General features: G+C 68.7%; 53 protein-coding genes and 2 tRNA genes (2 of these 55 running past the window's edge). 30 read left to right on the top strand and 25 right to left on the bottom strand.

Annotation, left to right across the window (positions count from 1 at the left end; all coding sequences use genetic code 11):
- On the top strand, window positions 1-509 hold the final stretch of the coding sequence (locus AC1RAD_RS08405) for a Bug family tripartite tricarboxylate transporter substrate binding protein (RefSeq protein WP_492734490.1). 517 nt of this gene lie to the left of the window's left edge; the window shows 509 of its 1,026 coding nt (coding positions 518-1,026); the start codon falls outside the window, past its left edge; its stop codon occupies window positions 507-509.
- A gap of 63 nt (window positions 510-572) precedes the next feature.
- On the opposite strand, the gene AC1RAD_RS08400 is transcribed toward AC1RAD_RS08405, so the two are convergent.
- Genes AC1RAD_RS08400 through AC1RAD_RS08390 form a run of 3 tightly spaced genes read right to left on the bottom strand, consistent with a single transcriptional unit; the run spans window position 573 to window position 1,943 of the window.
- Complete coding sequence (locus AC1RAD_RS08400) at window positions 573-923, bottom strand: DUF2200 domain-containing protein (RefSeq protein ID WP_492734489.1); 351 nt, start codon at window positions 921-923, stop codon at window positions 573-575.
- Between the two features lie 50 nt (window positions 924-973).
- Window positions 974-1,171: a hypothetical protein gene (locus AC1RAD_RS08395; RefSeq protein WP_492734488.1), complete on the bottom strand. Its 198-nt coding sequence runs from the start codon at window positions 1,169-1,171 to the stop codon at window positions 974-976.
- 58 nt (window positions 1,172-1,229) lie between these two features.
- Window positions 1,230-1,943: a helix-turn-helix domain-containing protein gene (locus AC1RAD_RS08390; RefSeq protein WP_307637379.1), complete on the bottom strand. Its 714-nt coding sequence runs from the start codon at window positions 1,941-1,943 to the stop codon at window positions 1,230-1,232.
- A 204-nt stretch (window positions 1,944-2,147) separates the two neighbouring features.
- Here AC1RAD_RS08390 and AC1RAD_RS08385 point away from each other — a divergent pair, with 204 nt between their 5' ends.
- The 14 genes from AC1RAD_RS08385 to AC1RAD_RS08320 all read left to right on the top strand — a co-directional run bounded on the left by AC1RAD_RS08385 (window position 2,148) and on the right by AC1RAD_RS08320 (window position 19,351).
- A complete protein-coding gene (locus AC1RAD_RS08385) occupies window positions 2,148-3,302 on the top strand; it encodes an NAD(P)/FAD-dependent oxidoreductase (RefSeq protein ID WP_492734486.1) in 1,155 nt (384 codons plus the stop codon).
- Window positions 3,303-3,345: 43 nt separating this feature from the next.
- Window positions 3,346-4,797: a M81 family metallopeptidase gene (locus tag AC1RAD_RS08380; RefSeq protein WP_492734485.1), complete on the top strand. Its 1,452-nt coding sequence runs from the start codon at window positions 3,346-3,348 to the stop codon at window positions 4,795-4,797.
- A gap of 49 nt (window positions 4,798-4,846) precedes the next feature.
- A complete protein-coding gene (locus tag AC1RAD_RS08375; protein WP_492734484.1) occupies window positions 4,847-6,424 on the top strand; it encodes an ABC transporter substrate-binding protein in 1,578 nt (525 codons plus the stop codon).
- 15 nt (window positions 6,425-6,439) lie between these two features.
- Window positions 6,440-7,375: an ABC transporter permease gene (locus AC1RAD_RS08370; protein WP_056574393.1), complete on the top strand. Its 936-nt coding sequence runs from the start codon at window positions 6,440-6,442 to the stop codon at window positions 7,373-7,375.
- 25 nt (window positions 7,376-7,400) lie between these two features.
- Complete coding sequence (locus tag AC1RAD_RS08365; protein ID WP_492734483.1) at window positions 7,401-8,315, top strand: ABC transporter permease; 915 nt, start codon at window positions 7,401-7,403, stop codon at window positions 8,313-8,315.
- Between the two features lie 16 nt (window positions 8,316-8,331).
- Window positions 8,332-9,366, top strand: a complete 1,035-nt coding sequence (locus AC1RAD_RS08360) for an ABC transporter ATP-binding protein (protein WP_070095027.1) — start codon at window positions 8,332-8,334, stop codon at window positions 9,364-9,366.
- The gene (locus AC1RAD_RS08355) at window positions 9,363-10,364 is read left to right on the top strand and encodes an ABC transporter ATP-binding protein (RefSeq protein ID WP_492734482.1); all 1,002 of its coding nucleotides are present in this window, start codon (window positions 9,363-9,365) and stop codon (window positions 10,362-10,364) included. Before AC1RAD_RS08360 ends, AC1RAD_RS08355 begins: the two co-directional genes overlap by 4 nt.
- Window positions 10,365-10,377: 13 nt before the next feature.
- Entirely contained in the window at window positions 10,378-11,835 is a 1,458-nt protein-coding gene (locus tag AC1RAD_RS08350; protein ID WP_492686083.1) for an N-acyl-D-amino-acid deacylase family protein, read from the top strand.
- A 234-nt stretch (window positions 11,836-12,069) separates the two neighbouring features.
- The gene (locus AC1RAD_RS08345; protein WP_095946830.1) at window positions 12,070-12,606 is read left to right on the top strand and encodes a MarR family winged helix-turn-helix transcriptional regulator; all 537 of its coding nucleotides are present in this window, start codon (window positions 12,070-12,072) and stop codon (window positions 12,604-12,606) included.
- 6 nt (window positions 12,607-12,612) lie between these two features.
- A complete protein-coding gene (locus AC1RAD_RS08340) occupies window positions 12,613-14,211 on the top strand; it encodes an ABC transporter substrate-binding protein (RefSeq protein ID WP_492734481.1) in 1,599 nt (532 codons plus the stop codon).
- Between the two features lie 142 nt (window positions 14,212-14,353).
- The gene (locus AC1RAD_RS08335) at window positions 14,354-15,295 is read left to right on the top strand and encodes an ABC transporter permease (protein ID WP_492734480.1); all 942 of its coding nucleotides are present in this window, start codon (window positions 14,354-14,356) and stop codon (window positions 15,293-15,295) included.
- A 21-nt stretch (window positions 15,296-15,316) separates the two neighbouring features.
- Complete coding sequence (locus tag AC1RAD_RS08330) at window positions 15,317-16,267, top strand: ABC transporter permease (RefSeq protein WP_070061793.1); 951 nt, start codon at window positions 15,317-15,319, stop codon at window positions 16,265-16,267.
- A 2-nt stretch (window positions 16,268-16,269) separates the two neighbouring features.
- A complete protein-coding gene (locus tag AC1RAD_RS08325) occupies window positions 16,270-17,901 on the top strand; it encodes a dipeptide ABC transporter ATP-binding protein (protein WP_492734479.1) in 1,632 nt (543 codons plus the stop codon).
- A gap of 64 nt (window positions 17,902-17,965) precedes the next feature.
- Window positions 17,966-19,351 (top strand): amidase, encoded by a 1,386-nt coding sequence (locus AC1RAD_RS08320; RefSeq protein WP_492734478.1) that lies wholly within the window; start codon window positions 17,966-17,968, stop codon window positions 19,349-19,351.
- Window positions 19,352-19,370: 19 nt separating this feature from the next.
- On the opposite strand, the gene AC1RAD_RS08315 is transcribed toward AC1RAD_RS08320, so the two are convergent.
- The 5 genes from AC1RAD_RS08315 to AC1RAD_RS08295 form a co-directional block, all read right to left on the bottom strand.
- Window positions 19,371-19,589, bottom strand: a complete 219-nt coding sequence (locus AC1RAD_RS08315; RefSeq protein ID WP_062468907.1) for a hypothetical protein — start codon at window positions 19,587-19,589, stop codon at window positions 19,371-19,373.
- Window positions 19,590-19,720: 131 nt separating this feature from the next.
- Window positions 19,721-20,626 (bottom strand): ZIP family metal transporter, encoded by a 906-nt coding sequence (locus tag AC1RAD_RS08310; protein WP_492734477.1) that lies wholly within the window; start codon window positions 20,624-20,626, stop codon window positions 19,721-19,723.
- 112 nt (window positions 20,627-20,738) lie between these two features.
- Complete coding sequence (locus tag AC1RAD_RS08305; RefSeq protein WP_492734476.1) at window positions 20,739-21,638, bottom strand: dienelactone hydrolase family protein; 900 nt, start codon at window positions 21,636-21,638, stop codon at window positions 20,739-20,741.
- 127 nt (window positions 21,639-21,765) lie between these two features.
- Window positions 21,766-22,506 carry an aspartate/glutamate racemase family protein gene (locus AC1RAD_RS08300; RefSeq protein ID WP_307584776.1) on the bottom strand — a complete coding sequence of 247 codons (741 nt, stop codon included), beginning with the start codon at window positions 22,504-22,506 and terminating at the stop codon, window positions 21,766-21,768.
- Window positions 22,507-22,526: 20 nt separating this feature from the next.
- Window positions 22,527-23,417 carry a transporter substrate-binding domain-containing protein gene (locus tag AC1RAD_RS08295; RefSeq protein WP_062468917.1) on the bottom strand — a complete coding sequence of 297 codons (891 nt, stop codon included), beginning with the start codon at window positions 23,415-23,417 and terminating at the stop codon, window positions 22,527-22,529.
- Between the two features lie 201 nt (window positions 23,418-23,618).
- Between AC1RAD_RS08295 and AC1RAD_RS08290 the strand changes: the two genes are divergently transcribed.
- Window positions 23,619-24,845, top strand: a complete 1,227-nt coding sequence (locus tag AC1RAD_RS08290; protein ID WP_492734475.1) for a D-amino acid dehydrogenase — start codon at window positions 23,619-23,621, stop codon at window positions 24,843-24,845.
- On the opposite strand, the gene AC1RAD_RS08285 is transcribed toward AC1RAD_RS08290, so the two are convergent.
- From AC1RAD_RS08285 to polA, 6 genes are all read right to left on the bottom strand, one after another.
- Window positions 24,778-26,352, bottom strand: a complete 1,575-nt coding sequence (locus tag AC1RAD_RS08285; RefSeq protein ID WP_492734474.1) for a PepSY domain-containing protein — start codon at window positions 26,350-26,352, stop codon at window positions 24,778-24,780. The two genes, AC1RAD_RS08290 and AC1RAD_RS08285, sit on opposite strands and share 68 nt — an antisense overlap.
- A gap of 17 nt (window positions 26,353-26,369) precedes the next feature.
- Window positions 26,370-28,535, bottom strand: coding sequence for a TonB-dependent receptor (locus tag AC1RAD_RS08280; protein ID WP_492734473.1), 2,166 nt, complete (start codon window positions 28,533-28,535; stop codon window positions 26,370-26,372).
- A 117-nt stretch (window positions 28,536-28,652) separates the two neighbouring features.
- On the bottom strand, window positions 28,653-29,012 hold the full coding sequence (locus AC1RAD_RS08275; RefSeq protein ID WP_492734472.1) for a hypothetical protein: 360 nt from the start codon (window positions 29,010-29,012) through the stop codon (window positions 28,653-28,655).
- Between the two features lie 41 nt (window positions 29,013-29,053).
- Complete coding sequence (locus tag AC1RAD_RS08270) at window positions 29,054-29,956, bottom strand: LysR family transcriptional regulator (protein WP_062468929.1); 903 nt, start codon at window positions 29,954-29,956, stop codon at window positions 29,054-29,056.
- 22 nt (window positions 29,957-29,978) lie between these two features.
- Window positions 29,979-31,265 carry a M20/M25/M40 family metallo-hydrolase gene (locus tag AC1RAD_RS08265; protein WP_095946818.1) on the bottom strand — a complete coding sequence of 429 codons (1,287 nt, stop codon included), beginning with the start codon at window positions 31,263-31,265 and terminating at the stop codon, window positions 29,979-29,981.
- A gap of 63 nt (window positions 31,266-31,328) precedes the next feature.
- Entirely contained in the window at window positions 31,329-34,145 is a 2,817-nt protein-coding gene (gene polA, locus AC1RAD_RS08260; protein WP_492734471.1) for a DNA polymerase I, read from the bottom strand.
- Between the two features lie 97 nt (window positions 34,146-34,242).
- Between polA and AC1RAD_RS08255 the strand changes: the two genes are divergently transcribed.
- The 3 genes from AC1RAD_RS08255 to AC1RAD_RS08245 all read left to right on the top strand — a co-directional run bounded on the left by AC1RAD_RS08255 (window position 34,243) and on the right by AC1RAD_RS08245 (window position 36,579).
- On the top strand, window positions 34,243-34,617 hold the full coding sequence (locus tag AC1RAD_RS08255) for a hypothetical protein (RefSeq protein WP_062468938.1): 375 nt from the start codon (window positions 34,243-34,245) through the stop codon (window positions 34,615-34,617).
- 73 nt (window positions 34,618-34,690) lie between these two features.
- Window positions 34,691-35,740 (top strand): homoserine kinase, encoded by a 1,050-nt coding sequence (locus AC1RAD_RS08250; RefSeq protein WP_492734470.1) that lies wholly within the window; start codon window positions 34,691-34,693, stop codon window positions 35,738-35,740.
- Window positions 35,741-35,748: 8 nt separating this feature from the next.
- On the top strand, window positions 35,749-36,579 hold the full coding sequence (locus tag AC1RAD_RS08245) for a BPSS1780 family membrane protein (protein WP_095744262.1): 831 nt from the start codon (window positions 35,749-35,751) through the stop codon (window positions 36,577-36,579).
- A 48-nt stretch (window positions 36,580-36,627) separates the two neighbouring features.
- Here AC1RAD_RS08245 and AC1RAD_RS08240 read toward each other — a convergent pair whose 3' ends face one another.
- A complete protein-coding gene (locus tag AC1RAD_RS08240) occupies window positions 36,628-39,081 on the bottom strand; it encodes a UvrD-helicase domain-containing protein (RefSeq protein WP_492734469.1) in 2,454 nt (817 codons plus the stop codon).
- Between the two features lie 199 nt (window positions 39,082-39,280).
- Between AC1RAD_RS08240 and AC1RAD_RS08235 the strand changes: the two genes are divergently transcribed.
- Window positions 39,281-39,934, top strand: coding sequence for an OmpW/AlkL family protein (locus AC1RAD_RS08235; protein WP_492734468.1), 654 nt, complete (start codon window positions 39,281-39,283; stop codon window positions 39,932-39,934).
- Window positions 39,935-40,154: 220 nt separating this feature from the next.
- Window positions 40,155-41,132, top strand: a complete 978-nt coding sequence (locus AC1RAD_RS08230; RefSeq protein ID WP_062468948.1) for a GMP reductase — start codon at window positions 40,155-40,157, stop codon at window positions 41,130-41,132.
- Window positions 41,133-41,166: 34 nt separating this feature from the next.
- Here the strand turns inward: AC1RAD_RS08230 and AC1RAD_RS08225 are convergent, their stop codons facing one another.
- The gene (locus AC1RAD_RS08225) at window positions 41,167-42,033 is read right to left on the bottom strand and encodes an alpha/beta hydrolase (protein ID WP_492734467.1); all 867 of its coding nucleotides are present in this window, start codon (window positions 42,031-42,033) and stop codon (window positions 41,167-41,169) included.
- An 88-nt stretch (window positions 42,034-42,121) separates the two neighbouring features.
- Between AC1RAD_RS08225 and AC1RAD_RS08220 the strand changes: the two genes are divergently transcribed.
- Window positions 42,122-42,197 (top strand) — tRNA-Ala (locus AC1RAD_RS08220).
- A gap of 75 nt (window positions 42,198-42,272) precedes the next feature.
- Here AC1RAD_RS08220 and AC1RAD_RS08215 read toward each other — a convergent pair.
- Complete coding sequence (locus AC1RAD_RS08215) at window positions 42,273-42,980, bottom strand: SDR family NAD(P)-dependent oxidoreductase (protein ID WP_489061801.1); 708 nt, start codon at window positions 42,978-42,980, stop codon at window positions 42,273-42,275.
- A gap of 150 nt (window positions 42,981-43,130) precedes the next feature.
- On the opposite strand from AC1RAD_RS08215, the gene AC1RAD_RS08210 reads away from it, so the two are divergent.
- Both AC1RAD_RS08210 and AC1RAD_RS08205 read left to right on the top strand, forming a co-directional pair.
- A tRNA-Lys gene (locus AC1RAD_RS08210) sits at window positions 43,131-43,206 on the top strand.
- 127 nt (window positions 43,207-43,333) lie between these two features.
- Entirely contained in the window at window positions 43,334-43,618 is a 285-nt protein-coding gene (locus tag AC1RAD_RS08205) for a hypothetical protein (protein ID WP_062468955.1), read from the top strand.
- Window positions 43,619-43,623: 5 nt separating this feature from the next.
- On the opposite strand, the gene AC1RAD_RS08200 is transcribed toward AC1RAD_RS08205, so the two are convergent.
- Window positions 43,624-44,625, bottom strand: coding sequence for an alpha/beta hydrolase (locus AC1RAD_RS08200; RefSeq protein ID WP_492734466.1), 1,002 nt, complete (start codon window positions 44,623-44,625; stop codon window positions 43,624-43,626).
- A 90-nt stretch (window positions 44,626-44,715) separates the two neighbouring features.
- Here AC1RAD_RS08200 and AC1RAD_RS08195 point away from each other — a divergent pair, with 90 nt between their 5' ends.
- Window positions 44,716-45,768, top strand: coding sequence for a DUF2272 domain-containing protein (locus AC1RAD_RS08195; protein ID WP_492734465.1), 1,053 nt, complete (start codon window positions 44,716-44,718; stop codon window positions 45,766-45,768).
- 39 nt (window positions 45,769-45,807) lie between these two features.
- On the opposite strand, the gene AC1RAD_RS08190 is transcribed toward AC1RAD_RS08195, so the two are convergent.
- The 4 genes from AC1RAD_RS08190 to AC1RAD_RS08175 form a co-directional block, all read right to left on the bottom strand.
- Window positions 45,808-46,062, bottom strand: a complete 255-nt coding sequence (locus AC1RAD_RS08190; RefSeq protein WP_062468964.1) for a DUF3297 family protein — start codon at window positions 46,060-46,062, stop codon at window positions 45,808-45,810.
- A gap of 65 nt (window positions 46,063-46,127) precedes the next feature.
- On the bottom strand, window positions 46,128-46,592 hold the full coding sequence (locus tag AC1RAD_RS08185; protein ID WP_492694531.1) for a ribonuclease HI family protein: 465 nt from the start codon (window positions 46,590-46,592) through the stop codon (window positions 46,128-46,130).
- Window positions 46,593-46,629: 37 nt separating this feature from the next.
- Window positions 46,630-47,100: a DUF4124 domain-containing protein gene (locus tag AC1RAD_RS08180; protein ID WP_492734464.1), complete on the bottom strand. Its 471-nt coding sequence runs from the start codon at window positions 47,098-47,100 to the stop codon at window positions 46,630-46,632.
- Window positions 47,101-47,206: 106 nt separating this feature from the next.
- Complete coding sequence (locus AC1RAD_RS08175) at window positions 47,207-48,175, bottom strand: LysR family transcriptional regulator (protein ID WP_447742174.1); 969 nt, start codon at window positions 48,173-48,175, stop codon at window positions 47,207-47,209.
- Between the two features lie 108 nt (window positions 48,176-48,283).
- On the opposite strand from AC1RAD_RS08175, the gene AC1RAD_RS08170 reads away from it, so the two are divergent.
- The 5 genes from AC1RAD_RS08170 (at window position 48,284) to AC1RAD_RS08150 (ending at window position 53,025) form a co-directional block, all read left to right on the top strand.
- Window positions 48,284-49,360, top strand: a complete 1,077-nt coding sequence (locus tag AC1RAD_RS08170; RefSeq protein WP_492734463.1) for an aromatic ring-hydroxylating dioxygenase subunit alpha — start codon at window positions 48,284-48,286, stop codon at window positions 49,358-49,360.
- A gap of 3 nt (window positions 49,361-49,363) precedes the next feature.
- Window positions 49,364-50,314, top strand: coding sequence for a PDR/VanB family oxidoreductase (locus AC1RAD_RS08165; protein ID WP_492734462.1), 951 nt, complete (start codon window positions 49,364-49,366; stop codon window positions 50,312-50,314).
- A 60-nt stretch (window positions 50,315-50,374) separates the two neighbouring features.
- On the top strand, window positions 50,375-51,331 hold the full coding sequence (locus tag AC1RAD_RS08160; RefSeq protein WP_492734461.1) for a Bug family tripartite tricarboxylate transporter substrate binding protein: 957 nt from the start codon (window positions 50,375-50,377) through the stop codon (window positions 51,329-51,331).
- Window positions 51,332-51,511: 180 nt separating this feature from the next.
- Window positions 51,512-52,462, top strand: a complete 951-nt coding sequence (locus AC1RAD_RS08155) for a hypothetical protein (RefSeq protein ID WP_492734460.1) — start codon at window positions 51,512-51,514, stop codon at window positions 52,460-52,462.
- 74 nt (window positions 52,463-52,536) lie between these two features.
- Window positions 52,537-53,025, top strand: coding sequence for a GFA family protein (locus tag AC1RAD_RS08150; protein ID WP_492734459.1), 489 nt, complete (start codon window positions 52,537-52,539; stop codon window positions 53,023-53,025).
- A 379-nt stretch (window positions 53,026-53,404) separates the two neighbouring features.
- On the opposite strand, the gene AC1RAD_RS08145 is transcribed toward AC1RAD_RS08150, so the two are convergent.
- The 3 genes from AC1RAD_RS08145 to AC1RAD_RS08135 all read right to left on the bottom strand — a co-directional run.
- A complete protein-coding gene (locus AC1RAD_RS08145; RefSeq protein WP_492734458.1) occupies window positions 53,405-53,824 on the bottom strand; it encodes a hypothetical protein in 420 nt (139 codons plus the stop codon).
- A gap of 44 nt (window positions 53,825-53,868) precedes the next feature.
- A complete protein-coding gene (locus tag AC1RAD_RS08140) occupies window positions 53,869-54,762 on the bottom strand; it encodes a DMT family transporter (protein ID WP_492694517.1) in 894 nt (297 codons plus the stop codon).
- A 111-nt stretch (window positions 54,763-54,873) separates the two neighbouring features.
- On the bottom strand, window positions 54,874-55,668 hold the 3' portion of the coding sequence (locus AC1RAD_RS08135; protein WP_492734457.1) for an ABC transporter substrate-binding protein. Its footprint extends 366 nt past the window's final position; the window shows 795 of its 1,161 coding nt (coding positions 367-1,161); its start codon lies beyond the right edge, outside the window — the gene reads right to left on this strand; it ends in the stop codon at window positions 54,874-54,876.

The following is a 55,668-nucleotide window of genomic DNA, read 5'->3' as shown; positions in this document are numbered from 1 at the left end:
TCGGCTCGGGCTGGCAACTGATGATGAGCCAGCTGGCCAAGCAGACCGGCGCCAAGTTCGACCTCGTCAACTACAAGGGAACGGGGCCGATGGTGTTCGACCTGATGGCAGGCAACATCGACATCGGTGCCGGCTCGATGGCCGGCATGGCCGCCGGCATCCAGCGCGGGGCGTTCCGGCCGATCCTGGTGATCTCGGGCGATCGTTCGGAGCGGCTGCTCCCGGGCATTCCGACCTGGGCCGACGAAGGCTTCACGGGACCGGCATTCGAAAACCTCAAGGAATGCAACATGGTGCTGGGCCCGGCCAACCTGCCCAAGGAGGTGGTGCGGCGGCTCGCCGAGGTGGCCCACGATTCGGCGACGAAATCGGAGCCTGTGAAGACCGTGCTCACCCAGCTGGGCGTGGAGAGCCCGCCATGGACCGGCGTCGAACTGCAGAAGTTCATCCAGCAGACGTGGCCCACGTACCAGAAGATGACGCGCGAGCTGGGGCTGATGGTCGAATAACAAGATGGCCTCGGCTCCGGGGCCATCTGGCGCGTTGGCTGCCCGGCGATCGAGCGGCGCGCACTACGCCCGCAGGATCTTCTCGATCGCCTTGCCCTTGGCCAGCTCGTCGACCAGCTTGTCCAGGTAGCGGATCTTCTGCATCAGCGGGTCTTCGACTTCCTCGACGCGCACGCCGCACACCACGCCCTTGATCAGCGCGCGGTTCGGGTGCAGCGCCGGGGCCTGCGCGAAGAAGGTCCTGAAATCGTTCTGCTGGTCGACCTGCTGCTGCAGCCCCGCGGCGTCGTAGCCGGTGAGCCAGCAGATGACCTCGTCGACCTCTTCCTTCGTGCGCTGCTTGCGCTCCGCTTTCTGGACGTACATGGGGTACACCTTGGCGAACGGCATCGCGAAAATCCGGTGCTCTGACATCGTCATGTCTCCTTCATGTCGATCGGAATGATTCTGACGGCGCTCTGCCGCTACCAGAACCGAGCCATGAAGCCGATGGTCTTCTCGAACAGGCGATCCGAAAACACCGTGCTCACGGCAATGCACGCCCCACCCACGAGGCCGATCAGGATCCCGATCGGCTCACCCCAGTGGTGCAGCAAATAGCCGACCGCAGCAACGAGTGCGCCGAAGGCGAGAAAGAAGAGTCGACCTTTCCAATCTGCCATTCGAATCCTTTCCGTGTTCGCTTGAGCGAAAAATGGCGCCCGAGAAGCGCCGCGTCCCTCACCCCTTCCCGCCCCGAGCTGTCTTCTTCGCCACCACAGTCTTGCGCGCCGGCTTCATCGCAGGCGCCTCGCGCGCCGACTTCATGTGCCCGCTCTCCCCCGAGGTCATGCCCACGATCTTCGCGAGCTGGCGGCTCACGCTCACGTAGGCGTGCCCGAGGCGGCTGTCGAAGTACAGCGAGTCGCCGCGCGCCAGGCGCACCACCTCGCCGTTGTCGAAATACACGTCGATCTCGCCCGACAGCACGTAGGCAAACTCTTCGCCCGTGTGGCGCACGAAGTCCTCGGGGCCGTTGATGCGGCGCGCGTGCACGGTGCCGACGATGGGGCTCATCTGCTTGCCGGCGGCGGTGGTGCCCAGGAACTCGTAGGCGATGGCCAGCCCCTTGTAGACCACGCCCTTGCCCGCGCGCGTGACGACCGGGCCGTCGAGCTGCTCGGGCTTGACGCCGGCGCCCGCGAACATGGCGTTCATGTCCATCTCGAGCGCGCGGCCCAGCGCGGTGAAGTTCTCGTAGCCGAGCGCGAGCTGGCCGCGCTCGGCGCGCGAGATGGTGGTGATCGACACGCCGGAGCGCTCGGCCAGTTGCGCCAGCGTCCAGCCGAAACGCTTGCGCGCGGTGCGCAGGCGATGGCCGAAAGTGGTGCGGTCCAGCGTGGGCGGCTCTTCCTTCGGCTTCGCCCCGCCCCGGTTCCCTGTGTGTGGAGTCACGCTTGGCTTTCTCTAGGTATGCCGGGCGATTCTGCCAGCCCCGCGCCCGGCCGGCCACGCACGGCGCGACAGCCCCGGCATGCGTTTTGCGTATGCGCAAATTGCGTGTACGCAAATTTCACCTAGGTGGTGCACCCATGGTTTCCCCTTGGTTGGCGCAAATCAATTTGCGTATCCGCAAATTTCTACCTACACTTTTCGGCGATGACAACAAGCACAACCACTCCCGTCGTGGCCGACTACCTCGTGATCGGCGGCGGCATCGCCGGGGCTTCGGTGGCCCACTGGCTCGCCCCGCATGCCCGCGTGATCCTGCTCGAACGCGAAGCCCAGCCGGGCTACCACTCCACCGGCCGTTCGGCCGCGCTCTTCATGGAGAGCTACGGCACGCCGCAGGTGCGCGCCCTCACCATGGCCAGCCGCGCCTTCCTCGAACACCCGCCCGAAGGCTTTGCCGAGCACCCGCTGCTCACGCCGCGCGGCGCGATGATGGTCGCGGGCACCGAGCACCTGCACGAGCTCGAAGCGCACTGGGAACTGCTGCGCGCCATGGACGTCGGCGCCCAGCGCCTCGATGGCGAGCAGGCGCGCGAGATGGTGCCGGCGCTGCGCCCCGAGCAGGTGGCCGGCGCGGTGTACGAACCCGACGCCTCCGACATGGACGTGCACGCCATCCACCAGGGCTACCTGCGCGGCATGCGCCAGGCCGGCGGCAAGCTGGTGTGCGATGCCGAGGTCACGGCCATGGACCGCGTGGGCGAATGCTGGCGCGTGACGGCGGGTGGCACGGTGTACGAGGCGCCCGTGGTGCTCAACGCGGCGGGCGCGTGGGTCGACACGATCGCGCAGCTGGCGGGCGTGCGCCCGCTGGGCATCGAGCCGCGCCGCCGCTCGGCCTTCATCTTCGCGCCGCCCGAGGGCCAGAGCGTGGCGCACTGGCCGATGGTCTTCGCCGCCGACGAGGGCTGGTACATCAAGCCCGACGCGGGCATGTTGCTCGGTTCGCCGGCCAACGCCGACCCGGTCGAGCCGCAGGACGTGCAGCCCGAAGAGATGGACATCGCCATCGCCATGCACCGCATCGAGGAAGCGACCACGCTCGCCATCCGCCGCCCCACGCGCACCTGGGCCGGCCTGCGCTCCTTCGTGGCCGACGGCGACCTGGTGGGCGGCTTCGCGCCCGACGCGCCCGGCTTCTTCTGGGTCGCGGCGCAAGGCGGCTACGGCATCCAGACCTCGGCCGCCATGGGCGAGGCCTGCGCCGCGCTGGCACGCGGCCTGCCGCTGCCCGAGCGCATCGCGGGCTTCGGGCTCACGGCCGAGATGCTCGGCCCGCAGCGCCTGCGCACGGCCGGCTGATCCGCGTTCCCTCCCCCACCAATCTTCCCCACGAGAAATCACCATGCGTGTCTTCAGTGCCTCCCTCGCCACCGAAACCAACACCTTCGGCCCGATGCCGACCGGCATCGCCTCCTTCAAGGACCGCGGCTACTTTCCCGCCGGCCAGCATCCCGATGCGCTGACGATCTACTCGGGCCCGCTGTGGGCCGCGCGCATCCGCGGCAAGGAAAAGGGCTGGACGCTGCTCGAAGGCATGGTGGCGGGCGCGCAGCCCAGCGGCATCACCACGCGCCACGCCTACGAAACCCTGCGCGACGAAATGCTGAACGACCTGCGCGCCGCGCTGCCGGTCGACATGGTGCTGCTCGGCCTGCACGGCGCGATGGTGGCCGACGGCTACGACGACTGCGAAGGCGACATGCTGGCGCGCGTGCGCCAGATCGTCGGCCCTGACGTGGTGATCGGCGCCGAGCTCGATCCGCACAACCACCTCACGCCCGCCATGGTGGACAACGCCAACGTGATGGTCTCCTTCAAGGAGTACCCGCACACCGACGTGCTCGAACGCGGGCTGGAGCTGGTCGACATCTGCGCCGCGGCCGTCGAGGGCAAGGTGAAGCCGGTGGTCGCGATGGTCGACTGCGACATCATCGTCACCGTCCACACCTCGCGCGAGCCGGCGCGCAGCTTCGTGCAGCGCATGCAGGCGCTCGAAGGCAAGGACGGCGTGCTCTCGGTCTCGCTCACGCACGGCTTCTCGTGGGGCGACGTGCCCGAGATGGGCACCAAGGTGCTGGTCTACACCGATGGCGACCAGGCCAAGGCGAATGCACTGGCACGCCAGCTGGCCGATGAAGTCATCGGCATGCGCGACGGCCTCACGGTCAACTACCCGAGCATCGACGACTCGCTCGACGAAGCGCTCGCCTTCGACGGCGGCCCCGTGGTGCTGGCCGACGGCGCCGACAACCCCGGCGGCGGCGCGGCGAGCGACTCCACCTTCATCCTGCGCCGCATGCTGGAGCGCGGCATCACCAACGCCGCGCTCGGCCCGATGTGGGACCCGATCGCCGTGCGCATCGCCTTCGACGCCGGCGTGGGCGCCAGGCTGCAGATGCGCATCGGCGGCAAGATCAGCCCGCTGTCCGGCGACCCGCTGGACCTCGAATGCACCGTGAAGGCGCTGCAGGAAGACCTGGTGATGACGGGCCTGTCGAACACGCCCACCGCCATGGGCGACTGCGCGCTGGTCGAGGTGAACGGCATCGAGATCGTGCTGATCACGCGGCGCAACCAGGCCATGGGCACCGACCTGTTCACGCAGCTGGGCTGCGACCTGGCGGCCAAGAAGATCGTCGTGGTCAAGTCGTCGCAGCACTTCTACGCGTCGTACTCGCAGGTGGCCAAGCACGTGATCTACGCCGGCGCACCGGGCGCCGTGACGCTCGACCTCACCACCCTGCCGTACCGCAAGGCTCGCCTGCCGAAGTGGCCCATCGGCGTCGCCGCCTGAACTCCCTCTTCTTCTTTTTTGTTTCGCCCCACCGACCGGAGAACCGACGATGACCCGACGAACGCTTGCTGCCCTCGCTGCCCTGGCCCTTTCGGCCGCCAGCCTTCCCGCGCTCGCCCAGACGCCGCCCAAGACACTCAAGGTGGTGGCGCACGCCGACCTGAAGATCCTCGACCCGACCTTCACCACGGCCTACATCTCGCGCAACTTCGGCCACATGGTGTACGACACGCTGTTCGCGCAGGACGCCACCGGCAAGCCGCAGCCGCAGATGGTCGAGAAGTACACGACCTCCAAGGACGGCAAGCAGTGGAGCTTCACGCTGCGCCCCGGCCTGAAGTTCTCCGACGGCGCCGCCGTGACCTCGGCCGACGCCGTGGCCTCGCTGCAGCGCTGGGCGGCGCGCGACAGCCTGGGCCGCGCCATGACGGCCGTCGGCGCCGAGTGGAAGGCGACCGACGCGCGCAACTTCACACTCACGCTCAACGAGCCCTTCGGCATGGTGCTCGACGCGCTGGCCAAGCCCTCGGGCTTTCCGCCTGTGATCCTGCCCGAGCGCATCGCCAAGCTGCCGGCCACCGCGCCCCTCACCGAGGTCGTCGGCTCGGGGCCCTTCATCTTCAAGCGTGACGAATGGGTGCCGGGCAACAAGACGGTGTTCGTGCGCAACCCGAACTACGTGGCGCGCAGCGAGCCGCCGAGCGGCCTGGCCGGCAGCAAGAAGACCAGTCTCGACCGCGTCGAATGGCTCTACCTGCCCGACGCCAACAGCGCGATCTCGGCGCTCAAGCGCGGCGAGGTCGACTACATCGAGCAGCTGGCGCCCGACTACATCGCACCGCTGCGCACCGACAGCAACATCAAGATCGGCTCCGGCGGCGCCTACCAGGGCTTCCTGGTGATGAACCAGCTGCACCCGCCCTTCGACAACCCGAAGGTGCGCCAGGCGCTGCTGCAGGCCGTGAACCAGGAACGCTTCGTCGCGGCCATGGGCTTCCCGCTGGACATGCGTATGGCCTACTGCGCCACCTGGTTCATCTGCGGCAGCCCCAACGACACCTCGGCCGGCGCGGAGCCCTTCCGCAAGGCCGACGTCGCCAAGGCGAAGAAGATGCTCGCCGACGCCGGCTACAAGGGCGAGAAGGTGGTGCTGATGGTGCCCAGCGACGTGCCCTACCTCAACGCCGAGGCGCTGATGGCCGCGCAGACCATGAAGAGCATCGGCCTGAACGTCGATGCGCAGACCATGGACTGGGCCTCGATCGGTGCGCGCCGCGCCAAGCGCGATGCAGCTGACGCCGGCGGCTGGAACATGTACGTCACCGTGGCCGGCGAGTTCGACGTGAACTCGCCCATCAGCAACGCCTACCTGGGCGCGGCCTGCGGCAACACGCTGCCCGGCTGGCCCTGCGACAAGAAACTCGACGAGCTGCGCACCGCCTGGCTGAAGGAAACCGTGCCGGCCAAGCGCAAGGAACTGCTCGACGCCTTCCAGTCGCGCGCCTACGAGGCCGTGCCGTACATCAACGCGGGCCAGTACTCGGCCGCGTTCGCGGCGCGCGCCAGCATCAAGGGGCTGGACAAGATGTGGGCCGGCATGCCCACCGTCTGGGTGCTCGACAAGTAAGCCACGCGCACCGCCATGGGCTACATCGTTCGACGCTTTCTTTCCACGCTGCCGGTGATGGCGGTGGTGGCCGTGGTGGTGTTCCTGCTGATCCACCTGTCGCCCGGCGACCCGGCCGCGCTCATCGCGGGCGACCTCGCCACCACCGAGGACATCGACAAGCTGCGCGCCGCGCTCGGCCTGAACCTGCCGCTGTGGCAGCAGTTCGGGCTGTGGATCGGCAAGATCTTCACGGGCGACCTGGGCACCTCGATCTTCACGCAGGTGCCGGTGACGCAGCTGCTCGGCCAGCGGCTGGAGCCCACGGTGTCGATCGCGGCGCTGACCATGCTCATCACGCTGGTGACGGCCGTGCCGCTGGGCACGCTCGCGGCCTACTGCGCGGGCACCTGGATCGACCGGCTCGTGATGCTGTTCGCGGTGCTGGCCTTCTCGGTGCCGGTGTTCCTCGTGGGCTACCTGCTGGTCTACACCTTCGCGGTGCAGCTGCCGTGGTTTCCGGTGCAGGGCTACGTGAACTTCTCCGAAGGCCCCGGCGCCTGGCTGCGCGCGCTGGTGCTGCCCTGCGTGAACCTGGCGCTGGTGTACATCGCGCTGGTGACGCGCATGACGCGCGCCACCGTGCTCGAGGTGCTGCACGAGGACTACATCCGCACCGCGCGCGCCAAGGGCCTGGGCGTGCTGCCGGTGCTGGGCCATGCGCTGCGCAACGCGGCCATTCCCATCGCCACCACCATCGGCGCGGGCATTGCGCTGCTCATCGGCGGCGTGGTGGTCACCGAGACGGTGTTCGCCATTCCGGGCGTGGGCCGGCTGGTCATCGATTCGGTGCAGCGCCACGACTACCCGGTGATCCAGAGCGTGCTGCTGCTGTCGGCGGGGGTGTACGTGCTGATCAACCTCCTGATCGATTTGAGCTACCGCCTGTTCGATCCGCGCATCCAGTACTAGAACAAAGAACGAGCCCCACGACGCCATGTCCACTGCCCTGCCCTTGCGTGAGGTCGATGCGCCGGTGCCTGCCGATGCCGCAGCCTCTGCCGAAGACGCCCCTTTCGTACCGCCGCGCTGGCGCTGGGTGCGCAAGCACCCGACGCTGATCGTCGGCGCGCTTCTGCTCCTCGCGGTGGCCGCGCTGTCCATCGCCGCCCCCTGGATCGCCACCCACGACCCGCAGGACATCGACCCGCTGGCGCGCATGCAGCCGGCCTCGGCCGAGCACTGGTTCGGCACCGACGCGCTGGGCCGCGACGTGTTCAGCCGCGCCGTGTGGGGCGGTCGCGTGTCGATGATCGTCGGCGCCTCGGTGGCCGTGCTCGCCACCTTCTTCGGCATCGCGCTGGGCCTGGTGTCGGGCTTCGTGCGCTGGGCCGACGGCCCGATCATGCGGGTGATGGACGGGCTCATGGCCATCCCCGGCATCCTGCTGGCCATTGCGCTCATGGCGGTGACGCGCGCCAGCCTCACCACCGTGATCATCGCCATCACCGTGCCCGAGATTCCGCGCGTGGTGCGGCTGGTGCGCTCGCTGGCACTCACCCTGCGCGAGCAGCTGTTCGTGGAGGCCGCGCACGCGGTCGGCACGCGGCTGCCGGTGATCCTCGTTCGGCACGTGCTGCCGAACATCGTGGCGCCGCTGGTGGTGCAGGCCACCTTCGTGGCCGCCGCCGCGGTGCTCACCGAGGCCGCGCTGTCCTTCCTCGGCGTGGGCGTGCCTTCGCAGACGCCGAGCTGGGGCAACATGATGGCCGAGGGCCGCAACTTCGTGACCGTGGCGTTCCACATCATCCTGTACCCGGGCCTGCTGCTGGCGGCCACGGTGCTGGCCATCAACCTGCTCGGCGACGGCCTGCGCGATGCGCTCGACCCGCGCCTGGCGCGGCAGCTGTGATGAAGAGGAACGCGCCATGACGATCCCCATGTCCCAGGCCACCCTCGCCCCCGGCGAGCCCTTGCTCGAGGTCGACAACCTGCGCACCTACTTCAGCACGCTCGCGGGCACCGTGCGCTCGGTCGACGGCGTGTCGTACACCGTGCGCGCGGGCCGCACGCTCGGCGTGGTCGGCGAATCGGGCTGCGGCAAGAGCGTGACGGCGCTCTCGATCCTGCGGCTGGTGCCCACGCCGCCCGGTCGCCACATGGGCGCGGTGCGCCTGCGCGGCACCGACCTGATGCAGCTCAGCGAACGCGAGATGCGCCAGATCCGCGGCAACCGCATCTCGATGATCTTCCAGGAGCCCATGACCTCGCTGAACCCGGTGCTCACCGTGGGCCGGCAGATCGCCGAGACGGTGCAGCTGCACCAGAAGGCCAGCCGCGCCGAGGCGCTGCAGCGCGCGGTCGAGATGCTGCGTCTGGTGCAGATCCCCGAGCCCGAGCGGCGCGTGAACGAGTACCCGCACCAGCTCTCGGGCGGCATGCGCCAGCGCGTGATGATCGCGCTGGCCCTGGCCTGCAACCCCGAGGTGCTGATCGCCGACGAGCCCACCACCGCGCTCGACGTGACCATCCAGGCGCAGATCCTCGACCTCATCAAGCGGCTGCAGAAGGAGCTGGGCATGGGCGTGGTGATGATCACGCACGACCTGGGCGTGGTGGCCGAGAGCTGCGACCGCGTCGTCGTCATGTACGCCGGCAAGAAGGTGGAAGAGGCCGACGTGGTCGACCTCTTCGACCGCCCGCTGCACCCCTACACGCGTGCGCTGATGGCCTCGATGCCTGCCATGAGCACGTCGAGCGCGCGGCTGCACGAGATTCCGGGCATGGTGCCCGCCGCGCACGAGCTCGGGCGCGGCTGCGCCTTTGCCGCGCGCTGCGCGCAGGCGCGCGAACGCTGCCGCCGCGAGACACCGCCACTGTCCACGCAGGGCGACGGTCACGTGGTCGCCTGCTTCGCGGTGCAGGAACAATGGACCGACGAGGCTGCCGAGGTGAGCGCATGACGACAACGACGACCCCATCCACCAAGGCGCCGCTGCTGCAAGTGCGCGAGCTGCGCAAGCACTACACCTCGCCGCGGCGCTGGCTGCGCCCGGCCAAGCCGGCCATCCAGGCGGTCGACGGCGTGTCGTTCAACGTCGGGCACGGCGAGACGCTGTCGCTGGTCGGCGAGTCGGGCTGCGGCAAGACCACCACGGCCAAGTCGGTGATGCGGCTGGTCGAGCCCACCTCGGGTTCGGTGCGACTGAACGGCGAAGAGCTGCTGACCCTGCCCGCGAACGCGATGCGCCAGCGCCGGCGCGACCTGCAGATCATCTTCCAGGACCCGTACGCCTCGCTGAACCCGCGCCTCACGGCCGGCGACATCGTGGCCGAGCCGCTGCGCAACTTCGGCGACGTGTCGGTGGCCGAGCGGCGCGAGCGCGTGCAGTGGCTGTTCTCGCGCGTGGGCCTGCGGCCCGAGGCGGCGAAGAAGTTTCCGCACGAGTTCTCGGGCGGCCAGCGCCAGCGCCTGGGCATTGCGCGCGCGCTGGCGCTGAACCCCAAGCTCATCGTCTGCGACGAGCCCGTGTCGGCACTCGACGTGTCGGTGCAGGCGCAGGTGGTCAACCTGCTGATGGACCTGCAGGCCGAGTTCGGCATCGCCTACCTGTTCGTGGCACACGACCTCGCCGTGGTGCGCCACATCAGCCACCGCGTGGCCGTGATGTACCTCGGCCACATCGTGGAGATCGCCGACCGCGACACCTTGTTCTCGGCGCCGCGCCATCCGTACACCGAGATCCTACTGTCGGCCGTGCCCGTGCCCAACCCGCGCACGCCCGCGCGCCGCCTGCTGCTGCAGGGCGATCCGCCGAGCCCGGCCAACCCGCCCTCGGGCTGCCGCTTTCACACGCGCTGCCCGATGGCGCAGGCCGTGTGCAAGGAGAAGACGCCCGCGCTGAGCGAGCGCCCCTCGACTTCCCAGGGCGGCCACTGGGTCGCCTGCCACTTCCGTTGAAAGCATTGCCCCCATGACCGACAAGACACCCCACTACGACCTCTTGATCCACGGCGGCACCGTGATCGACGGTACCAAGGCCCCGCGCTTCGACGCCGACGTGGGCATCGTCGACGGCCGCATCGCCGCCATCGGCAAGCTCGCGGGCCACACGGCCGACCAAACGCTCGACGCCACCGGCCGCATCGTCGCGCCCGGCTTCATCGACTCGCACACGCACGACGACCAGGCCGTGCTGTCGCACGCGCAGATGCCGTTCAAGGTGTCGCAGGGCGTGACCACGGTGGTGGCGGGCAACTGCGGCATCAGCGCCGCGCCGCTGCGCGCCGACATGGACCTGCCGATGCCGCTGAGCCTGCTCGAGACGCCGCCGGAAGACCGCTTCACGACGTTTGCGGCCTACCTGGACGCGCTGCGTGCCACGCCCTCGTCGGTCAACGTGGCGGCGATGGTCGGCCACTCCACCCTGCGCGCCGTGACCATGTCCGACCTCGACCGCCCCGCCACCGCGCAGGAGATCGCCGCCATGCAGGCGCTGGTCGAAGAAGCGATGCAGGCCGGCGCCATCGGCCTGTCGACCGGCACCTTCTACCCGCCGGCCGTGAAGGCGACCACCGAGGAGATCATCGAGGTCGGCCGTCCGCTCACGGCGCGCAAGGCGCTGTACGTGACGCACATGCGCGACGAGAGCGACCGCGTGATGGAGTCGCTCGAAGAAACCTTCCACATCGGCCGCGCGCTCGACATTCCCGTGGTGGTGTCGCACCACAAGGTGCAGAACACGCAGAACTTCGGCAAGACCAAGGTCACGCTGCCCTTCATCCAGGAAGCGATGAAGCACCAGTGCATCGGCCTCGACTGCTACCCGTACACCGCCGGCTCCACCATGATCCGCACCGACCGCGGGATGATGGACGGGCGCGTGCTCATCGCCTCCAGCGTGCCGCACCCCGAATGCGCGGGCCGCGACCTGAAGGACATCGCGGCCGAATGGGGCGTGTCGGGCGAAGAGGCCGCGCTGCGCCTGTCGCCCGGCAGCGCCATCTATTTCATGATGGACGAGGACGACGTGCAGCGCGTGCTCGCCTTCGACGAAACCATGATCGGCTCCGACGGCATTCCGCTGGGCGACAAGCCGCATCCGCGCCTGTGGGGCACCTTCCCGCGCGTGCTGGGGCACTACAGCCGCGACGTGGGCCTGTTCCCGCTGGAGACGGCGGTGTGGAAGATGACCGGGCTCACGGCGCGCAACTTCGGCCTGCACGAGCGCGGCGCGCTCAAGGTCGGGCACCACGCCGACGTGGTGGTCTTCAATGCCGCCACCGTGCGCGACACCGCGAACTACGAAACGCCGACCGAACCCGCCGAAGGCATCGACGCGGTGATCGTGAACGGCGCCGTCACCTGGCGCCACGGCGTGCACAGCGGCGCGCGCAACGGCCAGGTGATCGTGCGCCAGGACGCGGCCTGACAGCGCGCACCTCGGCGGCGCCTGCACGGCGCCCGCCTTCGCATCCTGGTGCATGCGCAGCACCGGATCGGTGAACACGCCGGGCCTCAGGGGCCCGGTTTTTCTTTCTCCTTTGCGCTTTCCCCCTCTGGCGGCACGACCCTAGGGGATTTCCCTCGACAGCTGGCCCGGAGCTTGCGTAGTTTGTCCACATAGTTGAACATTTCAACTATTGAAGACTTCTACCAACCCGCCATGCACGCCCCGCTTCGCCTGAAAGACGACTACCTCAACGTCCTGCTCGACCTGGCCTCGCAGCGCACGCGCGACCGCGGCTCGCGCATCTACGAGATCGAGCTCGGCCTGTCGATCCGCGACGTGCGCCTCTTGCGCATGATCGGCGCCGCGCCCGGCATCACCATGGGCCAGCTGGTGCAGACCTGCGCCATCGAGAAGACGCTGGTCTCCAAGCTGGTGAGTTCGCTGGTGCAGCGCGAGCTGGTCGAGCGCCAGATCGGCGCCGAGGATGCGCGGCAGATCCGTCTGTGCCTCAGCCCCGCCGGCATCGACATGGTGCTGCGCGCCGAGCCCATCGGGCATGAGATGGAAGCGCGCTTTCTCGACTGCCTGAGCGTCGCCGACATCGAGAACCTGCGCCGCATCATGCACAAGCTCATCGACGCCGAAGAAGGTTCGCGCGACATCTTCGAATTCCTGCTGGTGCAGTTGCGCGAAAGCAAGGAATCGCCCCCTTCCTCCCCCGGTTCTTCCGCTCCCTCCCGAAAGAAGTAAGGCTCCATGGCAATCCACCTTTCACCGCGCCGCGTCGCGGCGGCTTCCCTGTCGGCGCTCGCTTTGTGCTTCGCCGCCACCGTGTCCGCGCAGACCGTGCTTCGCACCGTGCCCTCGTCGGACCTGAAGATCGTCGACCCGATCTGGACCACCGCCAACATCACGCGCAACCACGGCCTGATGATCTACGACACCCTCTTCGCGATGGACGAGAAGGGCGTCATCAAGCCGCAGATGGTCGACAAGTACAGCGCGAGCGCCGACAACAAGGTGTGGAGCTTCACGCTGCGCCCGGGCCTGAAGTTCCACGACGGCGCACCGGTCACCTCCCAGGACGTGATCGCCTCGCTGGCACGCTGGGCCAAGCGCGACACGCTGGGCCAGAAGATGTACGAGGCGATGGACAGCATCGCCGCCGACGGCCCCAACGGCTTTCGCATGACGTTCAAGCAGCCCTTCGGCGTGGTGCTCGACGCGCTCGGCAAGCCCAACCCGCTGGTGCCGTTCATCATGCCCAAGCGCGTGGCCGACACGCCCGCCGACAAGCAGATCGACGAGCTGGTGGGCTCCGGCCCCTTCACGCTCGCCAAGGAAGACTTCCGCCCGGGCGACCGCGTCATCTACCGCAAGAACACCGCCTACGTGCCGCGCAAGGAGCCCGCCTCGGGCCTGGCCGGCGGCAAGGTGGTGCACGTCGACCGCGTCGAATGGGTGATGCTGCGCGACCCGCAGACGCAGGCCAATGCGCTGCTCAACGGCGAGGTCGACATGCTCGAGACCGTGCCCTCGTCCGGCTACACCGGCATGCGCACCAACGACAAGATCGAGCTCGTCGACGTGATGCCGGCGGGCCCCTTCACGGTGCTCTACAACCACAAGGTGCCGCCCTTCAACAACCCCAAGGCGCTGAAGGCCGCGATGCTGGCCATCAACCAGGAAGCGATGCTGCGCGCGCAGGTCACCTTCCGCGACTTCTACAAGCCCTGCGCCTCGATCTACCTGTGCGGCTCGCTCTATGCGAGCGACAAGACGGGCTTTTACACCGGCAAGCCGCAGTTCGAAGAGGCGCGCAAGCTGCTCAAGGAATCGGGCTACGACGGCAAGCCCGTGGTGATCCTGCTGCCGGGCGACGCGCCCGCGCTGAACAAGCTGCCCGCGGTGTACGGCCAGCTGCTCAAGCAGGTGGGCTTCAACGTCGACGTGCAGACCACCGACTGGGCCACGCTCGTGACCCGGCGTGCGAAGAAAGACCTGCCCGAGAACGGCGGCTGGAACGCCTTCATCACCTTCTGGGGCGGCGTGGACGCGAGCAGCCCCATTGGCTACAGCCCGCTGACCGGCAACGGCGACCAGGGTTATTTCGGCTGGCCCGTGGTGCCCGAGCTCGAAGCGCTGAAGACCAAGTTCATCGCCACCGCCGACCTCGCGCAGCGCAAGGAGATCGCCACGCAGATCCAGCAGGTCGTGCTCGAGCACGGCGTGCTCGCCCCGCTCGGCGAAGGCAAGGCGCCCACGGCCGTGCGCCGCGGCACCATCACCGGCCTGCTGCCGTCGCCGGCGGTGCTGTACTGGAACGTGCGCAAGACGTCCGCACCATCGCCATGACCGCGACATAGGCCGGCCCGCGCGCCCGCTCCTCTCCCCTTTCTGATCGCCACCCCTGACCGGCTGCGCCTCGCGCGGCAGCCGGGCGGGACTTCCTTTGCCCGCGCCACACGCCCGGCCCCCCGTCAAGGACCTGATTCACATGCTCCACTTCCTGTTGCGCCGCGGACTGGCCACCGCGCCCGTGCTCCTGATCGTGGCCGTCATCGTCTTCCTGCTGCTGCGCATGACGCCCGGCGACCCCGCGGCCGCCATTGCCGGCGACGCGGCCAGCGCGCAGGACATCGCACGCATCCGCGCCCAACTGGGCCTGGACGCATCGATCGTCACGCAGTTCGTGCACTGGCTCGGTCAGGTGCTGCGCGGCGACCTCGGCTATTCGTTCTTCTACCGGATGCGCGTGACCGACCTGATCGGCCAGCGCCTGGAGCCCACGCTCTCGGTGGCGGCGGTGACGGTGGCGCTCACGGTGCTGATCGCCGTGCCGCTGGGCGTGCTCGCGGCCTCGCGGCGCGGCGGCCGGCTCGACCGCTTCATCATGGGCGCCTCGGTGCTCGGCTTCTCGGTGCCGGTGTTCGTGGCCGGCTACGTGATGATCTGGCTGTTCTCGATGCAGCTCGGCTGGCTGCCCTCGCAGGGCTACCAGCGCATCGGCGACGGCGTGGGCCCGTGGCTGCGTCACCTGGCGCTGCCCTGCGTCACGCTGGCCGTGATGTACGCGGCGCTCATCGCGCGGGTCACGCGCGCGGCGGTGTCGGAGGCGCTCACCGAAGACTACGTGCGCACCGCGCGCGCCAAGGGCATCGCCGAGTGGCGCATGCTGCTGCGCCACGCGCTGGCCAACGCGGCCGTGCCGATCGCCACCGTCATCGGCCTGAGCGTGGCGGGCCTGATCGGCGGCGTGGTGGTCACCGAGACGATCTACGCGATCCCCGGCCTGGGCCAGCTCACGGTGGACGCCGTGCTCTCGCGCGACTACCCGCTGATCCAGGCGATCACCCTCTTCTTCTCGCTCGTGTACGTGGTGGTCAACCTGCTGGTGGACCTGAGCTACCTGCTGCTCGATCCGCGCATCCGGTACTGACCTTCCTTCGAAAGCCCCGCCATGACTTCGATCTCCCTGCGCGACGACGCGCCTGCCTCTGCCGCGGTTCCGCCCGCCGCACCCCGGGCCCCGGCCCGCTCGCTGCTGCGCCGCCTGCTCGCCAACGGCGGCGTGCGCATCGGCGGCGTCCTGCTGGCCGCGATGCTGCTGCTGGCGGTGGCCGCGCCCTGGCTCGGCACCATCGACCCGAACGCGATGGACCCCGCGAACTCGCACCTGCCGCCCGGCGCGCGCGCAGAGTTCACCACGCTGGCGGGCGACAGCTTCGATCGCTTCTTCCCGCTGGGCACCGACAGCATGGGCCGTGACCTGTGGAGCCGCACGGCCTACGGCGCGCGCATCTCGCTGTCGGTGGGCGTGGCGGTGGCGCTGGGCTCGGTCGCGTTCGGCCTCGTGGTGGGCATGGTGGCGGGCTACTTCCGGCGCCTGGACGGCGTGATCATGCGGGTGATGGACGGGATGATGGCCATCCCCGGCATCCTGTTCGCGATCGTGCTGGTGGCCGTGTGGCGGCCCAGCCTGCTCACGGTGATCCTGGCCATCGTGGTGCCCGAGACGCCGCGCGTGGCGCGGCTGGTGCGCTCGGTGGTGCTGTCGGTGCGCGAAGAGCCGTATGTGGAAGCGGCCGTCGCGCTCGACACGCCGACCTGGAAGCTGATGTTGCGCCACATCCTGCCCAACACGGTGGCACCGCTGATCGTGCAGGGCACCTTCATCTGCGCGGCGGCGATGCTGGTGGAGGCCGTGATGTCCTTCCTGGGCATCGGCCTGCCGTCCGAAGTGCCGACCTGGGGGAACATCATGTCCGAAGGCCGCACGCACTTCACCTCGCACCCCTCGACCGTGCTGCTGCCCGGCCTCTTCCTGGCGCTCACGGTGCTGGCCGTGAACATGCTCGGCGACGGCCTGCGCGACGCGCTCGATCCCAAGTTCAAGGCACGCGGAGGCTGAGCATGACATCCACCCCTTCCACAACGTCCGCCGCGCCCTGTCTCGTGGTGCGCGACCTCGCCATCGACCTGCCCGCCGGCGCCGACCGCGCGCATGCGGTGCACGGCATCTCGTTCGACGTCATGCCCGGGCAGGTCGTGTGCCTGCTGGGCGAATCGGGCTCCGGCAAATCGGTCATCGCGCAGGCCGCGATGGGCCTGCTGCCCGCGTCGCTGCGGCCCTCGGCCGGGCGCATCGAGGTGCAGGGCGAGGACGTGCTCGCGGCCAGCCCGGCGCGGCTGCGGGCCCTGCGCGGCGCGCGCATGGCGATGGTGTTCCAGGAACCGATGACCGCGCTCAACCCGGTGATGCGCTGCGGCGCGCAGGTCGACGAGATCCTGGCCGAGCACACGACGCTGGGCGCCGCCGCGCGCCGCGCGCGCGTGCTGGCCATCTTCGAGCGCGTGCGGCTGCCCGAGCCCCAGCGCATCTACGACGCCTACCCGCACCAGCTCTCGGGCGGGCAGCGCCAGCGCATCGTGATCGCCATCGCGCTGATCCTGCGCCCGGCCCTGCTGATCTGCGACGAGCCCACCACCGCGCTCGACGTGACCACGCAGGCCGAGATCCTCGCGCTCATCCGCGAGATGCAGCAGGAGAACGGCACCGCCGTGCTGTTCATCACGCACGACTTCGGCGTGGTGGCGGACATCGCCGACCAGGTGGTGGTGCTGCAGCTGGGCCGGCAGGTCGAGAGCGGCCCGAAAGACGACGTGCTGCGTCGCCCGAAGGAGGCCTACACGCGCATGCTGCTCGACGCCGTGCCGCGGCTGGCGCCCGTGCTGCGCGCGCCCATCGACGCCCAGGCGCCGCTGCTCGATGCGCGCGGCGTGGGCAAGGTCTACCGCACGGGCAGCTGGCCCGGCAAGCGCCGCACGGTGCATGCGGCGGCCGACGTTTCGCTGAAGCTGCATGCGGGCGAGACGGTCGGCATCGTGGGCGAGTCGGGCTCGGGCAAGTCGACCGTGGCGCGCTGCATCGCGCGGCTCATCGAGCCGACCGACGGCGACATCCGCGTGCCGGGCATCGAGGGCTCGCGCGGCGCGCAGCGCTCGGCGTTCCGGCGCATGGTGCAGGTCGTGTTCCAGGACCCGAACCGCTCGCTCAACCCGCGCCGCACGGTGGGCCAGTCGATCGTCGAGGGGCCGGTGAATTTCGGCGTGCCGCATGCCAAGGCCTGGCAGCGCGCCGAGGAGCTGATGGCGCTGGTGCGGCTGCAGCCCGAGGTGCTGCACCGCTATCCGAGCGAGTTCTCGGGCGGTCAGCGCCAGCGGCTGTGCATTGCGCGCGCACTGGCCTGCGAGCCGCGCGTGCTGATCGCCGACGAGGCCGTGTCGGCGCTCGACGTGTCGGTGCAGGACCAGATATTGAAGCTGCTCGCGGAGATCCAGCAGCGGCTGTCGATCGGCATCCTGTTCATCACCCACGACCTGCGCGTGGCCAGCCAGATCTGCGACCGCCTGATCGTGATGCACAAGGGCCGCATCGTCGAAGAAGGCAGCGCGCACGACGTGCTGCTGTCACCGCGCGAGGCCTACACGCGCACGCTGCTGGCCGCGGCGCCGGGCCAGGGCTATGTGTTCGGAGGCGGCTGAGCGCCGTCCTCTTCTCCATCTTTCAACCCACCTTCATCCCACCACCCCAAGAAGAAACGAAGACATGACCACACCCCTGTACGAACTCAGTGCCCTCCAGTTGCTCGAACACTACCGTGACCGCGCCTTGTCGCCGGTCGAGGTGACGCAGGCCGTGCTTGCGCGCATCGAGCGCTGGGAGCCGCACATCCACGCCACCTACGGCCTGGACGCCGAGGCCGCGCTCGCATCGGCCCGCGCCTCCGAGGCACGCTGGGCACAGGGCAAGCCGCAGGGCGATCTCGACGGCGTGCCGGTCACGCTCAAGGAGAACATCGCCACGCGCGGCACGCCCACGCCCATCGGCAGCGCCGCCACCGTGCTGGCGCCCGCCGCGGCCGACGCCCCCGCCGCCGCGCGCCTGCGCGAAGCCGGCGCGGTGATCGTGACCAAGACGACGATGCCTGACTTCGGCTTTCTCGGCGCCGCGCCGTCGAGCTTCCACGCGCTCACGCGCAACCCGTGGGACCTGGGGCGCAACACCGGCGGCTCGAGCTCGGGCGCCGGCGCCGCGGCTGCCGCGGGCTACGGCCCGCTGCACCTGGGCACCGACATCGGCGGCTCGGTGCGCATCCCGGCCAGCTTCTGCGGCGTGTTCGGCCTCAAGCCCAGCCAGGGCCGCATCCCGGTCGATCCGCCCGCCGCGGCGCGCGTGATCGGCCCGATGACGCGCACCGTGGCCGACGCCGCGCTCTTGATGCAGGTGGTGACGCGCCCCGACGCGCGCGACTACATGAGCCTGCCGCCGAACGACTTCGCATGGCAGCGGCTCGAACGCAATGTGAAGGGCCTGCGCATCGGCCTGTGGACCGAGACCATGGGCGGCTGGCCGATCGATGCGGAAGTGAAAGAGGCCGTGCTGGCCGCGGCCCGCCTGTTCGAGCAGGCCGGCGCCATCGTCGAGCCGCTGGCCGACTGGACCACGCTCGACATGCGCATGGGCATGGCCCACTTCTTCACGATGCGCTGCCGCGTCGACCTGGCCGCGATGGCGCCCGAACGCGCGAAGCTCGCGGCCGGCTACATCCATCAGGCGGCGGAGTTCGCGGCCTCGCTCACGCCCGAAGACACCTTCCGCGCCTTCACGCGCATGCAGGCCTTGCGCGCGGCCACCGTGGCGGCCACGCAGCCCTTCGACTACCTGCTGTCGCCGGTGTCGCCGGTGCTGCCGTTCGCGGCGGACGCCATCAACAGCGGCTCGGAAAACCTGCTGAAGGACTCGCACTTCACGTCGGTGTTCAACCAGTCGGAACAACCGGCCGCCTCGATCAACTGCGGCCATGCGAAAAATGGCCTGCCGATCGGCCTGCAGATCGCCGGGCGTCGCTTCGACGACCTGGGCGTGCTGCAGATGGCGCGCTTCTACGAATCGGTGCGTCCGGCACAGGCGCGCTGGCCCGAACCGGCCTGACCGGGCTGGGTCAGGCGAATCAGTCCGGCGCGTTCATCACGCGGTCGAACTCTTCGTCGGCCGGCACGTTGTCGGCATCGAGCTCGCTGGCATCGGTGAGGTCGATGCCCGTTTCGTCCGACAGGTCGTCGGACGCATCGGCTTCGAGTTCGTCGAAGTCGTCGGCAGGCGTGCTGTCGTCATCGTCGTCTTCGGACGACGAGGCGGAGCGCGCGGTGGCATCGGCTTGGGGCGTCATGATCGAATTCCTCGGCAGATGGGTGAACGGCCCTCTATGGTGCGCCTGTTTTGCCCCTTGCGGTGGATCGACGGGCTGACGTCGGTGTCGGAAAGTTTCCCGTCTCCCGAGGCCGCCCACACGCGTTGTCGTCAGTCCTTGTGGACGTGGCCGTGCTCGCCGTGTCCTTCGTCATGGCCGTGTTCGTGGCCATGCTCGCCGTGCGCGAGCCGGCTCACGAGCGTGACCAGCAGGATGCCCGCTGCGAGCCACGCAATCTGCGCCGCGGTCTGGCGCGCGGGCAGGCGCTTCTGCAGCTGCGGAATCAGGTCGGCCAGCGCCACGTAGACGAAGCTGCTGCCCGCCAGCACCAGGAAGTACGGCAGCCAGCCATGCAGCTGGTCGACCAGCCACCAGCCCGCGATGCCGCCGAGCATGGTCATCGTGCCCGCAAGCGACACCTTCACCAGCGCCGCGCGCGAATTGGCCGAACTCTGTCGCAGCACGATGAGGTCGCCGATGTGGTGCGGCACCTCGTGCGCGAGCACGGCCAGCGCGGCCACGAGACCCAGGCGGATGTCGGCCACGAAGGCCGAGGCAATCAGGATGCCGTCGCCGAAGCAGTGCACGCTGTCGCCCGTGAGCACAGCCCAGCCGCCGCCGCCCGTGGGGGGTGCGTGGTGGTGATGGGCGTGCGAATGGCCGTGGTGATCGTGGTCGTGGTGGTCGTGCGCGCCCTCTTTCGCCGGTGCGGCATCGCCATGGTGGTGCTCGTGCCCGTGGTGCCACAGCTCGGCCTTGTCGAGCAGGAAGAAGAACACCAGCCCGAACAGCAGCACCGCGAACAGCAGCGCGGGCTCGATGCGGCTTTCGAAGGCCTCGGGCAGCAGGTGCATGAAGGCCGTGGCCAGCAGCGCGCCGGCCGCCAGGCTCAGCAGGTGCTGCGGGTTCACGCCACCGCCGCCGCTGCGCACGCCCACGCGCAGCAGCAGGGCCGCGAGCCAGACGCTACCGATGCCGGCGACCAGGGTCGCCACGAGAATTACTATCAAATTCATAGCTGCTTGCGCAAGAGGGACGGCCGGTACGGCCTTGTTCCGTTCATAAAAAGAGAAAGGCCGTCACTTCGGACGGCCTTCGGCGGCAGGTGGCTACGGGCGCCGTCTTCGGTCAGGCGACACCATTGGCTTTGAACCAGGCCGTGGCACGCTGCCAGCCGTCGTCCGCGGCGCTCTTGAGGTAGCTGGGGCGGTAGTCGGCGTGGAACGCGTGGCCTGCTTCGGGGTACACGACGAAGCTCGATGCCTTGGCCGCTGCAGTTCCAGTGGCCAGAGCAGCTTTCATCTTATCAACCGTGTCAAGGGGGATGCCCTGGTCTTTTCCGCCGTACAGGCCGAGCACCGGCGCCTGCAGGCTGGCGGCGATGTCGACGGGGTGTTTCGGCTGCAATTCGCTGGCCTGCCCGACCAGCCGGCCGTACCACGCCACGCCGGCCTTGACCTTGCCCGTGGCCGCATAGAGCCACACGATGCGCCCGCCCCAGCAGAAGCCGGTGATGCCGGCCTTGCTCGTGTCGCCGCCGTTGGCCTTGGCCCAGGCCAGCGCGCCGTCGAGGTCGGCCATGACCTGCGCGTCGGGCACCTTGGTGACGATGTCGGCCTGCAGCTTGGGAATGTCGGTGTAGCCGCGCGGATCGCCCTGGCGCGCATACAGCTCGGGCGCGATGGCCAGGTAGCCCAGCTCGGCGAAGCGGCGGCAGGTGTCGGCGATGTACTCGTGCACGCCGAAGATCTCCTGGATCACCAGCACCACGGGCAGCCCGGTCTTGCCGGCCGGTGCCGCGGCATAGGCAGGCACCTCGAAGCCGTTGACGGTGTACTTGATGGGGCCGGCCTTCAGGCCGTCGGCCGGGGTGGCGATGGCCGTCTGCGCGGCCACCGGCAGCACGGCGGCGGCGTAGCCGACACCGAGGGCGGCCTTGAGCGCGGTGCGGCGCGTGGCCCCCTGCTCGGTGCTGTCGCCGGGGCGCAGCGAATCGAATTCGGAACGGTTGTCGTCGAAGGAGGTCATGCAAGGGCTCCGGTTGAATCGTCTGACAAGGGGGTGTGGCGTAGAAAAACGCACGCCGCAATGTAGGCGAAATCGGGCCGGGCCGTATGACCGGACCGTAAAGCAGCCGGGCCGCTTCGGGCTGAGGTCAGGTGCCGTAGGCCCGCCGTGCGAGCGCCTCGGCCAGCACCTGCGCCGGATCGACGAGGCGCAGCCCCGCCACCGCGGCCGAGCCCTGCAGGCCCAGCGGCACCTCGGTGCAGCCCATGATGATCGTGACCGGCCCATGCCGCTCGGCCAGCCGCAGCGCGACCTCGGAGAAGCAGCGTTCGGCCAGCGGCAGGTTGCCGGCCTTCACGCCGTCGAAGATGCCGCGCATGATCGTCTGGCGCTCGTCGGCCGACGGCACATGGCAGCCCAGGCCGGCCTCGGCCAGTGCCTGCTCGTACAGCCGCACGCGGTAGGTGCCTTCGGTGGCCATCAGCGCCACCTCGCTCGCGCCCTGCGCGGCCAGGTGCTGCGCGGTCTCGCGCGCCATGTGCAGCAGCTCGACCTGCGGAAAACGCTCCTGCAGGTTGGCGTGCCACGCATGCGCGGTGTTGCAGGCGATGGCCACGGCGCGGCTGCCCAGCGCGGCCAGCCGGCCCAGCGCCTGCAGCATCGGTTCGAGCGGCTGGTGCGCGCCCTGCGCATCGGAGGCCAGCGCGCCGGTGCGGTCGGGCACCGGCACCTGCGCCAGCCAGTGTTCGGGAAAGGACTGGTCGCGCACCGGCTCGCCACGCGCACGCATCTGCTGCGCGCAGGCCTGCACGAAGAGCCGGACGAAGTCGGCGCCCGCCGCGGGGCCCATGCCCCCGAGGATGCCGACGACCTGTGTGGCTGCGACCATGTCTTTTCTCTTGCCTTCGATCAGGTGGCCGGCTTGTCGCTGAAGGCCTTCAGGTTTTCCTTCAGCTGGTCGCTCATCGGCAGGTTCAACGGCACGTTCTTCGGCGGGATCGGCTGCATGAACCACTTGGTGTAGAGCTTCTCGAACTCGCCGCTCTTCATCATGGCGGTGAAGGTGTCGTCCACCAGCTTCTTGAAGGCCGGGTCGTCCTTGGGCAGCATGCAGGCGTAGGGCTCGACCTGCAGCGACTCGCCCACCACTTCGTAGTCGGCCGGGTTCTTCGAGTTGGCGATGAGGCCGAACAGCAGGATGTCGTCCATGGCGAAGGCCACGGCGCGGTCGCTCTCGACCAGCAGGAACGCGTCGGCGTGGTCCTTGCCGAGCACGATGTTCATGTCGAGGTTCTTCTCGGTGTTGTACTTGCGCATGACCAGCGCGTTGGTGGTGCCGGTGGTGCTGGCCACGGTCTTCTTCGCCAGGTCGGCGTAGTCCTTGATCTTGGAAGACTTCTTCGTCAAGAGGCGCGTGCCCGTGTAGAAGTGGTTCACCGCAAAGGCCACGTCCTTGCCGCGCGCGGTGTTGTTGGTGGTGGAGCCGCACTCCAGGTCGATGGTGCCGTTGGTGATCAGCGGGATGCGGTTCTGCGAGGTGACCGCCATCAGCGAGACCTGCAGGTTGGGCTTGTTCAACTTCTTCTTCACCGCCTCGACCACGGCGTTGGAGAGTTCCACCGAGAACCCGATCGGCTTGTTGGGGCCGTCCAGGTAGCTGAAGGGCACCGACGACTCGCGGTAGGCGAGCGAGATCTTGCCGGACTCGGCGATCTTGGCGAGCGTGTCGGCAGCTTGTGCGGCCGGTGCAGTGAAGAGGACCGCGGCAGCCAGGGACGCCATCAAAACGGAGAGTTTCATTCGAGCCTTCATCGGTTGGATTGAACAGACAGCCAGTGTAAGAAGGAGTGACACATCGGGACAATTCCAATTAACCCCGGGGTCATGCCCAAAGGTTATGGGCTGGGTTCTTTTGGCATTTCCGGGCACGGCGAGGGGCCTCTACAGTCGCACGCTGTCTCTTCTGTTCCCTTTCTTCTTCACTTCCGGAAAGTTGCCTCCATGCATGTGTGCGTGCTCGGCGCCGGCATCGTGGGCCTGGCGACCGCCTGGCAACTCGAGCGCCTGGGCCACCAGGTCACGGTGATCGACCGCGCGGCGCCCGGCGCGGGCGCCAGCGGCGGCAACGGCGCGCAGCTGAGCTACTCGTACGTGCAGCCGCTGGCCGATCCATCGATCTGGACGCAGCTCCCCAAGCTGCTGTTCTCCCCCACTTCGCCGCTGAAGCTGCGCCCGCAGCTCGACCCGCTGCAATGGCGCTGGGGCCTGGCCTTCCTGGCCGCGTGCAACGCCGCGACCTCGCGCGACACCACCGCGCAGCTGCTCGCGCTGGCGGCCGCGAGCCGCACCGGCTTCGAGGCCATGCAGGCCGACATCGCGCCCGACTGCGATTTCTCCGCCACCGGCAAGCTGGTGCTCTATGCGAGCGCGGCGTCGCTCGAAGGGGCGAGCGCACAGGTCGAACTGCAGCGCACCCTGGGCAGCGAGCAGCGCATCGTCACGCCCGACGAGTGCGTGGCCATCGAGCCTGCGCTCGCGGACTACCGCGGCCAGATGGCGGGTGCGGTCCACACGCCGAGCGAGTGCGCGGCCGACTGCCTCAAGGTGTGCGCCGAGCTGATGCGCGCACTGAGCGCGCGCGGCGTGCGCTTCCTGCTCGGTGCCGACGTGCACGGCTTTGCGCGCAGCGAAGGTCGCGTGGCGGCCGTGCAGACGAGCGAGGGCGACATCGAAGCCGATGCCTTCGTGATGGCGCTCGGTTCGGCCTCGCACAAGCTGGGTCGCGCGCTCGGCGCCTACCTGCCGGTGTATCCGCTCAAGGGCTACAGCATCACGGTCGACGTCGACCCCGCGCCCGGCGCGGCGCCGCGCGTGAACGTGACCGACAGCGCGCGCAAGGTGGTCTTCGCGCGCATCGGCTCGCGCCTGCGCGTGGCCGGCATGGCCGAGCTCGTGGGGCACGACGCGAGCATTCCGGCCACGCGCATCGAGACGCTGGCCGACGCCACGCGCGCCGTGTTCCCACGCGCCAGCCGCCTGGCCGAACTGCACCCCTGGACCGGCATGCGCCCAGCCACGCCGAAGGGCCTGCCGATCATCGGACGGCTGCCGCACGCGCCGTCGAACATGCTGTTCAACACCGGCCACGGCGCGCTGGGTTTCACGCTGGCCTTCGGCTCGGCGCAGCGGATCGTGCAGGCGCTGGACGCGACCCCGTCGCACTCTTGAGCTTGCGGCCGAGGCGCCGCCAGCCGATCACCACGCCGGTCAGGCTCAGCAGCGCACCGCCCACGCTGAGCGCGACCAGCAGCACGTCCCACAGCGGACGGTGTTCGAGCAGCGGCAGCCAGTCCCAGCTGTGCAGCATCGCGAACAGCCAGCGGCTCCACCGGCGCGTGCTGTCGCTGCGACCGAGCACGGCGCCGGTCTGCGGGTCGACGTGGACCCAGGTGGCATGCGCGTCGGCGAACACCACGCGCCAGACGGGCAGCGGCTTCTCGCTGCCGCCGGTCATGGTGTGCGCTTCGCGCGTGTAGTAGTGGCTGTCGTAGGCGGTGAGCACGTCGATTCGCGCGACCGGGTCGGGCAGCAGTTGTGCGACGGCAGTGCGCAGCGCCTCTGGGTCGATCTGTTGCGGCTGCGCGCTGATCGCATCGCGCACCAGCGGCCGGCCACTCGCGGTGCTGGCCAGCACCAGCGTCTGCCCTGCCGCGCGCACCCAGCGCAGTTCGCGGATGTCGCCACGCGTTGAAGCCAGCAACGCAGCGGGTGTCGCATCGCCTGCGTTCACCACGAGCGGCCCGCCCTGCATCGCCGCCATGCGCAATGCCGGCGCACCGCTGTCGAACACGCGCCAGGGGTTCATCGACATCAGTCCGCTGAAGATCCACGTCAGCGTGACGAGTGCGAACAGCAGCCCGCTGATGTGATGCCAGCGCATCATGAAGCCCTGGTACGGCGAGTGCGAGCCGCTCTTGTAGGTGCGCCGGAAGCGCCAGCGCATCACGCCCACCACGGTGCCCGTGAGCGTGACGGCGATGCCGACGATCGACAGCCAGTTGACGATGTCGGCCCAGTAGCGGTCCAGGCCCGTGCCGCGCAGCGGGTACAGCCAGTGGATCCACGCGCCGGCATAGTTCCACAAACGCTCGGCACGCGGCGCGTCGCGCACCACCTCGCCGGTGCGGCCCGAGATGTACAGCCGCGTGGCCTGCGCATCGGCCAGGTCGACCACGTGCAGCGGGCGGTGCGCGTCGAGCCCGCGCGAATGGGTGAAGGCGTCTTCGTCGATGGTGCCCCGGTACCGGAGCACCACGCCCTCGCCCCCATAGGCCTGCGCGCTGACGAGCGCGCGGGCGCCGTCGACCTGGCGCAGCACGGCGCCGCTCTGCGCATCGACGACCACCACGCCGCGCCCCGGCGGTGATCGGCGCGCGCCGGGTTCTGCCGCGCTCGCCGGCACCGCGAGGTACACCGCCTGCCCGCCGCTGGCCACGGCCAGCCGCAAGTCTTGCAGCGGCCCCGCGATACCGGCCGCATCGAGCGCCTGCCGCGGCCCCAGCAAGGGCGCCTTCGCATCGAGCGCCGGCAGGTGCTGCAGACGCTCGGCCTCGGTGAGCTTGGGGTAGCCCACGTACATCATCACCACGCCCGAGACGAACCACATCGCGAAGAAGGCGCAGACGACCACGCCGAGCCAGCGGTGGATCAGGAACAACCAGCGTTTGGCATGCATGGCGGCGCTCCCGGGGTTCAGAAGCTCACGCGCACCGACACATCGGCCGTGCGCGGCGCGCCGAGGTAGGCGAAGCCGGCACCGACGTTCGCGGCGTACACGCGGTCGGTCGCGTTGCGCACGCGGCCCACCAGCGTGACGTTGCGGTTCACCTGCCAGCTCAGCCCGAGGTCGAGCAGCGTGTAGCCGGGCCAGTGCATCGTGTTGGCCGCATCGGCGTACACCTTGCCCACATGCCGCACGCCCGCCGTGGCCTGCAGGCGCGGCGTGATGGCATACGACACCCAGAGGTTCGCGACCACCGCCGGCGTGTTGGTCGGCGTGCGGCCCGCGAGCGACACGCCGCCCTGGCGGAACTGCTCGTAGCGCGCATCGACGTACGTGAGGTTGCCCTGCAGCGACCACTGCGGCGTGGGCTGCAGCCCGAGCGCCAGCTCCACGCCCTTGGACGACTGCTCGCCGACCAGCACCGTGAGCGCGCTGTTGGCCGGGTCCTGCGTCGCGATGTTGGTGCGGCGGATGCTGTAGGCCGCGAGCGTGGCCGTGCCCTTGCCCTGCCAGAAGTCGAGCTTGGTGCCGACCTCGACCTGCCGGCCGGTGGTGAGCTCGCTGTTGTTGCGCACGTCGGCGAACGACGCGGTCGAAAGCACGCCCGAGGGCGGATCGGCCGCCGTGGCGTACTGCGCGTACAGGTTGGCGCCAGGCGCGAAGTCCCACACCAAACCGATGCGGCCGGTGGTGGGCCGGTAACCGCGATGGAAGGTGGCCGGGTTCGCCGCATCCACGGTGCGGCGGTTGACCAGGTCGAGGTCGATGCGCTCGTGGCGCAGTGCCGTCACGAGGTGCAGCGACGGTTGCAGCGCGGTGCGGTTCTCCAGGTACAGCGCGGTGGTCCGCACCTTGTTGTCGCGGTCGGGTCGGAAACCGGGCGTCATGCCCGGCACGTCGAAGAAGCGCTCGGTGGCAAAGACGTACGGGTTCACCGTGCTCACGGTGCCGGGCAGGCTGTTGGGAAAGCGCGTCTGCCGGTTCACGCTGAAGTCCAGCCCGAAGGACCAGTCGCTCTTCAGCCCGCCGAGCAGTCCCCTGTAGAGACCCTCGACGCGGTTGCCCCACACGTCCTGGTCGTGCCGCTGCAGCAAGGCGCCCGAGCGGATGACGGCCGTGTTGCGTGCGTTGTAGCGGTAGTTCTCGACGTTGCGGTAGTCGCGCAGCGCGTCGTAGGCATAGAAGGTGTTCTTGAACTGCAGCGCGTCGCTGGCCTGCCATTCGGTGACCGAGCGCAGCCACTGCACGCGCTGCGCGTAGAGGCCGTCGGCGCTGTTGTAGTTCTTGAAGCGCGTGGCGCGGTCGATGCGCATCTCGCCGCCCGCGGGGTTCAGCACGGGCGTGCCCCAGTAGGGCCGCGTGACGTCTTCGTCCTGGTATTCGTAGGCCAGCGTGTGCTTCAGGCCGCCGCCGAAGTCCGACAGCAGCGAGGCCGCGAGCTGCGTCGACTTGTTCCTGGTGCCGTCGGTCCAGCCGTGGGCGTCGCGGTGGTTCACGTCGATGCGCGCATAGTGGCTGCCCGCGCCGCCGTCGCCGGCGATGCGGCGGTTCAGGCCGAAGGAGGCCTCCTTCAGGTTCTGCGTGCCCAGGCGCAGCTGCGCTTCGGTGAAGTCGCTGCGCTCGGGCGCCTTGGTGATGTAGTTGATCGACCCGCCCAGCGCGCCCGAGCCGAACAGGAAGCTCGACGGGCCGCCGATGGCCTCGACGCGGTCGTAGATCCAGCTGTCGACCGGGCGTGCCGCGATCGAGTACTGCAGGTTGATGCCGTTGAACAGCTGCGCGATCGAGCCGCTGCCGAAGCCCCGGTAGCTCACGCCGACGTTGCCGGGCGCGTCGTGCGCGGTCACGCCGGGCACGGCGCGCAGCGCCTCCTGCGTGTTCTGCGCGCCGCGCGCATCGAGCACCGCGCGGTTCACCACCGTGACGGAAGCGGGCGTCTCGCGCGGTGTGAGGCCCAGGCGGCTCGCGGTGTCGGCGGGCGTGTCGAGGTCGAGCCGGCCGTTGGGGCGCGGGGCGTCGTCGGCCACCTCGATCAAAGGCAGTGAAGACACGGTGGTCTGGGCTTGGACAGGCGAACTGACGGCGCCGAACAAGGCAAGCAGCCCCAAAGCGGGGGCACGGGAAAGGGTGGGCATGGCATCTCTCTTGCGACGGCGCTGGCGAAAACAATGAAGCGCAGCGCCGGCCGCACAACGACCGGGAACGCACCGCGCGGCCCGTTCAGGCGGCGTCAGGTGCAGGAACGACGAAGCTCAGGAGAGATGCGTGGGCGGCCCGCGCGCCGGCAGCGGCGAGGCCGTGGCTGCCGCGAGGCGGGCAGCGGGAATCGGTTGCAGCGCGCGGCCCAGCGGCAGCGGCGTGGGCAGCGTCACCTGCACGGTGGCGGGCGGCGGCCCGGAGACCATGCACAGCGGGCAGTCCATGGCCGCCATGCCGACTTCGGTGGCGCCGTCGTCGCCCTGCACGATGAGCTTGACGGTGCCCGCGGCGGAACACACGAGTTCCATCGCCTGCGGGTTCACGAGCGGCGACGCGCCCGCGACCAGCAGCGACGCCATGAACCACGCCAGCACCAGGCGGTGCATTGCGCAGAAGGTTCGAAGGGTGTGCATGGGCGCGGATTATGGCGCGAGGCGAATGCCCCGCATCTTTCTCAGGCGGTCTGCTCGATCGCCTCGCGCATGCAGCGCGTGATGCCGCGCACGGCCACCGAGTCGGGCCGGCCTGCGAAGCGCAGCGCGCGCACCGGCACGGGAATGTGCGGCTCCAGCGTCAGCACGTCGACCTTGGCGCGGTCGGCCGAGCGCGCCGTGCAGCCGTCGACCAGCGCCACGCCCAGTCCGTGGTGCGCCATAGCCAGCGCCGCGTGGTAGGTCTGCACCGTGACCACGGCCTGCTGGAAGCCCACGCCCGCCTGCCGGCAGGCCTGGCTCAGGCTGGTGCCGACCGGGTCGCGGCCGTCCAGGCCGATCACCGGGCGGTCGATGAGATCGTGCAGTGCCACCGAGCCGTTGCGCACCAGCGCGCGCGGCAGCATGCCCTTGGGCGCGACGCACACCATGCGGCTGTCGGCCAGCGTCTCCTGCGTGAGCGAAGGGTGCACCGCGGGGCTGAAGGCGAAGCCCACGTCGGCCTCTTGCAAGAGCAGCGCCGACATGATCTGCGGCGAGTGCAGCGACTCGACCGTGATCGCGTAGCCCGGGTGCATCTCGCGGAAGGCCTTGAGCGCGCGCGGCAGGATTTCGTAGCTCAGCGCGAGCACGCTGAGGATGCGCAGCTCGCCCGTGTCGTTGCCCGCGCGCAGGTTCGCCGCCAGCCGCTGCACCTCGTCGAGCTGCGCGAACAGCCGCTCGATGTGCGGGTACAGCGTGAGCGCCTCGGTGGTCGGCGTGAGCCGCCCCTTGGCGCGCTGGAACAGCGGAAAGCCCAGCTGCAGCTCGGCATGCTGCAACGTGCGGCTCACGGCCGGCTGCGTGATGTTGATGAGCCGCGCGGCCGCGCTCACGCTGCCCGCGAGCATGATCGCGTTGAAGACCTCGATGTGGCGCAGCCGCATGGCCGACAGCGGTCGGTGGCGGTCAGCGGACGGTGGTCTTGCCCGTCGCGATGTCCATCACCATTCGCACACCCAGATAGAGGCGCGGCTCGATGGAGTCGATCAGCACGTACTCCGCGTCGGCCGTGTGCGCGCCGAAGCCCTGCAGGCCGAAGCGCTCGATGACCGGCGCCTTGGTCTTGAGCGAAGCGAACGCCGCGTCGGTGCCGCCACCGGCGGCCTTGTCGTCGGCGCCCAGCGGACGGCCCAGCTCGTCCTTGTAGATGGCCTGCGCGTGCTTGGCCAGCGCACGCGACGCGTCGGTGGCCTCGAGCGGCGGACGGCGGCGTTCGAACTTCAGCTCGACCTTGGCGTCAGGCACCAGCTGCTTCTTCACGCGCTCGTTCACCTGCTGCTCGATGCGGTCGTAGTCGGCCACCTTGAGCACGCGCACGTCGGCGCCCGCCGTGGCGCTGGCCGGGATCACGTTGCGGTTGGTGCCCGACTTGGAGATGGTCCAGTTCATCTTCAGGCCCGTGGACGGGTCGGACAGGTCGCGCATCTGCAGGATCTGATGCGACAGCTCGTACAGCGCGTTCACGCCCAGCTCGGGCGCAGAGCCCGCGTGCGAGGCCTTGCCCGCCACGTTCAGCGTGACCGAGGCAATGCCCGCGGTGGCCAGCGAGAGCTTGTCGTCCTTGATGGAGGCGCCCTCGAACGACAGCACGGCGTCGTGCTCGCCGCCGAGCTTGGTGAGCAAGGCGCGCGAACCCGGCGAGCTGATTTCCTCGTCGCCGTTGATCAGCACGGTGAGCGTGCCGTAGTCCTTGAACTTCAGCGCCTGCAGCATCGACACCAGGTGCGTGATGACGGCCACGCCCTGCTTGTCGTCGGCAATGCCCAGGCCGTAGGCCTTGTCGCCGTCGACGCGGAACGGCTGCTTGTTCAGCATGCCCACGGTGTAGACCGTGTCCATGTGCGCGATGAGCATGATCTTCTTGGTGCCCGTGCCCTTGAAGGTGGCGCGCACCACGCGGCCGATCTTCTCGGGCGTGTCTTCCATGCGGTAGGCGTCGGCGCTCGGATCGATGAGCTCGACCTCGCCGCCCAGCGCCTTGAACTTCGCGGCGATGAGGTCGGAGATTTTCTCGAGGCCTTCGATGTCGCGGCTGCCCGACTCGATGGAGACCAGCTCCTTCAGCGTCTCGAGCAGGGCGGGCTTTTCCTTGGCGGCCAGTGCGGCGATGCGGGCATCAGGGGCAGCGGAAGCGGTGCCGAGGAAGGCCGCGCAGACGGCGGCGAGCAGGAAGGTGCGGGGCTGGAGTTTCATGGGCGTGTTTCTTCTTTCTGTCGTTTGTCTCTTGGGGATCGTGCGAACGTGGATCAGTGAGGATCAGTGGGCCTTGTCCCAGTTGGGACCGACGCCGATCTCGGCGAGCAGCGGCACCTTGAGCGCCGCCACGCCGGCCATCAGGCGCGGGATTTCGGTGCGCACCCATTCGATCTCGGCCTCGGGCACTTCGAACACCAGTTCGTCGTGCACCTGCATGATCATCCTGGTGGCGCGCTTCTCTTCGTCAAGCACGTTCTGTACCTTGACCATGCTGAGCTTGATGAGGTCGGCCGCCGTGCCCTGCATCGGCGCGTTGATGGCCTGGCGCTCGGCCGCCTTCTTGCGGGGGCCGTTGCCACCGTTGATCTCGCTCAGGTAGAGGCGCCGGCCGAACACAGTCTCGACATAGCCCTTGTCGCGCGCGAACTCCACGATCTGGTCCATGTAGGTCTTCACGCCCGGATAGCGCGCAAAGTAGCGATCGATGTACGAGGCCGCGGCCTTGGTCTCGATGCCCAGGTTCTTCGCCAGGCCGAAGCTGCTCATGCCGTAGATGAGGCCGAAGTTGATGACCTTGGCGTAGCGGCGCTGCTCGCTGGACACCTGGTCGGGCGTGGTGCCGAACACCTCGGCGGCCGTGGCGCGGTGCACGTCGACGCCGTCGGTGAAGGCGCGCAGCAGCGACTCGTCGCCGCTGATGTGGGCCATGATGCGCAGCTCGATCTGCGAGTAGTCGGCGCTGGCGATCACGCTGCCCGCCGGTGCCACGAAGGCCTCGCGCACGCGGCGGCCTTCGGGCGTGCGGATCGGGATGTTCTGCAGGTTGGGGTCGTTGCTGCTCAGGCGGCCCGTGACGGCCACGGCCTGCGCATAGTGCGTGTGCACGCGGCCGGTGCGCGGGTTGGCCAGCTGGCCCAGCTTGTCGGTGTAGGTGCCCTTGAGTTTCGACAGGCCGCGGTGCTCGAGGATCTTGGCGGGCAGCGGATAGTCTTCGGCCAGCTTCTCCAGCACTTCTTCGTCGGTGCTGGGCGCGCCGCTCGGCGTCTTCTTGACCACGGGCAGGCCCAGCTTGGTGAAGAAGATCTCGCCGATCTGCTTGGGCGAGCCGAGGTTGAAGGGCTGGCCCGCGATGTCGTAGGCCTCCTGCTCCAGCGCCATGATGCGCGTGCCCAGATCGTGGCTCTGCGCGGCCAGCGTGGGCGCATCGATCAGCACGCCGTTGCGCTCGATGCGGTACAGCGCCTCGCTCGAATCCATTTCGAGCTGGTAGATGTAGGCCAGCTTTTCTTCCTTCTGCAGCAGGGGCCACAGCGCGTGGTGCACGTCGAGCGTCTGGTCGCTGTCTTCGCACGAGTACTCGGCGGCCTTGGCGATGTCGACCTGGCTGAACGAGATCTGGTGCGCGCCCTTGCCGCACAGGTCTTCGTACGAAATGCCGCTGCGGCCCAGGTGGCGCTCGGCCAGGGATGACAGGCCGTGCGGCTTGTTCACTTCGAGCACGTAGCTTTGCAGCATGGTGTCGTGCGCGTAGCCCTGCACCTCGACGCCGTGGTTGGCGAACACGTGGCGGTCGTACTTGATGTGCTGGCCGAGCTTCTTCTTGTCAGCGTTCTCGAGCCAGGGCTTGAGTTTGGCGAGGACCTCGTCGATGGGCAGCTGCGCGGGCGCGTCGGGGTAGTTGTGCGTGAGCGGAATGTAGGCCGCTTCGCCCGGCGTGACACTGAAGCTGATGCCCACGATCTGCGCGACCATTTCGTCCAGCGAGGTGGTCTCGGTGTCGATGGCCGTGAGTTCGGCGGCCTCGAGTTTGGCGAGCCAGGCGTCGAACTGCGCCCACTCCATGACGGTGTCGTACTTGAGGTTGCTCGCGGGCGCGGCGGCCTCTTGCGCGCCCAGCTCGGAGGGCTCGTCGAACAGGCCGCCCTGGTCGCGATCGGCCTTGGAAGCGGCCTTCTTCTTGGCGTTCTCTTCGATCAGCTCGGGCGGTACTTCCTGCGCTTCGAGCGACTTGACCAGGCTCTTGAAACCGAACTTCTCGTAGAAGGGCTTCAGCTCGGCCGTCTGCGGCGCGCCGACGGGCAGGCCTTCGAGCGAGGGCAGGCCTTCGACAAAGCCGTTCAGGTCGCAGTCGGTGCGGATGGTGACGAGGCGGCGGCTCAGCGGCAGCTTGTCGAGCGCCTGGCGCAGGTTCTCGCCGGCGGCGCCCTTCACTTCGGCGGCGCGTTCGACCAGCGCATCGAGCGAGCCGTATTCGAGCAGCCATTTCGCGGCGGTCTTCGGGCCGACCTTCGGCACGCCGGGCACGTTGTCGACCGTGTCGCCGATGAGCGTCTGGTAGTCGACCATGAGGCTGGGCGGCACGCCGAACTCGGCCGTCACGCCGGCGATGTCGCGCTTCTTGCCGTTCATCGTGTCGATGATGGTGATGTGCTCGTCGACCAGCTGGCTCAGGTCCTTGTCGCCGCTGGAGACGATCACTTCGACGCCCTGCGCGGCCGCCACCTTGGCGAGCGTGCCGATCACGTCGTCGGCCTCGACCTCGGGCACGGTGATCACCGGCCAGCCCAGCAGCTTGACCACTTCGTGGATGGGGTCGATCTGGCTGCGCAGGTCGTCGGGCATCGGCGAGCGGTTGGCCTTGTACTCGGGGTACCAGTCGTCGCGGAAGGTCTTGCCGGGGGCGTCGAAGATGCAGGCCGCGTAGTCGGCGCGCACCTCGCGGCGCAGCGCGGTCATCATGTTGATCATGCCCCGGATCGCCCCGGTGGCCGGGCTCTTGGGGTCGCCGGGCACGGCGCGCAGATCGGGCATCGCGTGGAAGGCCCGGTACAGGTAGCTCGAGCCATCGACGAGCAGCAGCGTTTTCTTGTCGGTCATCGGGGCATTTTGCCGTGCCCGGACCGGCGTCCGGAACGACACCAGGGTCGGCTGGCGGCCGACACGCCGCCAGCGGGTGCACGCCTACAATCCGTGCATGCCTAGCTCCCCACTCCTGGTCGCCCGCCGCATCCTGCTGGCGCTGGCTTTCGCCACCCCCGTTGCCGCCCTCGCGCAGGCGCCGGCCGCGCCTGCCGCCAAGCCGGCCCCGGCGGAACCGCTACAAAATCAGGAGCAGGCCGACGGCCGGCGCAACCAGAAGGTCGAGCACATCCACACGGAAGACAGCGGCGCCTCGGTCGACGAGGTGCGCTACGGCGGCCGCACGCAGAGCATCAACGTCAAGCCCAAGTCGAACATGCCCGGTTACGAAGTGCTGCCCAACGACGGCGGCAGCGCCCGCCCCGGCACGACCGGCGACGCGAACAGCGGCGGCAACGGCCCGCGTGTCTGGAACGTGCTGAAGTTCTGACCGTGACGTCGTCGTTCTCCTTCCCGCCCTCCCTCTTTTCTCCCGCAGCCGCCGTCCGGCGCTGAGCATCGCCATGGCAGTTTTTACCGAAGTCCAGTTCGGCGAGGCAGACGCGCTCGTCCAGCGCCTTGGCATGGGCGCCCTGCGCGAGCTGCGCGGCATCGAGGGCGGCATCGAGAACACCAACTACTTCGCGACCACCGAGTCGGGCGAGTTCGTGCTGACGCTGTTCGAGCGCCTGAGCGCCGAGCAGCTGCCGTACTACCTTTGCCTCATGAAGCACCTGGCCGGTGCCGGCCTGCCGGTGCCCGCGCCCGTGGCCGACCCGGCCGTGGCGCCGCCGACCGGCCATGCGCTGTCGATCCCCGCGCAGGCGCCCTGCGAACTGCTGCACCGCGTGGCCGGCAAGCCCGCGGCGCTGGTGCAGAAGCTGTCGGGCCGCAGCGAGCTGGCCCCCACGGCCGCCCATTGCGCCGAACTGGGCGCCATGCTGGCCCGCATGCACCTGGCCGGGCGCGACTACCCGCGCATCCAGCCCAACCTGCGCGGCCTGCCCTGGTGGAACGAGACCACCCCGGTGGTGCTGCCCTACATGGACGAGGCGCAGGCTGCGCTGCTGCGCGCCGAGCTGGCCTACCAGAACCATGTCGCCGAATCGTCGGCCTACGCGGCGCTGCCGCGCGGCCCAGTGCATGCCGACATGTTCCGCGACAACGTGATGTTCGCGACCGGCGGCGAGCCCGACGCGCCGCCGCGCCTCACGGGCGTGTTCGACTTCTATTTCGCCGGCACCGACACCTGGCTGTTCGACCTGGCCGTGTGCCTGAACGACTGGGCCATCGACCTGACCAGCGGCCGGCATGACGCCGCCCGCGCCGACGCCCTGCTCGCCGCGTATGAGAGCGTGCGCAGGCTGAACGCCTCCGAGCGCGCCCTGCTGCCCGCGATGCTGCGCGCCGCCGCGCTGCGCTTCTGGATCTCGCGCCTGTGGGACTTCCACCTGCCGCGCGAGGCCAGCATGCTCAAGCCCCACGACCCGACGCACTTCGAGCGCGTGCTGCGCGAGCGCGCCACCCACCCGCACGCCATCGCCCACGTCTTAGAGCCGGCGCTGGCAGCCTGACCGTACACATGAAACTCCACCTCGTGCCGGCGCGCACCGGCTTCGACTGGGTCCGCCTCGGACTCAAGACCTTCTGGCGCCAGCCGCTGGCCTTCATCTCGCTGTTCTTCCTGCTGATGGCGATGATCTCGACGGTGTCGATGCTGCCGCTGCTCGGCAGCGTGCTCGCCCCGATCCTGCTGCCCTTCATGACGCTCGGCCTGATGGTCGCGACCTCGGTGGCAGCGACCGACAACGCCGACGGCCTGGGCAACGCGGGCGACCTGGGCCGCCCCACGGGCTCGGCCATGTTCATCGCGGTGTTCGACGCCATGCGCACCGAATGGCGCTCGCTGGTGGTGCTGGGCGTGATCTCGGCCGTGTACTTCGTGCTGGCCGTCACGCTCACGGCGCTGGTCGACGGCGGCCAGCTCATGCGCGCCTACCTGTTCGACGAGGTGGTGACGCCCGAGGTCATGAAGAGCAGCGAGTTCCTCACGGCACGCACGCTGCTGATGTGCCTGAACCTGCCGCTGTCGCTGGCCATGTGGCATGCGCCGGCGCTGGTGCACTGGCACCGCGTGGAACCGGTGAAGAGCGTCTTCTTCAGCATCGTCGCGCTGTTCCGCAACTTCGGCGCCTACGCGCTGTTCGGCCTGGCGTGGTTCGGCGTGTTCATGCTCGCGGGCATCGCCATCGGCCTGCTCGCCACCGTGCTGATCGGCGTCGGCGCCATGGGCTCCGACGGCGCGGCCCTGGCGATCGGCAACATCCTGATGATCGGCACCGCGCTGGTGCTGGCGGCGATGTCGCTGGCCTCGACCTGGTTCACCTTCCGGGACAGCTTCGACGCGAACTGAAGTCGGCATCGCCCGCTGCCCCCTTTCGGGCAAGCGGGACCGCCAGACTCAGACCGGCGTGAGCTTCGCCACCGACAGCGCCAACCACTTCACGCCGTGGCGCGCGAACTTCACCTGTGCCCGCGCGTCGTCGCCGGTGCCTTCCAGCGCAGTCACCGTGCCCTCGCCGAACTTGTTGTGGAACACCTGCATGCCTGAACGCAGGCCGTGCGACGGCGCGGTCTTCTGCGGCGGCACGGGTGGGCTGGCGAAAGTGTCCTTGCCGGCGCTGCTGCCGCCACCACCGTAGCGATTGCCGCCGCCTCCCCCACCACCGTAGCCGCCGGCACCGCCGCGCGTGCTGCCATAGCCGCCGCCATAGCCGAAGGCCGAAGGCGCAAAGCCCTGGTTCTTCGGCGTGAGCCACTTGAGCGCGCCTTCCGGCAGCTCGTCGAAGAAGCGGCTCTTGACGTTGTAGCGGGTCTGGCCGTGCAGCATGCGCGTCTGCGAATGGCTCAGGTACAGGCGCTTGCGTGCGCGCGTGATGGCCACATACATCAGGCGGCGCTCTTCCTCGAGGCTCTCGAAATCGCTCATCGAGTTCTCGTGCGGGAACAGGCCCTCTTCCATGCCGGTGATGAACACGCAGTCGAACTCCAGGCCCTTGGCGGCGTGCACGGTCATGAGCTGCACCGCGTCCTGGCCGGCCTGCGCCTGGTTGTCGCCCGACTCGAGGGCCGCATGCGTCAGGAAGGCCGCGAGCGGGCTCAGCGTTTCGCCGGTTTCGGCATCGGGCGCCAGCGGCTCGTCGAGCACCGGCCGGCTGGGGTCGAGCCCCTGGCTGGCGGGCGACTGGCGCAGCTCGTCGACCGGCAGCGCCACGGCGTCACGGCCGAAGCCTTCCTGCGTGACGAAGCTTTCGGCCGCGTTCACGAGTTCGTCCAAGTTCTCGATGCGGTCGGCGCCTTCGCGGTCGGCCTTGTAGTGTTCGACGAGGCCGCTGTGGTCGAGCACCAGCTCGATGATCTCGCGCAGGCTCACACCCTGGGTCTGCTCGCGCAGCACGTCGATCTTGGCGACGAAGGCCGTGAGGTTCGAGCCGGCCTTGCCGCCGACCGCGCTCACCGCGTCGTGCAGCGAGCGCCCGGCGGCGCGCGCCGCGTCCTGCAGGCTTTCGAGCGTGCGTGCGCCGATGCCGCGCGGCGGGAAGTTGACGACGCGCAGGAAGCTGGTGTCGTCGTCCTTGTTCTCCAGCAGGCGCAGGTAGGCCAGCGCATGCTTGATTTCGGCGCGCTCGAAGAAGCGCAGGCCGCCGTACACGCGGTACGGCACCGAGGCGTTGAACAGCGCCGTTTCAATCACCCGGCTCTGCGCATTGCTGCGGTAGAGCACGGCCATTTCCTTGCGGTCGAAGCCGTCGCGCGCCAGCTGGCGCATTTCCTCGACCATCCACTGCGCCTCGGCGAGGTCGGTGGGCGATTCGTACACGCGCACGGGCTCGCCTGGCCCCTGGTCGGTGCGCAGGTTCTTGCCCAGGCGCTTCTTGTTGTGGCTGATGAGCTCGTTGGCCGAATCGAGGATGTTGCTGTAGCTGCGGTAGTTCTGCTCCAGGACGATCTGGCGGCGCACGTCGAACTCGCGCACGAAGTCGGTCATGTTGCCCACGCGCGCGCCGCGGAAGGCGTAGATGCTCTGGTCGTCGTCGCCCACGGCGATCACGCTGTTGTGCTCGCCCGGCGTGAAGTGGCCGCCGATCGCCGTGTGGCCCGCGAGCATCTTCAGCCATGCGTACTGCAGGCGGTTGGTGTCCTGGAACTCGTCGACCAGGATGTGGCGGAAGCGCCGCTGGTAGTGCTCGCGCACGGGCTCGTTGTCGCGCAGCAGCTCGTAGCTGCGCAGCATCAGCTCGCCGAAGTCGACCACGCCTTCGCGCTGGCACTGCTCTTCGTACAGCTGGTAGAGCTCGACCTTCTTGCGGTCGTCGTCGCTGCGAGCCTCGATGTCGCCGGGGCGCAGGCCGTCTTCCTTGGCGCCGGCGATGAACCATTGGGTCTGCTTGGCCGGAAAACGCTCGTCGTCGACGTTGAACTGCTTCATCAGGCGCTTGATGGCCGAGAGCTGGTCCTGCGTGTCGAGGATCTGGAAGGTCGAGGGCAGGTTGGCCAGCTTCCAGTGCGCGCGCAGCAGGCGGTTGCACAGGCCGTGGAAGGTGCCGATCCACATGCCGCGCACGTTCACCGGCAGCATCGCGGTCAGCCGCGTCATCATTTCCTTGGCGGCCTTGTTGGTGAAAGTGACGGCCAGGATGCCGCCGGCGGACACCTGCCCCGTCTGCAGCAGCCAGGCGATGCGGGTGGTGAGCACCCGCGTCTTGCCGGAGCCGGCACCGGCAAGGATGAGGGCATTGCCCGCGGGCAGCGTGACGGCAGCAAGCTGCTCGGCGTTGAGGTTGTTCAGCAACGGCGAGGCAGGGCCGCCCGCATCGGCTGCGGACGCGCCGGAAAACAGGTCGTGAGGGAGCATGGGTGCCATTGTAGAAAGCTGCCCCGCCCAGGGCCTCGCCGAGCGCGCTTGCCCCTGCGGGCATGACCTGGATCAAGGCAGTGCTCGCTCGCGTGCGCCGGCCCGCCGCGCTTGCGACAGATCAAGCGAGACGGCCGTGCCCGGCGGGAGACTGCCTCTCAGTTGCCGGCCCTGCGCGCCGGCCGTCACTGGAGAACCCATGCCCAAGAAATTCGCCCCCGCCTGCCTCGCCGCCCTGCTCGGCGCCATGGCCGCCCTGCCGGCCGCAGCGCAGGAAGCACAAGGCAACTGGCTGGTGCGCGCCCGCGCCGTGTACCTGAAGCCGGCGAACCACTCGGCCCCGGTGGCCGACCTGTCGATTCCGGCCGATGCCATCACGGTCAACAGCAAGACCATCCCCGAGTTGGACGTCACCTACTTCTTCACGCCGAACATCGCCGCCGAGCTGGTGCTGACGGTGCCGCAGAAACAGACGGTCACCGTGCAACAGAGCGCGCTGGGCGGCCCGGTGGACATCGGCACCTTCAAGCACCTGCCGCCCTCGCTGATGCTGCAGTACCACTTCATGCCCACCGCGAAGATCCGCCCCTACATCGGCGCGGGCCTGAACTACACGCGCCTGAGCAGCGTCAACCTGCAGGTGCCGACGGTCGGGCGCCTGCAGCTGCAGAACGAGAGCTTCGGCCTCGCGCTGGGCGCCGGTGTCGACATCGAGGTGGCGAAGAACACCTACCTCAACATCGACGTGAAGAAGCTGCGCATCCGCAGCGCCGTGAACATGAATGGCGTGCAGCTGTCGACCGTGAAGGTCGACCCGTGGCTGTTCGGCGTGGGCATCGGTTACCGGTTCTGACAAAGAAGCGCACGGCGGTCGTCGGGTATACGCTGCAACCCATAGGGTCAATACGCCCCGGCAACTTGCGCATCATCGCCATGGCCGTAAAATCAATCACCGGGCCCAAGTTTCTTGCGTCCGGTTTTTTTTGGCCGTCATTTTCATGACGCGACCACGAGAGCCGGCCGGACCAAGCGCTCATTCGTTCCACTCAACGATTCCTTTTTGGAGCCTGGTCATGCAAATCTTCGATTACGACAACATCCTTCTGCTGCCGCGCAAATGCCGCGTGGAAAGCCGCTCGGAATGCGACGCCAGCGTCACGCTGGGCGAACGCACCTTCCGCCTGCCGGTGGTGCCTGCCAACATGAAAACGGTGGTCGACGAGTCGATCTGCCTGTGGCTCGCGCAGAACGGCTACTTCTACGTGATGCACCGCTTCGACCTGGACAACGTCCAGTTCGTGAAGGACATGCAGGGCAAGGGCGTGTTCGCCTCGATCTCGCTGGGCGTGAAGAAGCCCGACTACGACACCGTCGACCAGATGGTGGCCCAAGGCCTCGTGCCCGAATACATCACGATCGACATCGCGCACGGCCATGCCGACAGCGTGAAGAACATGATCGGCTACCTCAAGGCCAAGCTGCCGAAGTCGTTCGTGATCGCCGGCAACGTCGGCACGCCCGAAGCCGTGATCGACCTGGAGAACTGGGGCGCCGACGCGACCAAGGTCGGCATCGGCCCGGGCAAGGTCTGCATCACCAAGCTCAAGACCGGTTTCGGCACGGGCGGCTGGCAGCTGTCGGCGCTCAAGTGGTGCGCGCGCGTGGCGACCAAGCCGATCATTGCCGACGGTGGCATCCGCGACCACGGCGACATCGCCAAGAGCATCCGCTTCGGCGCGTCGATGGTCATGATCGGCTCGCTGTTCGCGGGCCACGAAGAGTCGCCGGGCAAGACGGTCGACGTCGACGGCACGCTCTTCAAGGAGTACTACGGCTCGGCCAGCGACTTCAACAAGGGCGAGTACAAGCACGTCGAAGGCAAGCGCATCCTCGAGCCCATCAAGGGCAAGCTGGCCGACACGCTGGTCGAGATGGAGCAGGACGTGCAAAGCTCGATCAGCTACGCCGGCGGCCGCACGCTGATGGACATCCGCAAGGTCAACTACGTCACGCTGGGCGGCGACAACGCCGGCGAACACCTGCTGATGTGAGCGCGACGGGCGGTCTGTCCGCCCGTCTTTTCCTTCAGGCCTCGAGCAGTTGCACCGCGTAGCGGTGCAACGCATGCGCCGGATCGGCCAGCGCATCGACCACACCGAAGTGGTCCAGCCCCGGCAGCACCTCGCACACCGGCACGGTATGGCGGCCCCAGGCCTCGCGGATCATCGCGTTGTGGCGCAGGAATTCAGCGCTCTCGTTGCCCCCCACCGCCGCATAGAGCTGGCCGCGCGCCGGCGCAGGCCACAGCGCCGGGCTTGCGCGCCGCGCGTCGGCATCGGTGAGCTTCAGCGTGTGCTCGAGGAAGGGCGTGCGCTGCAGCGGCCGCAGGTCGAACAACCCCGAAACCGACAGCGCATTGCGCACGAGCTGCGCGGGCAGATCGGGCGCCACCGCCTTCCAGTCGCAGGCCAGCAACGCCGCCGCCATGTGGCCGCCTGCAGAATGCCCCGCGACGGTGATGCGCGAAGGGTCGCCGCCATGCGCCGCCACGTGGCGCCACGTCCATTCGAGCGCCCGCACCATCTGCAAGAGGATGCCCGGCACCGTCACCGGCTGGTCGACCGGACCCGGGCACAGCGCGTAGTTGGGCTGCACCACGCAGATGCCGCGGTCGTGGAAGGCGGGGCTGATGAACGAATGGTCCTTCTTGTCCATGGCGCGCCAGTAGCCGCCGTGGATGAAGACCAGCACCGGCGCATCGGGCACGGGCGCCGGAAAGACGTCGAGCGTTTCGTTCGGGCCGGTGCCGTAGGGCACGCCGATGCGGCATGGCAGCGTGTCGCGTGCCGCGGCGGAATCGCGCCCCCAGCGCGCGAAGTAGGCGGGGTGGTCCTTCACCCGCGCCAGGTTGTTGTACATGCCTTCCAGCCAGGCGGGGTCGTGCGCTTCCATGCGGTGTTTGCTCCTTGTTTTTCCGGGGCGCATCTTGGCATGGCCGCGTGCATGGAATGGCGCGGCTGGATAAAATGTGCAGTGTGTTGGGGGGGTAGCTCAGCTGGGAGAGCGCCGCGTTCGCAATGCGGAGGTCGGGAGTTCGATCCTCCTCCTCTCCACCAACCGACCCAGCAAAAAGGCCTTGGCAATCGCCAAGGCCTTTTTCATTTGCAGCTGTGCGCTGCCGCCGGGAAATGTCAGGCGTCGAGCGTCAGGTGCTGGCCGTGCAATGCCGCAGCGCCCGGCGATGCCAGGAAGCCGATGGTCTGCGCCGCGACCGAGGTCGACACCCACTCGGCCGGGTTCGCGTCGGGCATCGCCTGGCGGTTGGCCGGCGTGTCGAGCACGCTGGGGGCCACGCTGTTGATGTTCACGCCGTGCGGCGCGGCCTCGGCTGCCATCGATTCCACCAGCCGCTGCAGCGCGCTCTTCGACGCGATGTACGCCGCCATGGCCGGCAGGCCGCGCGCCGCCACCTTGGCCGTCACCGCAATGATGCGGCCCGCGCGGCGCTCGATCATCGAGGGCAGCACGGCCTGCGTCACGGCGACGAACGACCAGGCGTTGAGGTTCATCATCCGGTCCCAGCTCGCGCGCGTGAGCGCGTGCGTCGCCTCGCCCATCTCGAAGCCGCCGGCAATGTGCACCAGCGCATCGACGCGGCCGAAGGCCTGCAGCACCTGGCCGGTGAGCGCGGCCATGTCGGGCGCCGAGGTCACGTCGCCAGCGAGCAGCAGGTGCTGTGAGTTGTCCAGGCCCGGGAAGACTTCGGCCAGGCGACCGGCGTGGTGATCGACCAGCGCGAGCCGCGCGCCCTGGTCAAGAAAGTGCTGGGCCACGGCCCGGCCCAGCGCGCCCGCGGCGCCGGTGATCAGTACATGGGGCGTGTTGCTTGCATCGCTCATCGAAAACTCCTCGGATAGGGGGTGGGGCGGGGCCCCGACGGTCGCGCATCCTAACGCTCTCGTACAAATGTGCAGAAATTTTTTGAAGTCCCAAAAAGATTGGTATATACTCGTGGTCTTGCCAGAAAACACTAACGGTTTTCAAAGCAAGGGCTCTTAGCTCAGTTGGTAGAGCAGCGGACTCTTAATCCGTAGGTCGAGTGTTCGAGTCACTCAGGGCCCACCAACCAACATCGCGGCAACGCTGGAAAGCCTGCTACCCACAAGGTAGCAGGCTTTTTTCATGGTGCGTTCACTTGTACGTTTGCTGCTCGCGCCGACGCTACCCTTCGCAAGCCCCTCCCCGACATCCCGTGAAGAAATCCAAACCCGCGCCATCGCCGAAATCCTTCGACCTCAAGCAGCACTGGCATTGGGGCCGCGGCATGCGCCAGTTGCGCATCGCCGACTTCCTGAAGGACGGCCGCCTGCTGGTCCCCGGCGACCTCACGGGCGAAGGCCCGGCCACCGATGACGGCACCGGCGCACTGCGCACCGTGGGCGGCGTGCAGGTCGGCAGCGCCGACTATGAAACCGGCCTGATGTGGGTCGGCCGCAAGCTGCGCGAAGGCGACCTGCCGAGCAAGCCCCAGGGCTGACCTAGCTACGGCGCCGTGACGCGCCGCAAGAACTGCAGCGAGCGCTCCAGCGCCAGCCGCCCCGGTGCATCGTCGAGGTTGAACTGGTACTCGTGCGGCAGTGCGGGCGTCTGGTCTGCGGGGAAGAACAGGCTGTCGACCTGCACGCCCTTCGCCGCCAATGTTTCGGCCATCGACCGCGACTGCCCTTCGAGCGGATCGCCGTTGCCCGCGGTGATGAACGACGGCGGAAAAGCCCCGGTCACATAACGGCGCACCGATGCGGTCTCGAAGGCCGGCGCATTCTGGAAATCCTTGCTGCCGCTGTACGACCAGAACACGGTCCGCAGGAAGGCGCCAAAGGCGCCGTCGAGCCGGGCCTGCGCCGCGTCGTAGGCACCGCAGTGCAGCAGTATGCCGCGCAGCTGCTCGCGCGCGATGACGGGCGTGAGACCCACGGCTTTGGCATAGCTGGGCACGGCCACCGCGTTCGCGACCTGCGCAACGATGTGCGCACCCGCCGAGTCGCCAGCCAGCACGAGCCGCGCGGGGTCCACGCCCAGCCGCACCGCCTCGCGCACCAGATAACCCAGCGCCGTGTTCACCTGCCGCACCGGTCCCGGATAGCCCTGGCCCGGCGCGATCGAATAGCCCACTGCCACGACAGTGAAGCCCTGCCCCGCCAGCACGCGCGTGTAGTTCGCCACGTCGCGCCGGTGGCCCGAGACCCAGGCACCGCCGTGCACCCACACGATGGTGGGCAAGGGCTGCGCGCCCGCCGAGGCCGGGCGGAACACGTCGAGGTAGGCATCCGGATCGGCCTCGTCGTAGTGCTGGTCGAGCACCGCCGCGATACCGGGCGGCACGTGCTTCTGCAGCGACTGCGATGCAGCGTCCGAGCCCTTGCCGAAGGCGTAACGAATCATCAGCACCGAAGGCCACGGGCTCCACTGGAACGCGGCATAGCCCACGACAACGAGGCCGGCGATGACACCGAGGATTCGCAGCAGGATGGTCTTGAGCTTCACGGTGGAGCGCCTGCACCGGACGGCCCGGCGCTTCAGGGAGCGCCCCGCATTCTGCTTGCCACGGGCAGTGCCCCGCTATGCTCGCCTCACATGTCGCCACCGCCCGTCATCGCGCCCTCCTCCGCGCTCACACAACCGCTGCGCCACGCAGCGCGCACGCTGTGCGCAGCCCTGGTGTTCGCGGCGGCGCCCACCCTCGCATCGGCAGCGTCCGGCTGCCTTGCCACGGCCTCCTACATTCCGCCGCCGCCACGCGCCCTCGCAATGGCCGCGCTGGCCCGACAAGAGCACGTTGCCTTCGGCAGCCAGACCATGGACGCCGAAGGCCGACTCACCGAGTCTGGCTATTCGGAAGCAGAAGACACGCGCTATCCGATCGACGCGCAGCCCGCATGGCAACGCGTGCTGCGCTACTGGCGCGCGGTCGATCCGTCGAGCGAGCGGTTGCCCTCGCTAGTTCGCTTCGGCGCCCCGCACGCGGCCGACCGCACGCGATTGACCGACGCGCTGAACCAGGCGAGCGCCGCGCGCCTGCAAGGCCTGGGTGTCGGCCCCGGCCAGGGGCTGGACGCGTCGGACCAGCGCGCCCTCGAAGTGGCCCTGCAGCGCGTCGCGGTGATCGACACGCCCTGGTCCGCCGCGTTCATCAGCTGGGTCGCGCGCGAGGCCGGGCTCGGTGCCGACGAGTTCGTCTTCTCCGAGGCCCACGTCGACTACGCGGGCGCCGCGTGGCAGGCCGGCATCGATGAAGCGGCGGGCCGCGCGACCCCGCAAGCCTTGCGCGCCTGCGACCTGATGCGCACGCCGCCGCGCCCGGGCGATCTCGTCTGCCATGCACGCGGCCCGCGCGGTGCCGCGCTCGACGGCTTCGGCAAGATCGGCGAGTGGCTCACTGGGCGCCCGACGGGCGGCGCACCGTTGCCGATGCACTGCGATGTGGTGGTGGGTGTGGACGGGGCGGGCTTCGATGCCGTGGGTGGCAACGTGCTGCAGTCGGTCACCTTGCGGCGCCTGGCCTTTGCGCCCGGCACGCGGCTGCTGGACCCGAGCTACCTGCCTGAAGGCTGCACGGCGGGCGGCAGCGCATGCGTCGATCGCCACATGAGCCGGCAGCCGTGGTCGCTGCTGCTGCAGTGGCGCTGAAAGAAAAACAGGAACGGTGGGGGCTTGTGCCCCGGGCCGTCAGTCGCGGTAGTACACCTCGACAGCGCCCTTGAGCTTGATCAGCAGCGGATAGCCCTTGCGGTCCAGCGTGCGGCCGGCGGGCACCTTGATCCAGCCTTCGCTGATGCAGTATTCCTCGACGTCCAGGCGGTCCTTGCCGTTGAAGCGGATGCCGATCGGGTGCTCGAACACGGCGGGGATGTGGTGCGGGCTGCGCGGATCGGTCGAGAGATGGTCGGGCAGCGTGGGCTTGGAGGTGGCTTCTTCGGTCATGGGAAAACGGGTGTCTGAATCGACCCGAATGATAGAACCTGCCGCATGCCCCTTTGCGGGCGCCGCTAGCGCCGCTTCTTCCAGGCCTTGGGCGGCGGTTTCGGCCCGAAGCCCAGCGCGGCCCGCGCGAGCGCATCGGCCTCGGCGTTGCGGTGGCGCGGAATCCATTGCACGCGCGCCTCGTCAAAGCCCTGCAGCAGCATGCGTGCCTCCTCGAACAACGGCGCCATGCGCACGATCGGCCGCACGTCGGCAGCGCCGCTCAACTGTTCGACCAGCGTGCTGTTGTCGCTGAAGGCCTGCACGCTCGTGGCGCCGCGCGCCTGCAGCTCGCGCAGCGCGAGCGTCAGCGCCCGCAGCTCGGCCTCGTTGTTGCAGCCCGTGGTGTGCGTGGCCTGCGAGAAGGTGTGGCGGGTGCCGTCGGGCTGGGTGATGACGACGCCGACGCCCATGCGCCCGGGGTTCGGCATGGCGCTGCCGTCGCAGTGGACGACCCACGGGGAAAGGCGCTCGGGCGCGGCAACGGTCATGAAGAAGCAGGAAGCAGAGGAAGAGGGACGAACGCGCTCAGCAGTTGCTGCGCTTGATGCCCGCGAGATTGCACGGCCGCTGGCCAGGCGGAGGCCCGGGGTCGCGCGGCGGACGCGGCGGCCGGGGGTGATACCCCGGTCGCGGCGGGCCGTAATACGGATCGCCGCCCCAGATGTAGGTCGGCCCCGGGTCGGCCGCGGGCGCCTCGCCCACCGGGTAACGCGGAATGATGGCCGGCCCCGAGGGCGCGGGCTGCGGCGGTGGGGCGGACGGTGCCGCGTAGTCCGGCCGACGCGGCGTGTCTTCCTCGTTGGAGGCACGCGGCGGCGCAGGCGGTGGCTCGTCGATGCGCAACTGCCGCGACTGCCTGGTCCCCGGCGGGCAGGCGCCGTCGGTGTAGACGATGCGGCCGTCGGCGTCGGTGCAACGCACCACCTCCGCCTGCGCGGCCGGAGCGGCCACGACAAGCCAGAGCAGCGAAACGAAAAGAATGGTTGGCGAGCGCATGGAGACGCCCTTTGTAACAGTGCGCGGCCGCTCGAACAAGCGTGCACGAAGAAACGGGTGGGGGCTGAGGTTCGCAGCAGAGGAAAAGTCGATGCCTACCGGCACGTCAACGCGACTTGGCTCGCGCACTTTTCCTGGCCGGAGGCTCGGCCTGCGTGGTGATGCGCGGGTAGTGCTCGAAGGTATGTTTCATCACATCGCGCAGCCAGACCACGGCAGGGTCGTGGTGAAAGCGCGGATGCCAGTGCTGGTTGAGTTGAAACTGGGGCACGGGCACCGGCGGCTCGAACATGCGCACCGTGCCCATGCGGGCGAAGACCTCCGCCAGTTCGCGCGGCACCGTCGCGAGCAGATCGGCGTGCCGGTCCATCAGGAGCGGAACCATCAGGAAGTGAGGCGTCATCACGGCCACGGTGCGGCGGATGCCCTGGTCTTCCAGCACCTTGTCGTAGCTCTCCGCCGAGTGGCCGGTGAGCGAGACCACGATGTGCCGCATCGCCTCGAAGCGCTCGCGCGTGAGGGTGGCGCCGATGTCCTTGTTCCGCGCGCTGGCGATGGTCACGAAGGAGTGCAGGAACAGGCGCTGATGAAACAGCCCCTCGGGCGCCGCACGGATGGACCCCACCGCCAGGTCGGCCTCGCCTGACGCAAGCAGCCCTTCGACCTGCTCGAGCGGCACCTGCAGCGTGCGCAGCGAGCATCCGGGCGCCTCCTTCTTGAAGCGCTCGAGCAGCGGCGGCAGGAACACCAGTTCGCCCATGTCGGTCATGCACAGGGTGAAGGTGCGTCGCGCCAGTGCGGGCTCGAACCGGGCGCCCGCCAGGATCTGCTGGCGCACGGTGGTCATCACCTCCACCACCGCGGCGCGCATGCCCTCGGCCTTGCGCGTGGGCTCCATGCGGCTGCCGACCTTGACGAACAAGGGATCGTCGAAAAAAGCACGCAGCCGGTTGAGCGCATGGCTCATCGCGCTCTGCGTCAGCCCGAGGCCCTGCGCGGCCTTCGTGACACTGGCCTCGCGAAACATCGCGTCGAAGACCGCCAGCAAATTCAGGTCGAGGTTTTCCGCATGCATGCTGTGCATTCTAGGAATGACTGAAATGACATTGATACATGAGAACCCTCGTCCTACGCTCTGCCCATGCCGTGACCCGAACGCGGCGAACAACAAAGGAGACGCCCCATGTTCATCAAAAACACCTGGTACGTGGCTGCCTGGGACAACGAGCTCACGCCGCAGGGCCTGTTCGCCCGCACCATCATCGGCGTGCCCGTTCTCATGTACCGCAAGGACGACGGCGACATCGTCGCCATGGAAGACCGCTGCTGCCACCGCGGCGCGCCCCTGTCGGTGGGACGGCGAGAAGGCGACTGCGTGCGCTGCATCTACCACGGCCTGAAGTTCGACGCCTCGGGCCAGTGCATCGAGGCACCGGCCCAGAAGCGCATTCCCATCCAGGCCAGGGTGCGCACCTTCCCGGTGGTGCAACGCCACCGCTGGGTCTGGATCTGGATGGGCGCCCCCGACAAGGCCGACCCGGCGCTGATCCCCGACACGCCATGGCTGGACGACCCGCACTGGCGCAGCCTGGACGGCTACATCCACTACGACGTCAACTACCTGCTGATCTGCGACAACCTGCTGGACTTTTCCCACCTGCCCTTCGTGCACCCGACCACGCTGGGAGGCAGTGCGGACTACGCCGCCGCCCAGCCCAAGGTCGAACGCATCGACAACGGCGTGCGCATCACCCGGTGGGCCCTCGACACCGAGCCGCCGCCTTTCGCCCAGGCGGTCAAGGACTGGGGCAGCAGGGTCGATCGATGGAACATCTACAACTTCACCATCCCGGCCATCCTGCTGATGGACTCCGGCATGGCGCCCACCGGCCAGGGCGCCGCCGAAGGCAACCGCGAAGGTGCGATCGAGTTTCGTGGCTGCCAGGCCATCACGCCCGAGACGGAAAACTCCACCCACTACTTCTTCGCGCATCCCCACAACTTCGCCATCGACCAACCCGAAGTCACGCACTCGATCCACCAGGCCGTGGTGGATGCCTTCGACGAAGACCGCGACATCATCACCGCGCAGCAAAAGAGCCTGGCGCTGGCACCCGACTTCAAGATGATGGCCTTCGGCATCGACGCCGCGCTGAACCAGTTCCGCTGGATGGTCTCGCGCCGGCTGGAAGAAGAAGCGCTCGAGGAAGCCGCGGCCCGCCCTGCCGCCACAGCAGCGCCCGAACCCGTCAAGGCCTGAGCCATGAAGCTCCTCGTCACCCGCCTCACGCAAGAGGCGCAGGATGTGCTCGGCCTGGAGTTGCGTGCGCAGGACGGCGCCGCGCTGCCGCCCTTCACCTCGGGCGCCCATGTGGACCTGCTGCTGCCCGGCGACATCCGCCGCCAGTACTCGCTGGCCAACTCGCCGCTGGAGCGCCACCGCTACGTGCTCGGTGTGGGCCTGGCGCCAGCTTCGCGCGGCGGCTCGGCCTTCGTTCACCAGCGCCTTGCCGTGGGCGATGTGCTCGAGGTGGGCGCGCCACGCGCCCTGTTCGGCATCGACCCGGCCGCCACCGAGCATCTGTTCGTGGCCGGGGGCATCGGCATCACGCCCATCCTGAGCATGATCCTCTGGTGCGAGGCCAACGCCAGGCCCTGGAAGCTGCTGTACTGCGTGCGCACGCGAGCCCGTGCCGCCTATGCGTGGACATTGGCGCGCCACCATGACCGCGTGCAGCTGCACGTGGACCAGGAAGCGGCGGGCACGCCACCCGACCTGGCGGGCTGGCTGGCCGGTGCGGCCCCGGGCACCCACCTCTACTGCTGCGGCCCCGAAGGGCTGATGAATGCGGTCGGCACGGCCGCAGGCGTTGTCGGCATCGGCAAGGCGGCCACCCATTTCGAACGCTTCGCACCGCCGGAACAAGCCACGCCCGCAGCGCCGGCCGGCACCTTCACCGTGGTGCTGCATCGCAGCGGCCAGAGGATCGAGGTCGCACCGCGGCAGAGCCTGCTCGATGCGCTGGAAGGCGCGAACGTCAGCATTCCCTTCTCGTGCCGCGAAGGCATGTGCCGCAGCTGCGAGGTGCCGCTGCTCGAGGGCGAGGCGGATCACCGCGACTTCGTGCTCAGCGACGAAGAGCGCGACAGCCACGCCTGCATCCTGCCCTGCGTGTCTCGCGCGCGCAGCGCCGTGCTCGTCCTCGATCTCTGACGCCCCCAACAACAAGCAGACAACCCAACCCCACCACTGGAGACAACCATGTTTAAGCAAATGACTGCCGCATGCGCAGCGATCACGCTGGCGCTGCCCATCGCCGCGCAGGAGAGCTACCCCTCGCGGCCGATCCGCCTCGTCGTGCCCTACGCCGCCGGCGGCGCGACCGACTTCGTGGCACGCACCCTGGGCGATCGCCTGTCGAAATCGATGGGGCAGCCGGTGGTGGTCGACAACAAGGCGGGTGCGGCGGGTGCCATCGGCGCCGGCGAAGTCGGCCGCGCCAAGCCCGACGGCTACACGCTGCTGATGACCATCACCGATTCGCAGATCAACAACACGGCGCTGTTCAAGACCCTGGCGTACGACCCGCAGAAGGACTTCGTCGGCGTCACGCAGGTGGTGCGCAGCCCGGCGCTGATTTCCACGCACCCCGGCACCGGCATCAAGAGCATCGAAGACCTGAAGGCCAAGGTGGCCAAGGGCGTGAAGCTGAGCTACGGGTCCTGGGGCGTCGGCGGGCTGGGCCACCTGGCCGGCGAGAGCCTCAACCGCGGACTGAGTGCCGGCATGGTGCATGTGCCGCAACGCGGCGAAGGGCCCGTGGTGACCGACCTGCTGTCGGGCACCATCGACATCGGCCTGTCGTCGGTGCCCAGCGCGATGCAGCATGTGCCGACGGGCAAGGTCGTGCCGCTGGCCGTGCTGGGGCGCCAGCGCTCCACCACGCTCCCGCAGGTTCCGACCATGAGCGAGCTGGGCTTCAAGGACCCGCTCTACGACACCAACGTCTGGATCGGACTGCTGGCACCGGCCAGGACGCCACAGCCCATCGTCGACAAGCTGGCCCGTGAAGTGCGCGCCATCGTCGGCTCGCCCGACGTCAGCCAGCTGTTCGTGAGCCGCGGCTTCGAGGTGATGAACAGCACGCCCGAGCAGTTCGCGGTGTCGTACAAGGAGGAGTTCAACGTGATCACCAGGCGGATGCGCGAGCTGGGCGTCGAGGCGCAATGAGGCAGGCAACCACCCGGACCGTCATGCAAGGACGACCGATGCATCTGCCGGGCGCCAACCGCCAGTGACCGTGTGGCCGGCCGCATCAGGCGTTCCCTAGGCGACAGGCGCGGCGCGGAGACTTTGCCATCATCGCGAACTCGACTGGCGCCCGCCGCCGGCTACACGGAGCCCTCCCCCATGACCTCGCCTTTCACCACCACCGCTCTCGGCCTGTGCGGCCCGCTGCGCCAGCCGCGCCAGATGCTGGCCGACCAGACCTACGACGACCACAAATCGATCCACGACGACGCGACGGCGGAAAACCTGGGCTTGCGCGCCGGGCCGATCGAAGGGCCGACGCACTTCAGCCAGTTCGATCCCCTGCTGTTCCATGTGTTCGGACCGGCCTGGTTCGAGACCGGCTGCATCAGCGCCCATTACCAGAACATGGTGGTGGAAGGCGAGTCGGTGCGCGCCTTTGTCGACCTGCCCGCGCCCGGCGCCACCTTCGTGCGCCTGCGCGCCGAAAAAGCCGACGGCACGCCGGTGCTGACTGGCACCGCGTCGGTGGGCGATGCCGCTCAGCACCCGCACGAGCTGCCGCAGCGCATCGCGAAACTGCGCCCGCCCCAGGGCCTGGTCATCAACCGCGACTTGCGCGTGGGCCAGCGCGGCGCGGTCGTCGAGAAGATCCGCATGGGCTTCGACCAGCACATGGGCGACCACTACCCCTTCACGCTCGCCGACAAGCTCAAGGTCATCACCGAGCCCTGCGACTGGTACACGGCCGAAGGCGGCAAGCGCTCGCCGTGGGGCCGGGCCATCATCCCGACCGAGATGATCAGCGTGCTGCTCGGCTCCACCAGCGCCGAGGCGCAACTGAATGGCCGCAAGCCGGCCGTGGGCCTGTTCGCCGGACAGGAGATTCGCCTCATCAAGGGACCGCTCTTCGTCGACCAGGACTACGAGCTGGAGCGCGAGATCATCGCGCTGAGCGAGAGCGCGCGCACCGAGTCCGTGTGGGTGCGCACCCAGGTCTACGAGATGCCGTCGCGCACGCTCGTGGCCGAGATGATCCTCAACGGCGCGACGATGAAGGCTTCGTATCCAAACTACGAAGCCGAGGCCAAGGAGCTGGGGCTGGCCTGAGCGCGCGGTTCGCGCAGCTGCATCGAACGCCATCGGTCGAGGGGGCAGAATCCCCTCTTTTTTCCGGGTGCCGTATGCCAGCTGTACTTGAAGGGGGTTGCCTCTGCGGCAAGGTCCGATTCAGCACGACCCAGCCGCCGCTGCGCACGTTCGCGTGCCATTGCACGTTCTGCCAGCGCATGACCGGCACGTCCTTCTATGCCGAGTCGCTTTTTCCGATGGACGCCGTGCAGTTCAACGACGGCGAACTGCGGCAGTACGCGCACCAATCGGACGGCAGCCACAAGCAGGTCTTCGTTCATTTCTGCCCCTCGTGCGGCACGACGATGGGCCTGACCTTCGAGCGTTGGCCCGATGTGCGCGCCATCTCGCGCGGGTGCTATGACGACCCCAATGCGGTCGAACTCACGAGCCACATCTGGACCCGCTCCGCCCAAAGCGGCGTGGCCTTGCCGGCCGACGTGGATTGCTTTGCCAGGGCGCGGGCCACGCTCGACGGCCAGCCGGAGCCGGCCTCGCGGCATGAGGCGCCTGTCTTGGCCCGGCAAGACGGCGGGGCCTGAACTTTCGCTTCAGCCGCTCATCAGCGGCCATTCGCCCGACGACGGCGAAGCACGACCCCAAAGTAGTAGATGGAGAGGCACGTGAAGAGGCCTGCGACCACGGACCAGACGGCGCCCCCGCCGATCAGATTGGCGCCGTCGGGCGCGATACAGCTGGATGCGGATACTTCAATGCAGTCCCTGTGCCTGTAGTACCGCTCATGGAACGCCCACCAGAAGAACCCCGCCGCCGCGGCGCATGCGACGAAGAGGATGGCGGGCCGGGTGATTGGAAGAGGCTCTGTGGTCATGGGCTTGGATCGCTAAGCCGGGCAGCGTGGGAGCATCGCGGCGCACGATGCGAATAAGCGGCTATCCGATGCACCTCACGACGGGACGTTCAGCGCGGTCGCGACGCCACACGGAGCGCTTCTTCCCTGATGTACGAAGAGGCCGCCGTGTTCGCCAGATCGTGCAGCGTCTGCAGCAATGAGACGCCGCCGATCTCCGTCGTGCCGGCGTTCAGGATGCGCCCGATCATCGTGATGCCGAGTTCGCTGGGCTGCCGTGCGAGGGAGCGAAGAAGCTCAGGCTGGTAGTTGGGCAAGCTCTCCAATCCGTGAACGATGGTCCACATGACCCCGTAGCCGTCTTCCTCCGGGTAGCGCTCGAAAACGCTCAGCATTTCGGGCATGGCTTGCTCCGGATTGCCTGCCCGCCAGAGTTCATCCAGAAGCGAGTCCAGGTGGCGCCAGCTGCCATCCTCCGGCGGTTCGAAGTTGGCGATGTCGTGAGCGATCTCGGAAGTGGTTCGAGGCATTGGAAGTCTTGTGCGCGTGGCTGCTTCTGGCCGACTCTAGCGGCTCAGGCGGCCTTCTGCTTTTTCTGTACGGACCTCGGCGCCTCGCTGCGCGCCAGCCACAGTCCGCTCGCGACGATCAACGCTCCGCCGCCCAGCGTCCATGCATCGGGCGCGGCCTGCCAGAACACCCAGTCCATCACGAGCGCCCATGCGAGCGCGCTGTATTCGAAGGGCGCGATGGCCGCGGCCTGGCCGTGGCGGAAGGCCTCGGCGATGGCCAGCTGGCCCAGGAAGCCGCTGAGGGCCAGGCCTGCCAGTGCCCACGCGTGCCCGGCCTGCAGCGGCACCCATTGCGGCGCCGCGAGCAGGCTGCCGCCGACAGCCATGCCCGCCGTGGTCCAGAAGACCAGCGCTGCGCTCGGCTCGGTGCGGCTGATGAGCCGGCCCAGCATGTTCGACAGCGCATAGCAGACGGCGGCCACCAGGATCGCCAGCGCGCCCGTCGAAAGGAAGGCCCCCTGCTCCGGCCGCAGCGCGACCACCACACCGACGAAGCCCAGCCCGATGGCGATCCAGTGCCGCGGCTGCACCGATTCGCCCAGCATCGGCACGGCGATGAGCACCATCAGCAACGGCGCGATGAACGTGAGCGTGTAGGCCTCGGCCAGGCCCAGGGTCTTCAGGCCGTGGACGAAGAGCACCAGCATCGTCATGTTCAGCGCGGTGCGCAGCAGGTGCAGGCGCCAGCGCAGCCGACGGTTGAAAACACCGGCTGCCTCGCGCCGCCAGGCGATGTACAGGCACACCAGGGGCAGCGCCGTGAGACCGCGCAGCGCCATCACCTGCACCGGCGGGTAGTGCCCGGCCAGGGTCTTGAGCAGCGCGTCCATGCAGGCGAAGAAGGCGCAGGCCAACAGCATCGCGGCGATGCCGCGCAGGGTTCCGGTCGGGTGCATGGTCAGGCTGTGGTCTCGCGGCGGTGGCCGGGACGGACGGGGTTTGTTCTTGAACGCCGAGCATAGGCGCTGCGAACGTCGGGGTCTTGGCCAGATGCCGCCAGCCCCTGCCTACCGACACTCGTTCCAGTACCCATCCGGGTTCGCCTCCAGCGGCGTGGCAACCCGCTTGAGCGACACGCGCCCCTGCGCGTCCTTCGCGACCACGAAGATGTGCCCGTCCTGCACCGGGAAACCGTTGCGCAGAAACTTGAAGCCGCTGCGCACCGACGAAAAGTCGGCCTCGTTGAGCGCGTTGCGCAAGGCACCGCGATCGGCGACGGAGCCCTTGGTCTCCTTCAGCGCACTGTCGATCAGGAGCGCCGCATCGAAACCTTGCGCCGCATACTGAGAGGGAATGCGCCCGTGCTTATTCTCGAAGGCGGCAACGAAAGCCTTGCTCGTCGGGCTCGGCAGATCGGGGCCCCAGACCGCACCGGCCAGCACATGGAGCGCAGCATCCTTGAGCAGCGGCAGCGTCGTGCCATCGACCGTGCCGACCGTCAGCAAGGGCACCTTGCTCAGCAGGCCCGAGCGGTTCATCTGCTGGATGAAGTTCACGCCCATGTCGCCCGGCAGGAACGCCACCACCGCATCGGGCGCCACGCGCTGGATCTGCGCCAGCGCCGCCGCGTAGTCGGTCTGGTCGGTCTTGACGTTGATCTCGCTCACCACCTCGCCCGAGTAGTAGCGCTTGAAGCCCCGCAGCTGGTCCTTGCCGGACACGTTGTCAGGCGCAATGAACAGCGTCTTCCAGTAGCCCTTGTCGACGGCGTAGCGTCCCACGATCCCGGCCTGGTACTCGTCCTGGTACGAGGCGAAGACGAACCGGGTGTTGCACTGCTTGCCGGCGATCGGCGCGGGGCC

It is taken from the genome of Variovorax sp. GW823-FHT04B03 (genome assembly GCF_058796495.1).
Note: the sequence above shows the minus strand (reverse complement) of the source record. Positions and strands in the feature narration are given on the sequence as shown.

Coding starts and splice junctions, on each gene's coding strand:
- AC1RAD_RS08400 (WP_492734489.1), bottom strand. CDS start 923: ATGTCAGAGCACCGGATTTTCGCGATGCCGTTCGCCAAGGTGTACCCC.
- AC1RAD_RS08395 (WP_492734488.1), bottom strand. CDS start 1,171: ATGGCAGATTGGAAAGGTCGACTCTTCTTTCTCGCCTTCGGCGCACTC.
- AC1RAD_RS08385 (WP_492734486.1), top strand. CDS start 2,148: ATGACAACAAGCACAACCACTCCCGTCGTGGCCGACTACCTCGTGATC.
- AC1RAD_RS08380 (WP_492734485.1), top strand. CDS start 3,346: ATGCGTGTCTTCAGTGCCTCCCTCGCCACCGAAACCAACACCTTCGGC.
- AC1RAD_RS08375 (WP_492734484.1), top strand. CDS start 4,847: ATGACCCGACGAACGCTTGCTGCCCTCGCTGCCCTGGCCCTTTCGGCC.
- AC1RAD_RS08370 (WP_056574393.1), top strand. CDS start 6,440: ATGGGCTACATCGTTCGACGCTTTCTTTCCACGCTGCCGGTGATGGCG.
- AC1RAD_RS08365 (WP_492734483.1), top strand. CDS start 7,401: ATGTCCACTGCCCTGCCCTTGCGTGAGGTCGATGCGCCGGTGCCTGCC.
- AC1RAD_RS08360 (WP_070095027.1), top strand. CDS start 8,332: ATGACGATCCCCATGTCCCAGGCCACCCTCGCCCCCGGCGAGCCCTTG.
- AC1RAD_RS08355 (WP_492734482.1), top strand. CDS start 9,363: ATGACGACAACGACGACCCCATCCACCAAGGCGCCGCTGCTGCAAGTG.
- AC1RAD_RS08350 (WP_492686083.1), top strand. CDS start 10,378: ATGACCGACAAGACACCCCACTACGACCTCTTGATCCACGGCGGCACC.
- AC1RAD_RS08345 (WP_095946830.1), top strand. CDS start 12,070: ATGCACGCCCCGCTTCGCCTGAAAGACGACTACCTCAACGTCCTGCTC.
- AC1RAD_RS08340 (WP_492734481.1), top strand. CDS start 12,613: ATGGCAATCCACCTTTCACCGCGCCGCGTCGCGGCGGCTTCCCTGTCG.
- AC1RAD_RS08335 (WP_492734480.1), top strand. CDS start 14,354: ATGCTCCACTTCCTGTTGCGCCGCGGACTGGCCACCGCGCCCGTGCTC.
- AC1RAD_RS08330 (WP_070061793.1), top strand. CDS start 15,317: ATGACTTCGATCTCCCTGCGCGACGACGCGCCTGCCTCTGCCGCGGTT.
- AC1RAD_RS08325 (WP_492734479.1), top strand. CDS start 16,270: ATGACATCCACCCCTTCCACAACGTCCGCCGCGCCCTGTCTCGTGGTG.
- AC1RAD_RS08320 (WP_492734478.1), top strand. CDS start 17,966: ATGACCACACCCCTGTACGAACTCAGTGCCCTCCAGTTGCTCGAACAC.
- AC1RAD_RS08315 (WP_062468907.1), bottom strand. CDS start 19,589: ATGACGCCCCAAGCCGATGCCACCGCGCGCTCCGCCTCGTCGTCCGAA.
- AC1RAD_RS08310 (WP_492734477.1), bottom strand. CDS start 20,626: ATGAATTTGATAGTAATTCTCGTGGCGACCCTGGTCGCCGGCATCGGT.
- AC1RAD_RS08305 (WP_492734476.1), bottom strand. CDS start 21,638: ATGACCTCCTTCGACGACAACCGTTCCGAATTCGATTCGCTGCGCCCC.
- AC1RAD_RS08300 (WP_307584776.1), bottom strand. CDS start 22,506: ATGGTCGCAGCCACACAGGTCGTCGGCATCCTCGGGGGCATGGGCCCC.
- AC1RAD_RS08295 (WP_062468917.1), bottom strand. CDS start 23,417: ATGAAACTCTCCGTTTTGATGGCGTCCCTGGCTGCCGCGGTCCTCTTC.
- AC1RAD_RS08290 (WP_492734475.1), top strand. CDS start 23,619: ATGCATGTGTGCGTGCTCGGCGCCGGCATCGTGGGCCTGGCGACCGCC.
- AC1RAD_RS08285 (WP_492734474.1), bottom strand. CDS start 26,352: ATGCATGCCAAACGCTGGTTGTTCCTGATCCACCGCTGGCTCGGCGTG.
- AC1RAD_RS08280 (WP_492734473.1), bottom strand. CDS start 28,535: ATGCCCACCCTTTCCCGTGCCCCCGCTTTGGGGCTGCTTGCCTTGTTC.
- AC1RAD_RS08275 (WP_492734472.1), bottom strand. CDS start 29,012: ATGCACACCCTTCGAACCTTCTGCGCAATGCACCGCCTGGTGCTGGCG.
- AC1RAD_RS08270 (WP_062468929.1), bottom strand. CDS start 29,956: ATGCGGCTGCGCCACATCGAGGTCTTCAACGCGATCATGCTCGCGGGC.
- AC1RAD_RS08265 (WP_095946818.1), bottom strand. CDS start 31,265: ATGAAACTCCAGCCCCGCACCTTCCTGCTCGCCGCCGTCTGCGCGGCC.
- polA (WP_492734471.1), bottom strand. CDS start 34,145: ATGACCGACAAGAAAACGCTGCTGCTCGTCGATGGCTCGAGCTACCTG.
- AC1RAD_RS08255 (WP_062468938.1), top strand. CDS start 34,243: ATGCCTAGCTCCCCACTCCTGGTCGCCCGCCGCATCCTGCTGGCGCTG.
- AC1RAD_RS08250 (WP_492734470.1), top strand. CDS start 34,691: ATGGCAGTTTTTACCGAAGTCCAGTTCGGCGAGGCAGACGCGCTCGTC.
- AC1RAD_RS08245 (WP_095744262.1), top strand. CDS start 35,749: ATGAAACTCCACCTCGTGCCGGCGCGCACCGGCTTCGACTGGGTCCGC.
- AC1RAD_RS08240 (WP_492734469.1), bottom strand. CDS start 39,081: ATGCTCCCTCACGACCTGTTTTCCGGCGCGTCCGCAGCCGATGCGGGC.
- AC1RAD_RS08235 (WP_492734468.1), top strand. CDS start 39,281: ATGCCCAAGAAATTCGCCCCCGCCTGCCTCGCCGCCCTGCTCGGCGCC.
- AC1RAD_RS08230 (WP_062468948.1), top strand. CDS start 40,155: ATGCAAATCTTCGATTACGACAACATCCTTCTGCTGCCGCGCAAATGC.
- AC1RAD_RS08225 (WP_492734467.1), bottom strand. CDS start 42,033: ATGGAAGCGCACGACCCCGCCTGGCTGGAAGGCATGTACAACAACCTG.
- AC1RAD_RS08215 (WP_489061801.1), bottom strand. CDS start 42,980: ATGAGCGATGCAAGCAACACGCCCCATGTACTGATCACCGGCGCCGCG.
- AC1RAD_RS08195 (WP_492734465.1), top strand. CDS start 44,716: ATGTCGCCACCGCCCGTCATCGCGCCCTCCTCCGCGCTCACACAACCG.
- AC1RAD_RS08190 (WP_062468964.1), bottom strand. CDS start 46,062: ATGACCGAAGAAGCCACCTCCAAGCCCACGCTGCCCGACCATCTCTCG.
- AC1RAD_RS08185 (WP_492694531.1), bottom strand. CDS start 46,592: ATGACCGTTGCCGCGCCCGAGCGCCTTTCCCCGTGGGTCGTCCACTGC.
- AC1RAD_RS08180 (WP_492734464.1), bottom strand. CDS start 47,100: ATGCGCTCGCCAACCATTCTTTTCGTTTCGCTGCTCTGGCTTGTCGTG.
- AC1RAD_RS08175 (WP_447742174.1), bottom strand. CDS start 48,175: ATGCATGCGGAAAACCTCGACCTGAATTTGCTGGCGGTCTTCGACGCG.
- AC1RAD_RS08170 (WP_492734463.1), top strand. CDS start 48,284: ATGTTCATCAAAAACACCTGGTACGTGGCTGCCTGGGACAACGAGCTC.
- AC1RAD_RS08165 (WP_492734462.1), top strand. CDS start 49,364: ATGAAGCTCCTCGTCACCCGCCTCACGCAAGAGGCGCAGGATGTGCTC.
- AC1RAD_RS08160 (WP_492734461.1), top strand. CDS start 50,375: ATGACTGCCGCATGCGCAGCGATCACGCTGGCGCTGCCCATCGCCGCG.
- AC1RAD_RS08155 (WP_492734460.1), top strand. CDS start 51,512: ATGACCTCGCCTTTCACCACCACCGCTCTCGGCCTGTGCGGCCCGCTG.
- AC1RAD_RS08150 (WP_492734459.1), top strand. CDS start 52,537: ATGCCAGCTGTACTTGAAGGGGGTTGCCTCTGCGGCAAGGTCCGATTC.
- AC1RAD_RS08145 (WP_492734458.1), bottom strand. CDS start 53,824: ATGCCTCGAACCACTTCCGAGATCGCTCACGACATCGCCAACTTCGAA.
- AC1RAD_RS08140 (WP_492694517.1), bottom strand. CDS start 54,762: ATGCACCCGACCGGAACCCTGCGCGGCATCGCCGCGATGCTGTTGGCC.